This is a genomic window from Halorubrum saccharovorum DSM 1137 (assembly GCF_000337915.1).
Lineage (GTDB): Archaea > Halobacteriota > Halobacteria > Halobacteriales > Haloferacaceae > Halorubrum > Halorubrum saccharovorum.
Window position 1 is genome coordinate 1 of the sequence record NZ_AOJE01000021.1, and the last position, 53,803, is coordinate 53,803.

Genomic DNA, 53,803 nt, shown 5'->3' on the forward strand with positions numbered 1-53,803 from the left:
GCGCCGCCCGACGACGAGAAGTCGCCCGCCTCGCGGTTCTCCTCGAGCGTCTCCTCGGCCGAGTTCCACCCGTTCACGTACCCCTGATGGTGGGTGTCGTGATGCCATTCCAGCACCTGCTCGGAAATGTGCGGCTCCAGCGCGTCGTAATCGTACGGCAGCGGATCGAGTTCGTAGCTCATGTTACATTCCTGTCTATGCGCGGGACGGGGAAGAACGTTCTCTGTAGCGCATTTCAGTAACAATATTGTTATTTCTTAAATACTATATCATACAGTTATTCGCCTCCAAAACTGTATCTGGGGAAAAACAATACGCAATCTGTCTATTCTCGGCTACCGGCGGCGCGGGGCTTATCTGTGCCGGACTCATCAGATCGAGTATGACACCGGACGAGACGACCGCGGGCGGCGTCGAGCCGCTCTCCGGCGAGACGGTCAGACACGGAACGGGCGTGAACTCCGACCGCGCGTTCCCGACGGACGGCCATCCCGACAACCTCGATCCGTTCGTGCTGTTCGAGCGGTTCTACATCGACCCGGACAAGGGGTTCCCGATGCATCCGCACAAGGGGTTCGAGATCGTCTCGTACATGATCGAAGGCGGGATGGAGCACGCGGACTCGCTCGGCGTCGAGCACACCGCCCGCGAGGACGAGGCGATGCGGATCACCACCGGGAGCGGGATCCGTCACTCCGAGTTCCCCGCCGACGGCGAGGCCTGTAACGGGCTCCAGCTGTGGGTGAACCTCCCCCGCGAGGAGAAGGAGGCGGACCCGGACTACGTCGACGCGAGCGCCGAGGAGCTTCCGACGAGTGAACTCGACGGCGCGACAGTCACGACCGTCGTGGGCGAGGGCTCCCCCATCGAACTCCACACACCGATGGAGTACCTCGACGTCCGCGTCACCGACGGGTGGACGTGGGAGATTCCCGATGAGTGGACCGGGTTCCTCTACGGCGTCGAGGGGAGCGGGACCGTCAGGGACGCTGCCGGCGACGATGCCGACGCCGCCCGCGAGTTCAGCGCGGGCGACGTGCTCCCGAACGCGGACGCGCGGGACGTGATAGTCGAGAGCGACGAGGGCGAAGAGCTCCGCTTCGTCGCCGTCTCCGGCCGACCGCACGGCGAGCCGATCCGGCAGCAGGGGCCGTTCGTTTTATAACGACTCTCGCCCGCCATCGGGCGGCGGGCGGACAGAACGAGGTATGATAACACGGGCCGCCAAAGGGGCGACCGAATGTCATTCGACCCGGACCGCGTTCGGACCGTTACCTTCGACTCGTACAGCACCCTCGTCGACGTGGAGGCGGCCGAGGCGGCGCTCGCCGACCGTGTCCCCGACCCGGAGCCGGTGTCGCGGCTCTGGCGGTCGCGCTCGCTGGCGTACACGTTCGTCGCGAACGCGATCGACGCCTACCAGCCCTTCTACGAGATGAACCGCGACGCGCTGACGCACGCGCTGGCGGCTCACGGCGTCGACCTGCCGCCCGCCGAGCGCGACGAGATCCTCGCGGTGTACCACGAGCTGGAGGTGTTCGACGACGTGCGGTCGGGGATCGAGCGTCTTCGCCAGGGGGGGTACCAGCCGTACGTGCTCTCGAACGGGAACCCGGAGATGCTCGACTCGATGGTCGAACACGCCGAGATCGGCGACATCGTCGCCGGAACGATAAGCGCCGACGAGGTGGAGACGTTCAAGCCGGCGGCCGAGCTGTACCGCCACGGCGCCGCCCGGACCGGGACGCCGATCGACGAGATCGTCCACGTCACCGCGGGCTGGTTCGACGTGCTGGGCGCGTCGCACGCGGGGATGCAGGCGGTCCGCGTCGACCGGAAAGGCGCGCCGTGGGAGCCGTTCGCGGGTGAGCCGGACCTCACGATCGAGTCGATCCACGAGCTGGCCGACGCGCTCGGGGTCTGAGTCGGAGATCGGGGGTCGGTATCGGCGGCGTCGCCGCGGGCTCACTCCCGCTCGGCGATGATCGTCTCGCCGGCGCGCACCGCGTCCCCCTCGCTCACGAGGAGGTCGCTCTCGTCGACGTCCGCGGGGAAGATCACGTCCGCCCGCGAACCGAACGAGACGTGGCCGACGCGCTCGCCGCGGTCGACGGCGTCGCCCGGTTCGACCGAGGGGTGGATCCGCCGGGCGAACCAGCCGGCGATGACCAACAGCTCGTACTCGCCGAAGTCGATCGCGACCTGCTCGTTTCGGTCGGACTCCTTGTCGAAGGCGGGGCGGTTCGCGCCGGGCCGGTGGCGCACCTCGCGGACCTCGCCCGCGAGCGGTGCGCGGTTGACGTGCACGTCGGTGACGTTCATGAACACGCCCACGCGAAGGCGCTCGCCCTCCTCGCGGACGACGCTCACGGTGCCGTCGGCGGGCGAGACGACGACCCCGTCGCCGTCGGGCGCCGCGCGCTCGGGGTCGCGGTGGAACCAGAGGATCCCGAACGCGAGCGCGAGCAGGCCGATTCCGACCGGGGGGAGGAACGGGAGCGTCACCGCGGCGGCGAGCGCGGGCGCGAGCGCCAGCCCCCACGCCTCGTCGACGACATCGAAGGGGAGCACCGTCGCGAGCGGGGGGTTCCGGGCCATGGATCAGGCCTCCACGGGGTCCCGCAGGTCCGGCCGGAGCTCGGTGCGGCCCGCCGCCCACGCCGCGAGCAGATGGGTGAGATGGGTCCGGTCGTCGAGCCCGTCGACGAGGTCGAGGTCGGCCTCGCCGGCGAGGACGTGGAGCCGCGCGAGGTCGTCGCCGCCGTACTCGGAGCCGGCGCGGGCGACGCGCAGGGCCTCCCGGAGGAGTTCCTCGCCGTCGTACCCGCCCTCGTCGAGAAGGTCGTCGAGGGTCGAGCGCGCGTCCTTCAGATCGCCGGCGCGGGCGTCGGCGAGCGCCTCTCGGATCGCGTCGTCGTCGCCGACCTCACCGAGCGTCTCGTAGGCGGTCGACATGGTGATCTCGTCGCCCTCCACCGCGGTCGCCTGCGCCGAGAGGATCGCCTCCCGGAGGTCGCCGCCGGCCGCGCTGGCGACGAACTCCAGCCCGTCGCCGTCGTAGTCGACGCCCTCGCGCTCGCAGATCGTTTCGAGGACGTCGATCGTCTCGTCGGTGGTCGGCGCGCGCACGCGGACCGGGAAACACCGCGAGCGGATCGGCGCGATGAGCTTCGACGGCTGGCGGGTGGCGATCACGAACTGGGTGGTGCGGTGGTGCTGTTCCATCACCCGACGGAGCGCCTGCTGGAAGTCCTCGCGGATCGCCTCCGCGTTGTCCAGAAGCACCGTCTTGTACTCGCCCGACATCGGCGCGTACGACGCCGACTCCTTCAGCACGCGGTTGATCATGTCGCGTTTCGCCATCCGGCTGCGGCCCTGCAGGAACCCCTCGAACCGGGGGTCGGTCCGGATCTCCTTTTTCGTCCGACCGAAGAAGTCGGCGACGTTGATCTCGATCAGATCGCTCTCGGGGTTCTCGTGGGCCGCCCGCGTCAGCGCCCGCGTCGCCGCCGTCTTCCCGACGCCGGGCGGTCCCTGCACGACGAGGTTCATCGGCTGGTCGACCGCGCGCTCCAACCGCTCGCGGGCCTCGTCCTGTCGGATCTCGTCGAGCGCTGGGGCGTGCGCGTCGATCCATAGCGGTCCCTCCATGTCGCGTCCTCCGGGCCACGCGCTCAAGAATCGGTCGGTCCGGCCGCCGATCCGCGCCGTGGTGATCGACGCCGCCGGTAGGAGCGCCACGCCGGCGAGAGGAACACGTCAGACACCCGCTATCGCGGCGTAAACCGGGCGACACGAGCGGTCTGGGTTACTCGCGAACCCGATCGACCTCGCGCCGGAGCCCGTCGCGGACGCGGTCCGCGATGTCCTCGGCGTCGCCGCGGTCGGCGGTCTCGGCGTCCTCGGTCTCCAGCAGTCGGTCGAGCTTGCGCTCGAACTCGCGCTCGTCGATCTCGCCGCGGGCGTAGCGCTCGCGGAGCGCGCGGAGGGCGGGGTCGTCGGGCGCGCCGGCGTCGTCGCCGTCGCCGTCCTCGTCGGGCACCGGCTTCGTCAGCGTGTGGAGGACGGGCAGGGCGACGCAGAGGCCGAAGAACCAGACGAGCGGCAGCGACCACCAGAGCCCGGTGAGAAACGGGGCGGCGACGCCGGCGCCGACAACGAGGACCGCGAAGATCCGCCGCCAGCGGTGGCGGACGTTCCACGCGATCCGCCGGGGGAGGCCGTTCATGACTTGGTCGACGCCCGCGAGGGGCAAATCGGTTTCGTCGCGGTGGAGCGGGCTCGAAGCGAGAGAGCGGGAGCGTCGGAGATCAGTCGAGATCGAAGACGAGCCGATCGCCGGGGTCGACGCCGTTGCGCTCGCTCCAACCGCGCGGCACTTCGAGGACGTACTTCCCCGTGCCGCGATACCGAGTGTACGGGCGCGATCCGGGCTCCGCCTCGCGGATCGCGGTGACGGTTCCGTTCGGCGCGAGGAAGACGATGTCGAGCGCGAACGCCATGTCCCGCATCACGTAGGCGTGTTCGCCCGCCTCGTCGTGGACGAACAGCATCCCCTCGTCGTCGGAGAGATCGTCGGTCTCGGAGAGGCCGACGTACCGCTTGGCGAGGCCGTCGGCGACGCGCGCCTCGACGGTCGCGAGCGACTCCCCCGTCTCGCCGTCGACCGCCTCGGCGGTCGCGGTGTCGTAGCCGGCGATCAGGAGGGACGGGTTCACCGCGATCGCGGCGGCGAGGAGGAGAGCGAGGGCGACTGAGGCGCCGGCGATCGCGAGGAGACGGCGGTTCACGGCCGATCCTCGCGCCGGAGAAAGAAACCGTTTTCCGCTCTCGGCGGGTTTGAAACCGTGAGGGCTCGTGGTCTAGCTGGTCATGACGCGGCCTTTACAAGGCTGAGGTCGGCGGTTCGAACCCGCCCGAGCCCACTTCCTGCGGCGAGCAATCCGCGAGCCCCAGGCTGTCTCTTATACACATCTCTNGCGCCATCAGAGATGTGTATAAGAGACAGAGCGAAGCGAGTCTCGCCATCGAGTTCGAACCCGCCCGAGCCCACTAATCGGCGCCGCGAACAACTCGTGAGCGGCGCCGTTGTGACTGTTTGAGAGCGGGTTCGAAGCAGGGAGCGGAGCGAGCGAGGCGAGCGGAGCGAGCGAGGCGAGCGGAGTGAGTGAGGTTCGAACCCGCCCGAGCCCGAAGTCTCCCGGTCCTCGGAACGAGCCGGGATCGGCCACAGCGTTTTGTGCGCTCGCCGTGACGTGGTTCCCGTATGCCCGAAGAAACCGTTCACGAGTCGCGGCAGTCGCGGAGCCGACAGGCGCTTGCCACCTACTTCCGACGCATCGCGCGGGCGCTCGGCCGCGGAGAGCCGGTTCCCGTCGACGACGCCGGCACGGTGACGGTCGATCCGGCCGCGAAACAGGAGGTCGAGATCGAACTCGAACGCGCGGACGGGACGGTCCACTTCGAGGTCGAGATGGAGTGGCCGGAGGCGGAGGGGCAGATCGACGACGAGGCCGCCGCGAGCAAGGGGACCTTCGAGCTGTACGCGGACAACGCCGACGAGTGGCGCTGGCGGCTCGTCCACGACAACGGGAACATCATCGCCGACGGCGGCGAGGGGTACTCGGACAAGCGGGACGCCGAGTCCGGCATCGAGAGCGTCCAGCGGAACGCGCCCGGCGCCCACGTGATCGACGTCTCCCGCGACGAGGAGACGCCCGACGAGGGGGGGAGCAACGCCACCTTCGAGCTGTTCCGCGACAAGGCGGACGACTACCGCTGGCGACTCCGCCACACCAACGGCAACGTCATCGCCGACGGCGGGCAGGGGTACGCCTCCAAGCAGAAGGCGAAACAGGGGCTCAACAGCGTGAAGTCGAACGCGCCCGGCGCCGCGGTCGAGGAGCCGGGAGACGACGAGGCGATCGACGAAGAGGGTGAGGAGGAGTAGTCGAACGATGGTCCCCGACGACACCACCTCCACCGACGACATCGATTCCGCCGACGCTGCCTCCCAAGCCGTAGGCGGCACCGCCTCGAACGACTTCCTGACACCGGGAGACGACGCGCCCGCCGACCTGGTCGACGTGCTCCTCTACGGGCTCGTCGGCGGCATCGCCGGCTCGGTGCTGTCGTTCGTCCCCTTCGCCACCGTCCTCGGCGGCGTGATCGCCGGCTACCTCTGTGGCGGCCGGACGGCGGACGCGCTCAAGACGGGCACGGTCGCGGGGGTCGTGATGACGCTGCCGTTCGCGGCCATCGTGTTCTTCCTGCTGTTCGTCCTCGGCTTCGCCGGGGCGCCCGCAGAGTTCGGGATCATCGCGCTGTTAGTGGTCGGGGTCGCCGCCGCCTACACGCTCGGGTCCGGGATCGTCGGCGGGGTTCTCGGGCACTACCTCCGCGGGCAGTTCTGACCTCCCGTTGATCCCGTCCGCGCCGCCGCGGACCGCACCGCTTATTCGCCGCCCGTTGCTACCTCGGCCCGGACATGGACGCGCTCGACGCCAAGTACCCGTTCTTCGCGACCGCCCGTGAGGCGGTCGCCGACGCCGCGGTGTCGCTGCCGGAGCTCGTCGCGGCCGACGCGCCGGCGGTCGAGCGCGCCCGAGAGCGCGTCGAGCGGGCCCTGATGGACGGGACGATCGCTTCCGAGAGCGGCGCCTTCCCCGCCGAGTCGGCGTACGACGTGCAGGCGGAGCTGCTCTCGTACCCCATCGCTCGGATCCTCGTCTCGCTTTTAGACTCCGAGCCCGCGATCGAGAAGTACGCCGCCGCCGAGGCCGCGACCGCGATCGACCGTATCCGCGAAGACCTCGCGACAGACGACGAGCTGCGGTCGACGTCGACGCCGACCGTCGCGCTGGACGACGTGCTCGCCGAGTTCGACCTCGCGGACGCGGTGCGACCGGAGTCCCTCCGATCGGACGTGGGAGCCGCCGGTGCGACCGCGACCGGAAGCGAGTCAGGCACCGGCCGAGACCCGGAGCACTACTGGATCGCCGTGGGGCCGTACCTCCGGCTCACGTCGCCCTCGTGGGGCGAGTCGTGGCGGCTCGTCAACCGCGCGCTCGCCGACGGCGAGGTGCGCGTCTCCCGCGAGGAGCTGCTGGACGCGCTCGAAGCCGCGGTCGAGGACCGAGTCCGCGAGGGGCTGCCGTTCGAACTGGCGGCGGGAGAGGGGATCGCCGCGGAGCTCGAGTCCGGCGTCGCGGACCTCAAGCGGTTGCTCTCCGAGCGCACCTACGCCGGCCCGGTCGACGTGGTCGCGCCCGACCTGTTCCCGCCCTGCATGCGGAACCTGATCGAGAAGGCCGAGCGCGGCACGGATCTCTCCCCGCCGGAGTCGTTCGCGCTGATGGCGTTCCTCGTCGGGATCGGCATGAGTCCCGACGAAGTGGTCGCGTTCTGCGCCGACACGAGCCTCGACGCCGAGGGGATCCGGTACCAGACCGAGTACCTGAGCGACGACCGAGGGAGCCAGTACCCGCCGCCGACCTGCGAGACGCTGGCGAACTACGGGATCTGTCACAACGAAGCGGACCACATGCAGGTCGCCGCCGACCCGCTCGCGTACTACGAGCAGCGCGTGGCCGAAGCCGACGAGATCACCGACTGGCGGGAGGAGAACGCGGCAGAAGCTGGGAGCGAGTAGCCGCCCTACGCGTCGTCGCCGTTCGCGCGGATGAGGTACGCACCGACGAGCGCCATTAACAGGACGAACGCAGCGAGCAGCGCGACGAGGGCGATCGCACCGGTCTCCGGCAGCCCGTCGGGACCGCCGAACGCGACCCCGATCCCGACCAGTCCGGCGACGAAGACCGCGGCCGCGGACAGAGAGACCGCGATCTGCCGACGAAGCTCCGCGTCGATTTCCATGTCCGCGAGTTTCCGTCGCCGCTAAAAAAGGACTTCGATGAGGGCGGCGAGGTCGTCGTGACCGATCCGGCGGAAACAGTTCGAACGAAGAATATCGCCCGTTCGACCCGTCTCAGCGGCGGTCTTATCCGTTTCCGTCCCCTATTTCGGCGCGAAGCGAGGGTCTCCCTCGCGATCATCCATGACGCACGCTCGAAACACACCCGCGTCAGCAGCCGCCGAACAGGCCCCGTCGCGAGAGCCGTCCGCAACGCCGTCGACGGCACCACCGTCGGCCGCCCCCGACACACCCGACGACCGTTCCGCGCGCGCCGCCGCCGAGGAGATGACGGTCCGCCCGCTCCGCGACCGACGCTACGTCGTCGAGACCGACGGCGGCACCTACGTGGTCGCGCTCGACGCCGGCACCTGCACCTGTCCGGACCACGCGATCCGCGACTCACGCTGTAAGCACCTCCGCCGCGTCGCGATGGAGGTGACCGCGGCGTCCGTCCCCGCGCCCGACCAGCGCGTCGGCGCCTGCGCGGTCTGCGGCGCGGAGACGTTCGTCCCGTTCGACGCCGGCGGCGCGCACCTCTGTGACCGGCACGCGTTCGAGCCGGGCACGGTCGTCCGCGACCGCGAGACGGGGAAGCGGCTCGTCGTCGTCGAAGTCACGGCCGAGCGCGCCGACGCCTATCGGACCGAGGAGGGACGCGCCGTCGCCGAGTACCCGACGAACGCCGAGTACGGCGTCCACGAGCCCGTCGTCGAGGCGGTCTACGCGGAGTCGGTCCGTCCGGGCCGGAGCGTCGCGGACTGCGACCGGTACGGGTTCCCCGCCTCCAGGCTCACCCGGCGAGGTGACTGATGTCGCGGCGGAGCGTGTATCCCTTCGGGACCCCGACAGCCCCCAGACAGTCCTCGCACAGCACGCGCTCGTAGTCGCGGTTCGTCTCCTTCTCCAGCAGCGAGACGGCTCCGATCGGGAACACCGACTCGCACCGATCGCACTCGACCTTGTCGCCGTCGACGATCTTCATCACCTCCCCGTTCCCGAGATCGGTATATAAAGTCGCGGACGGCGTTATCACTCCGGATAGCGGGTTCGATAAAAGTGGAGTTCGAGAGTCGTCGACGCGGTCTGAGTCTCGGTGGTCGTCCGGCGTTAGCCGAAGAGCTCGCCGAGGCCCTCGCCGCCGTCGCCGTCTTCCTCGTCGTCGTCCGCCGCTTCCTCGGCGGCTTCCTCTTCCTCGTCCTCCTCCTCGTCGGCCTCGTCGGCCTCAGCGGCGTCCGCGGAGCCGCCCGAGGCGGCGCCGGCGGCGGGGGCCGCGGCGGCCGTCTCGACGGCCTCCTCGATGTCGACGTCCTCCAGCGCGGCGACGAGCGCCTTGACGCGGGATTCCTCGACGTCGACGCCGGCGGCTTCGAGCACGCCGGTGACGTTGTCTTCGTTGATCTCTTCGCCAGTCTCGTTCAGGATGAGCGCAGCGTAAACGTATTCCATTGGTGTGTCCTCGTAGTGTTATCCGAACATCGCGCCGAGACCGTCGCCGCCGTCGCCGCCGTCGTCGTCGGCGTCGTCGTCGGTCGCCTCAGCGTCGTCCGTGTCGTCTTCTTCCTCCGCCTGTTCCTCCTCGTCGGCGTCGTCCGTCTCGGGAGCCGGGGCGGCTTCGACGCCCTGCAGCTCCTCGGGGAGCGCCTCCTCGTCGTCGATCTGGGCCGCGAGCGAGCGGAGCTGGGCGTCGGCCTTCCCGATGAGGTCGGGCACGACGTCCGGGCTCTCGATCTCCGCGAACAGCCCGACGGACTTCGCCTCGCCGGACGCCTTCGCGAGAAGGCTTCCGACCGTGGCGGCCGTCGGGTACTCGGCGTTGATCGAGAGGTTTCGCGCGGCGGCGGCCGCCGAGCGGATGTCCGCTTCGTACTCGTCGACGTCGATTTCGAGCTCGTCCGGCTCGAACAGGACGCCCTCGGAGTAGACGCCCTTGAGGTCGAGCCCGACTTCCTTCGGCTCGATGCCGAGCTCGGTCAGGACGTTCGCGAGGTCGTCGTCGACGACCTCGCCCTCTTCGAGGACCTTGGAGTCCTCGGTGACCATGATCGAGCCGTCCTGGATGCGGGCGGCCGCGCCGACCGTCTGGAGCTCGCCGACGAACGGCCCCGGGTCGACGCCCGTGTCACCCTCGGGGATGACGACGTCGTTGGGGGCGACCTCGCCCGCGTTGATCGGGGCGGGGGTCTTCGAGGCTTCCAGCTGCTTGAAGAGACCGAACGGGTTGTCGTTCGTGCCGATGAGCGCGACCTGACCCGCGACGTACTGGGTCAGCTCTTCGACGCCGTCGTTCACCTCTTCGAGCGCGCGGACGGTGAGCGTGTTGCGGCTCATCCGGACGTCCGCGGAGCCGTGCAGCTCGCGGCGCATGGCCTGGAGCTGTCGGCTCGGGATGCCGGCGACGCCGACGATCCCGACGGAGTTGAACGACTCGATGAAGTCGACGAGCTCGTCGACCTCCTCCTGTTTCCACTGCGGGATCGTCTCGGTCTTGCGGACCGAGCTCATACGGGCACCTCCTTCGCGGGACCCATCGTGGTCTTCACGTAGATCCCGTCGATGTTGAGCGGCCCCTTCTCGAGGCTCGCTTCGAGTCGCCGGATGATGACGTCGATGTTGTCCGAAATCGCGTCGGGGCCCATGTCTTCGGCACCGACACGGGTGTGGAACGTGCGCCGGTCGCGCGACCGGAGCTGCACGGTGTTTTTCATCCGGTTGACTGTGTCGACGACGTCGTCGTCCGGCTGTAGTGGGGTAGGCATCTTCCCGCGCGGACCCAGGACGGTACCGAGGTACCGACCGATGTCCTGCATCAGGCTGGCCTCTGCGACGAAGAAGTCGGTCTCGCCGGCCAGATCCTTTGCGCGGTCGTCGTCGTCTCCTAAGTCTTCGAGGTCGTCGCTGTCGAGCACTTCGTCAGCGACCTCCTCTGCGCGGACGGCGGTTTCGCCCTCCGCGAAGACGACGATCTGTGTCTCCTGCCCCGTTCCAGCCGGCAGCACGACGGACTCGTCGATGCGGTTCGACGGATCGTTGAGGTCGAGATCTCGCAGGTTGATCGCGATGTCCACGGTCTCGCGGAAGTTCCGCTCGGGCGCATCGTCGAGTGCGAGGGTTACGGCCTCTTGTATTGTGTCTGCCATTTTCACCTCCGTAGTACGCAGGTCGCTCCTACGGGTCAGTGAAACAGGCGAAGCCTGTCTCACCGGAAAGTGGTTCATCGGAGGTTTAAAAGCGTCGAACCGCCGGTCCGGGTGTGAACCGGAGACAGGGGACGTGCGGGCGGTTCGCGCGTCGACCCACCAACACCGGTTCGACGGGCGTCGAAAGAGAGAACGTCGCGTAGGGGAACCCTTTTGATGCCGCTCGCCGACCCACGAGGTAATGACTCAGGGTGGTCCGGCGTGACGATGGACGACCGTATCGAGGATCTCCGCGAGCGACGTGAGCGAGCGGCGCTCGGCGGCGGCGAAGACCGGATCGAGTCCCAACACGAGAAGGGGAAGATGACCGCGCGCGAGCGCATCGACTACTTCCTCGACGACGGAACCTTCCACGAGTTCGACCGGTTCCGAACCCACCGGAACCACAAGTTCGGAATGGAGGAACAGCAGATTCCCGGTGACGGCGTCGTCACGGGGTACGGCGAGGTGAACGGGCGGAAGACGTTCGTCTTCGCGCACGACTTCACCGTCTTCGGCGGGTCGCTCGGCGAGGTGTTCGCCGAGAAGGTGTGTAAGGTGATGGACAAGGCGATGGACGTGGGCGCGCCGGTCGTCGGGCTCAACGACTCCGCGGGCGCCCGCATTCAGGAGGGGGTCGAGGCGCTCGGCGGCTTCGCGGAGATATTCCGGCGCAACACGGAGGCGTCCGGCGTGATCCCACAGATATCGGCGATCATGGGCCCGTGCGCGGGGGGAGCGGTCTACTCCCCGGCGATCACGGACTTCACGTTCATGGTCAAGGACACCTCGCACATGTTCATCACCGGCCCGGACGTCATCGAGACCGTCACGGGCGAGGAGGTGAGCTTCGAGGAGCTCGGCGGCGCGGTCACCCACACCTCGACCTCCGGCGTCGCGCACTTCGCGGAGGAGAGCGAGGAGGAGGCGTTAGACGACATCGCGCGGCTGCTCTCGTACCTCCCCGCCAACAACGTCGAGGACCCGCCCCGCGTCGAGCCGTGGGACGACCCCGAACGCGCCGACGAGGGGCTGGGCGACATCGTCCCCGACGCGCCGCGGAAGCCGTACGACATGAAGGACGTGATCGGCAGCGTCGTCGACGAGGGCTCCTTCTTCGAGGTGCAGGAGAACTTCGCGAAGAACGTCGTCATCGGGTTCGGTCGACTCGACGGCCACTCGATCGGGATCGTCGCCAATAACCCCCGCGTGAACGCGGGCACGCTCGACATCGAGTCGAGCCAGAAGGGCGCGCGGTTCGTCCGCTTCTGTGACGCGTTCAACATCCCCATCCTCACCTTCGAGGACGTGCCCGGGTTCATGCCCGGCACCGATCAGGAACACAACGGGATCATCCGTCACGGCGCGAAGCTGCTGTACGCCTTCTCGGAGGCGACGGTGCCGCTTCTCACGGTCATCACCCGGAAGGCGTACGGCGGGGCCTACTGCGTGATGTCGTCGAAACACATCGGCGGCGACGTGAACTACGCGTGGCCCACCGCCGAGATCGCGGTGATGGGGCCGAAGGGCGCTGTCAACGTCCTCTACCGCGAGGAGCTGGCCGAGGCCGACGACCCGGACGCGCGTCGGCAGGAGCTCATCGACGAGTACCGCGAGGAGTTCGCGAACCCGTACAGCGCCGCCGACCGGGGCTTCGTCGACGACGTGATCGAGCCCGCAGAGACCCGCGCACGGCTGATCGACGACCTCCAGATGCTGAAGGGGAAGCGCTCGGAGGCGCCCGAGAAGAAACACGGCAACATCCCGATCTGATGGCGGCCGACGCATCCGAATCGGACGAGACCGCATCCGGGTCGGGCGACGCCGCACCGTCCGGTGACGACGGCGTCGCCCTCGACGGCCTGTCGATCCCGGACGACGCCGACGACGCCGAGGCCGCCGCCATCGCCGTCGCCGTCGCGGCTCACCTCCGGGACGGCGAGCGTGCGGCGGCTGCGGCCGCCGCGGACGACGAGCCGGACTGGGAGGGCGAGCGCTGGTCGTTCGCGGGTCGAGTCGACCGCCTGCAGAACCGGTCGGTCCGCGTTCCCGTCGACGCGCCGACGGACCCGTGGACCGCGGCCGGCCGCGCCGATCGGTTCTGAGCCGGAGCGCTCACACCTCGCGCGACTCGTCGGCGTCGCCGTCCCCCGCGTCCTCGATCGACTCGGGGCGCCACTCCTCCGCCGAGCCGCCATCGAGGAGTCGGTTGAGGACGATCGGCACGACGCCCGCGAGGAGCGCGAGGATACCTATCCGAACGAGCAGCGATGCGTCGGTCAAAAGCGTCGCGGCGAGGTACGCGCCCGCCGCGACCAGCACCGACGGCAACACGTAGGGATTTCCGGCCGAGAGCATGTCCGGATATGGCGGGCGGCAGGCTCTTAACCGTCTCGGGGAGACGACCGTCGACACGTTACGACGATCGTCGTCACCGATCGTCGTCACGGACCGATAGAATGAGGTGGGCTATGGTGGAAACAACGTGCAGGAATGTTCGACAAGGTTCTGGTCGCGAATCGCGGGGAGATCGCGGTTCGGGTGATGCGCGCGTGTGCGGAGTTGGGTGTCGACACCGTCGCCGTCTACAGCGACGCGGATAAACACGCGGGGCACGTCCGGTACGCCGACGAGGCGTACAACGTGGGGCCCGCCCGCGCCGCCGACTCGTACCTCGACGGCGAGGCGGTCGTCGACGCCGCGCGAGCGGCCGGAGCCGACGCGATTCACCCCGGCTACGGATTCCTCGCCGAGAACGCCGACTTCGCGGCCCGCGTCGAGGCCGCCGCCGGGATCACCTGGGTCGGCCCCTCCAGCGACGCGATGGAGCGGCTCGGGGAGAAGACCCACGCGCGCCGCGTGATGGACGACGCCGACGTGCCCATCGTCCCCGGGACGACGGAGCCCGTCACCGACGTCGACGCGGTGACCGAGTTCGGCGACGAACACGGCTATCCCGTCGCGATCAAGGCCGAGGGAGGCGGCGGCGGCCGCGGGATGAAGGTCGTCGAAAGCGCCGGAGAGGCCGAGGAGGCGCTCGAATCCGCCAAGCGCGAGGGCGAGGCCTACTTCTCGAACGACTCCGTCTACCTCGAACGCTACCTCCAGAACCCCCGCCACATCGAGGTGCAGATCGTCGCGGACGACCCCGACGGGGACGCGGGCGACGACGCCGACCGGTCCCTCGACGAGGCCGACGTGGTCCACCTCGGCGAGCGCGACTGCTCGCTCCAGCGCCGCCACCAGAAGGTGATCGAGGAGGGTCCCTCCCCCGCGCTCTCCGACGAACTGCGCGAGCGGATCGGCGAGGCCGCCCGCCGCGGCGTCGCCGCCGCCGACTACACCAACGCCGGCACCGTCGAGTTCCTCGTCGAGGAGGACGTGGACCGCGACCCGTCGGAGCCGCTCGGGCCTGACACGCCGTTCTACTTCCTCGAAGTCAACACGCGAATCCAGGTCGAACACACCGTCACCGAGGAGCTCACCGGGATCGACATCGTGAAAGAGCAGCTCCGGGTCGCCGCCGGGGAGGGCCTCTCGGTCTCGCAGGACGACGTCGAGTTAGGGGGCCACGCGATCGAGTTCCGGATCAACGCCGAGAACGCCGCGAAGGAGTTCCAGCCGGCCAACGAGGGGCGGCTCGACACGTACGACCCGCCGGGCGGGATCGGCGTCCGCGTCGACGACGCGCTCCGGCAGGGCGACGAGCTCGTCACCGACTACGACTCGATGATCGCGAAGCTGATCGTGTGGGCCCCGGACCGCGAGGAGTGTCTCGCCCGGTCGAAGCGCGCGCTCGCGGAGTACGAGCTCGACGGCGTCGTCACCATCGTCCCGTTCCACCGGCTCATGCTCGACGACCAGCGGTTCGTCGACGGCACGCACACGACGAAGTACCTCGACGAGGAGTTAGACGCCGACCTCGTCGCCGACGCACAGGAGAAGTGGGGCACTGAGTCGGCGTCGGCGAGCGACGACGACGAGGAGGTGTCCGAACGCGAGTTCACCGTCGAGGTGAACGGCAAGCGCTTCGAGGTCGAACTGGAGGAGCGCGGCGCGCCCGCGATCGCGGTGCCGGAGGGCGGGGCGGGCGGCGCCGGTGCCGGGGGCCAACAGCGCCCCCCGCAGGCGAAGTCCGACGACGGCGGCGACGACGGCGGCGTCGACGTGGCCGAGGGCGGCGAGGCGATCGAGGCGGAGATGCAGGGGACGATCCTCTCGGTCGACGTCGACGAGGGCGACGAGGTCGCCGCCGGCGACGTGGTCTGCGTGCTGGAAGCGATGAAGATGGAGAACGACGTGGTCGCCGAACGCGGCGGCACCGTCGCGAGCGTCCACGTCGGCGAGGGCGACAGCGTCGACATGGGCGACGTGCTGATCGTGCTGGAATAGGGAGGGCTACCGTCCCCGTAACCCCAGCATCTCCCGCGTCTCCGCGGGCGTCGCCACCGGCCGGCCCAGCTCTTCTGCGATCCGCGCCGCTCGCGCCACTAACTGCTCGTTGCTCGCCAGTCCGCCCTCCTCGTAGTACCGGTTGTCCTCCAGTCCGACCCGGACGTGCCCCCCGAGGAGGATCGATTGCGTCGTCAGCGGGAGCTGGTGGGGGCCGAACCCGATCACGTTGAACTCGACGCCCTCGGGGAGCGCCTCGACCCGGTTCATCAGGTTCCGCGGGTGCGGCGGCGACGTGGTCCCACCGCCGAACAGGAAGTTGAGATACGGCGGCTCATCGAGGTCGTCCAGGATCGCCAGCGACTCGTTGAGGTGGCCGTCGTTGAACACCTCCAGTTCGGGTTTGATGTCGCGCTCGCGCATCTCCGAATGCAGCGACGCCACCAGTTCCCGGGTGTTCTCCGAGGTGAGCCGATCGTAGCGGTTGAGCGGTCCCATGTCGAGCGACGCCATCTCCGGCGCGGGATCGGTCCGCAGCGGCTCGTGTCGGAGGGCGTCGGGCGCGCCGGTCCCGCCGGTGGAGTGCTGGAGGACCGCGTCGTCGGTGGCGTCGCGGACCGCGTCGGCGACCTCCTGAAAGCGCTCGGTCGAGAAGGCGCGCTCGCCGTTGTCGCGGCGCGCGTGGAGGTGAAGCACGCTCGCGCCCGCGTCCTCGCAGGCCGCCGCGGCCGCCGCGATCTCCTCGGGGGTCTCGGGGAGGTCGGGATGAGCCTCCTTGCCGTGGACGCCGCCCGTCAGCGCCGCGGTGACGACGACCGGCTTTCCGCCGAGACAGTCGTCGTAGGTCATCGATCGGCGTCGGGGCGCTCGGTTTCGTCAGACGAGGACTCCGGCTCGACGTAGAACTCGCAGTCCGTCTCCGGGTCGAGGCCGTATCGAGCGTTGCAGATGTCGGCGCGCATGGGTTGGACGAACGACTCCGTCACGGTACAGAACGCTCGGGGCTCGCCGAAGTCGGCCCCGTCGAAGGTGGCCCCGTCACCCGCCTCGCGATACGTCAAGTGTGGACACGCTTCAACCATATCGGACGAAGGCGGGCGAGCGGCTTGAAACCACGCGTCGGGGCAGAGGGACCGTCCTGACCGACGGTGTTTAACCGAACGCCCGAAAAGGGGGCGACATGGAGTCGGTCGACGACTGGCAGGCGGCGATCGCGGAGGCCGGGGAACTGACCGGCCCGATCGCCGCGGCCGTCGTCGACGAGCACGGCGACCGCGGGAAACGCGCGATCGAGGCGGTCGGAGAGGGACGGGTGAAACGCTACCGCGACTTCACCGTCGTCGTCGGCCACGACGACGAGTACGTGGTCGAGGACGGCGAGTGCAACTGCGCCGACGCGACGTACAACCTCGACGCCGACGACCCCTCCGAGCGGTGCTGGCACGCGATCGCGGTCGACGTGGCGGACGCGGTCGACGCGGTCGATCACCACGACATGTGGTACTCGGAGGTCCGAGAGTTCCTGTGAGCCGGCGCTGAGCGGAATCGGACAGCCTGGCCAGCCGCCGCTCACCCGGATGAAACGCCGATACGTCGGATTTTCCCCCCGTCAGTCGAAAACGTTTACAACGGCGGCCGGTCTCCCCTACGGTATGGCGGACTGTCCACTCGCCGACGACTGCCCCAGTTTCGACGAACGAATCGAGGGGATGGGGTGTCAACACTACGGCAACAAGGGCGGCGCGGAGTGGTGTAACCACTACGACATGCCCATCTACGAGCTGAAACAGCAGCCGGTCCAGCCCGGCGAAGAGGTCGTCGTCGAGGTCGACGACATCCACGAGAGCGGCGCGGGCGTCGGCCGCACCGACGACGGCTTCATCGTCCTCGTCGACGGCCTGCTTCCCCCGGCGCGCGCCGAGGTCCGGATCCATCGCGTGAAATCGAGCCACGCGACCGCACAGGACGTCGTCGAACGCCTCCCCGACGACCCGGAGGAGGACGACGATGACGGCCCCGAAAACGCTGCTGACGCCGGCGGCGACGAAGACGAGGACGAGGACGAGGACGACGAGGGCGGCCGGCGCCGAGACCGCCCCGACCGCGAGCGGCTCGGCAGCCGCGAGAACTTCTGGGGCAAGTAGGTGCGTCTCGGGGGCGGCCCCACCCCACGGACAGTCCGGACGCCGCCGATATCCGCCGATTCGCATCTCGTTTCGCATCTCGTTTCGGCCTCACCGTTCCATCCAGCCTCGCCGAAACCGCCGTTTTTTGAGCGCGCGTCCCCTGACGACGCGTATGGTCGCAGACGACGGGGCCTCCGATCCCGGTCCGGACCCCGATCCTGACGACATCGACGCCGAGGCGCTGTTGGAGCGCGCGGGGTTCGACGCCGACGAGAGCGTCCTCACCCGCCGACAGGCCGAGGTGCTGGCCCTCCGCGAGCGGGGGCTCCGCCAGTCCGACATCGCGGACCGGCTGGGCACGTCGCGCGCCAACGTCTCCAGCGTCGAGGCCAGCGCCCGCGACAACGTGGCGAGCGCCCGCGAGACAGTGGCGTTCGCGGAGGCGCTCGCCGCCCCGGTCCGCGTCGAGATCGAGGCGGGGACCGACCTCTACGACGCGCCGAAGCGCGTGTACGACGCCTGCGACGAGGCGGGCGTGAAGGTGAACCAGACCGCGCCCGACCTGATGAAGACGATCGGCGAGGGGGCGGGCGACGCGGTCCACGGGCGCGAGGTGCGCGACCGGCTGTTCGTCACCGTCGACGCCACGGGGACGATCCGGGTGCGGCGGCCCTAGAGCGACGACGAAAACCGTTCTTCCGCGTCAGGTCACTCCTCCAGCCGCTCTGCCACCCCCACGAGCGTCGCGCCCGCGGTCACGGTCGCCTCGCGGGCGATCGAGTAGACGATCCCGTCGCGGTCGGCCGCGGCGGTCTGGAGGGACTCGAAGGTCGTCGGGTCGTGAACGACGCCGAGCGGGTCGCCCGCCGCGACCTCGTCGCCGACCGACAGACCGCGCTCCGGGGTGAACAGCCCCGACTCGGCGGCCTCGACGCGCCCGAGGTGGTTCCGCGCGACCGTCCCGTCCCACGGCGCCGGCTTTCCGGGGAGAAGTCCCTCGTGGCGGAGCACGCCGAGCATCCCGTCGACGCCGGCGGCAACCGCCTCGGGGACGACCTCGCGGCTGTGCGCGAGTTCGGGCGTGACCGTGGGGATCCCCTCCCGGGTGGCGGCGACGCGGAGTTTGCCCGCGAAGCCGCGTTCGGTCCACTCCGCGTCCGCCTCGTCATCAGAACTCGTCGAGTTCTGATTGGCTCGCAAATCTTCCGATTTGCGATCGTCGCCCGCGGCCTCCGCGAGCAGGAGGTCGGTGCCGAACGCCTCCGCGAGCCCCCGGCAGGCCGCGTCGCCGCGCATGTACACCGCGTGGGTGAGCATCGCGGGCGAGCCGGTGTGGAGGTCGACGACCGCGTCCGCCGCGCTCGCGAACCGCCACAGCCGGGCCGCCATCCGCTCGTGGAGGGTCCCGTCGGCGTCGCCGGGCCAGCAGCGGTTCATGTTCGAGTGGATCGCGTCGAGCGACTCCGGGGTGGTGTACGAGACGCGGTCGAAGGTGAGCGGGTCAGCGACCGGGACGGTGACGAGGGTTCCGGCGAGTTCCGCGTCGACCGCGTCCTCGCTCGCTCCCGTCAGCCGCTCGTGGAGCCGCCGGAGGGCCGCCGTCCCGTTCACCTCCCGGCCGTGTTGGGCCGCCTGCGCGTAGACGACCGGGCCGCCGCCGGCGGGAACGTCGAGTTCGGGACCGTCCGGGCCGTCGACGAGGTCCCCCTCGCCGTAGACGTGAACGGTCGTGCGGATCGGGACCCCCGAGGGAAGCCGCGCGAGGACGAGGTCGCGAGCGTCGTGCATACCGAAGCGTCGGTGCTGAGAGGCTTATAAATCGGGGCGCGGAGGTCGCCGGCGCCGCGTCGCGGCCGCCGACCGGCGCCGCGCACGCGACCACCAGATCCGGCGGGGCGACCACGGACGCTAAGTCGGTGGGACGCCGACGCCGATCCGAGATGCGGGTCACCCTCCTCGGCACCGGCGACACCACCGGGACGCCGACGGTCGGCTGCGACTGCGACACCTGCGCCGCGGCGCGCGAGCGCGGGGTGTCGCGCTCGCGGTTCTCCGTCCACGTCGCCAACGAGCGCACGGGCGAGTCGCTTCTCGTCGACTTCAGCCCCGACTTCCGGAGCCAGTTCCTCGATCACGACGTGTCGCTGCCCGACGCCGGGCTCGTGACGCACATCCACTTCGACCACCTCGACGGGCTCGGCAACGTCTACCGACTGGTCGACGGGCTCCCCGTCCACGCGCCGTCGGAGACCGACCCCGCGACCGACGAGAGCGTCGCGGAGACGATCCGCGCGAAGTACGACTACCTCGAAGACCGGATCGGCGTCCACTCCCGCGAGCCGTTCGAGCCCTTCGAGACGTGCGGGTTCGAGGTCCGGTTCGTCCCCGTCGACCACCCGCCGCTCCTGTGTTACGGCGTCGTGATCGAAGACCCCGCGACGGGCGGGACGCTCGCGCTCACGGGCGACACGAGCTACGACGTGCCGGAGCGGTCTCGGGAGGCGCTGTCCGACGCCGACCTCCTGCTCGCCGACGCCATCGTCCCCGCGTCGCTCTGCGAGCACCACCCGATCGGCGGACGCCACGAGGGACCCGACAGCGTCCCCCGCACGTTCGGCACGAAGCACATGACCCGGGAGGGCGCGCTCGCGCTCGCCGACGAGCTGGACGCCGACCGAACCCGCCTCGTCCACCTCGCGCACTACTACCCGCCAGACGAGGCGTTCGAAGAGCCGCTGGCGGTGGACGGGGAAGTGTACGAGCTGTAGCCGACGAGCGGCGGCGCGGGGCGTTCGAACTGTGCCCTTTTGTCTCGGTAGCACGTAACAGGGTCGAGATGGGTACGCGATCCGGGATCGCCGGGAGGCTCCGCGACGCGCTCGACCGCGTCGAGCCGCCGCCGCGCGCGGTCGACTGGTCGCTGTTCGCGTTCGTCGTCGCCGAGGCCGTCACCGGTCTCGTCTCGTTCACGGTGGGCGTCCCCGAGGGGTGGCCGCTGTTCTGGCTCCACCGCGCGCTCGGGATCGGAATTATCGCCCTGCTCGCGTGGAAGCTCGCGCGGGTCCGACGCCGGCTCGCGGATCCCGATCTGTGGCGGCGGTCGACCGCGCTGTCGGTCCTGACGCTGGTCGCCGCCCTCGGCGCGCTCTCGACCGGGATCGCGTGGGTCTTCGGGCTCGACATGCGGCTCTCCTACTGGACGCTCCTCTCGGTCCACGTCGGCTTCGGCCTCGCCTTGGTTCCGCTCGTGGCCGCGCACGCGACGACCCGGTTCCGGCTCCCGCGCCGCGTCGACTTCGAGCGCCGCCGGACGGCGGTGCGCTACGCCGTCCTGCTGGCCGCGGGCGCGGCGACGTACCGGCTCCAGCAGGGGGTCAACGACGCCCTCGACACCGCCGGGGCGGACCGGCGGTTCACCGGGTCGCAGCCCCGCGAAGGTGACGGAAACGGGGCGTTCCCGATCACCTCGTGGGTCGCCGACGACCCCGATCCGATCGACCGGGAGTCCTACCGGTTGGCGGTCGACGGGCTCGTGAGCGATCCGGTCGAGCTGACGGCCGACGAGCTGGCGGCGGGCCACGAGACGGAGGCCCTGCTCGACTGTACCAGCGGCTGGTACACGGTCCAGGAGTGGGGCGGGATCCGGGTCGGCGACCTGCTGGACGCGGCGGGCGAACTCGACGACGACGACGCGTACGTGCGATTCGTCTCGGTGACGGGGTACCGCTGGAGCCTCCCGATCGACGAGGCCAGAGACGCCCTGCTCGCGACCCGCGTCGGCGGCGAGCGACTGAGCCACGGCCACGGCGCGCCCGCCCGGTTGGTCGCGCCCGACCGCCGCGGGTTCCAGTGGGTGAAGTGGGTGACGCGCGTGGAGGTCAGGTCGGAGTACGATCTCGGCCAGTGGGTCGTGACGCTGGTGAGCGGGTTCGAGTAGCCGGCTCGCCGGCAGTCCGGGTGGAGGGGCCGACTACTCGTACTCGCTCCCGACGACTTCGCGGATGCGCTCCGCGGTCACCTGCCCGACGCCGGTGACTTCGAGCAGATCGTCCTCGTTCGCGGTCATCACGGCCTCGACGGTGCCGAAGTGCTCCAAGAGCGACCGCGCGGTGACCGGCCCGATGTCGGCGATGGAGGAGACGACGTACTCCTGCTGTTCCGCGCGGGTCTTCGTCGTCTTCTCGCCGTGGACGCTCACCTCGCGGTCGCGCGTCTCCTGCTCGCGCTTGGCGATCGTCGCCAGCAGTTCGGTGGTGTCGTCCTCTCCCTCGGTGCGGAGGACGCTCACGTCGAAGTCGACCGCGAGCGACGCGAGCGCGCCGCGGATCGCGTTCGGGTCGATGTCGCGCTGGCCGTAGAGGTTCGTCCCCTCGACGACCATCACGGGTCGGGCGTACGCCCGCGAGAGCTCGCCGATCTGCTCGAACATCGAGCGATCGGAATCGAGCATCGAGTCGACGAAGTCGGCCGCGGACTTGCGCTCGACGGCGACGCGGTCCGAGAGCACGTAGTCGCCGACCGCGAGCGTCTCAAGCCGGGTGACGAGCCCGTCGCGCGTCGAGAGGTCCTTCGCGATCGAGGAGTCGAGCTCGCGCTGGTCGACGACGACCTCGACGCCCTCGTCGACGCCGGCGGTGGCGACGACGCCGTCGTCGCCTTCGTTCGTCTCGGCCTCGGATCCGGCGTCGTCCGCCTCTCCGTCGGCGTCCCCGTTCCGCGCTTCCTCCGCGAAGTCGGTGAGGCCGGCGTCCTCGTCGTCGCTCGCTTCGGCGCTCTCGTCGTCATCGATCTCTGCCTCGGCGTCGTCGTCGGCGGAATCCCCGGAACCGCCGCTGAACGCGTCGAGCCCGGCCTGCCCGTCGTCGCCGACGGTCTCCTCGATGTCGTCGGTGGCCTCCTTCAGCTCCGCGAGCTGGCTGGCCATCTTCTTCTCGCGGCGCCGGGAGATCCAGAAGAACGCCTCGTCGCGGGTGTCCTCGGCCATCAGGACGACCACCTTCCCCTCGGCCTGTCGGCCGGTCCGACCCTTGCGCTGGATCGAGCGGATCGCGGTCGGGACCGGCTCGTAGAAGCAGACGAGGTCGACCTCGGGAACGTCGAGGCCCTCCTCGGCGACGCTCGTGGAGACGAGCACCTCGAACGCGCCGTCCTTGAACTCGTCGAGCGTCTCCTGCTGCTGTGTCTGGCTCATCCCGTCGGAGCCCTCCTTGTCGCCCTGGCCGACGAACTTCCGCACGTCGAAGCTCGCGGAGAGGAACTCCACGAGCGCCTCGGCGGTGTCGCGGGACTCGGTGAACAGGATGGCGCGCTCGCCCTCGTTGATCCCGAGCGTCTCCGCCAGCAGGATCCGAGCCTTCGAGAACTTCGGGTGGAGCCCGTCGAACGACTCGGCCTTCCGCATCGCCTCGCGCACCTTCGGGTCCGCGACCATCCGCTGGCTCGCCTTCGACGCGCCCGACGAGCGGGCGGCCTCGCGCTGGCGCTCGAAGTAGCGCCGGACGGACTCGACCGACTGGGTCTCGACCAGCTCGGTGGCGCGGCGGAGCTTCATCACCTCGGCGTGGGTGCTCATCCCCTTGTACCCGGCCGACTGATCGTTGTCCATCATCTGCTTGAGCTGCCCCCGCATCTTGTTGAGGTCCTTCTGCGAGAGGTCGGGGTTCGTCGTGTTCGTCACGCCGAGCGACTTGAGCTTCTCTAGTCGGTCGGTGATCACCTCGTTGAGGGCGTCACGGATGTCGAGGACCTCGTCCGGGAGCGTCACCTGCTCCCACCGCACGTCGGTGTCGTGGGTGTACTCGTCGACGTCGGCGTCCTCCTCGGTCATCACCTCGACGTTCACGAGCCCGAGGTTCTCGCAGACCGTCTCGATCTCCTCGGTGTCGCCGCCGGGCGAGGCCGACATCCCGGTGACGAGCGGATCGGCCGCGTCGGCGTGGTAGCGCTCCGCGATGTAGACGTACGCGTAGTCGCCGGTGGCGCGGTGGCACTCGTCGAAGGTGCAGTGGGTCACGTCGCGCAGCGAGATCCGGTTGCCGACCAGGTCGTTCTCGACGACCTGCGGGGTCGCGATCACGATCCGGGCGTCGTCCCAGAGCGCGGCGCGGTCGTCCGGCTTCACGTCGCCGGTGAACACGACGATCTCGTCGTCCGGAACCGAGAGCGCCTCTCGGTAGAAGTCGGCGTGCTGCTGGACGAGGGGTTTGGTTGGGGCCAAGAAGAGCGCCTTCCCGCCCGCCTCGTGGAGGCGCTCGGCGGTGACGAGCAGGCTGACCGTCGTCTTGCCGAGGCCGGTCGGGAGACAGACGAGGGTGTGTTCGTCGGCGGCGGCGTCCGCCAGTTGGAGCTGGTAACGGCGCTCCTGGAGGAAGTCGTCGACGAGCAGGGGTCTGTCGATGCCGGCGGCCTCGGTCGCCATCGGCGGTGCTTGGCCGGCACCGGCCTAAAGCCTTCGCGAAGCGGGGTGAAAGTTATCGGTCGCCGGAGCGCTCCTCTCGGAACTCCTCCGGCACGTCCTCGTCGACCAGCTCCGCCCACTCTACGAGCCGGTCTCCAGATGGCGTTTGCGCACTCATCAGGGGACGGATCTCAGTGGTACGTATTAACAGTTACCCCGATTCCACGCAATTCGGCATCAGTCCAGCGACGAACGGGACTCGCACCCCTTTTACCGCTCACGCGCCTCTTGCCGGCATGAGCAACCTCGACGAGTTCCTCGCGGGCGAGCGGCTCGACGACGTGGTCTTCTACCTGAGCGACGCGTACCTCGACGACGACTCCCGACTCCGCAGCGTCGGCACCGAGACGGACGGCGGGGTCCGACTGATCCTCGACGGCGAGACCGGGCGGTCCGCGTTCGAGGCCGGCACGGGGATGGGAGCGATGGAGTTCGCGAAGACGGCGATGGGCGCGGAGGGCGAGATCGCCGGCTCGCTCGACGACGGGACGTGCCCGTTCGCCGAGGAGGCACCCGACGACGACCACGAGATCCGGTTCGTCTTCGCGTTCGCGGAGGCGCAAAACGAGGAGGTCGGCGGCCTCTACGCCGAGGGCGACGTGGTCCACGCGTACGCCCACTGCACCTGCGGGGAGAGCTACTCGCACAAGTGGGTCGTCGGCGAGCGGGACGCCGAGTAGAGCCCCCGCGAGCGACCTACTCCCGTTCGGGCGCGTCGTCTTCCGGCACCGCTCCCTCGACGAGCGACTGGTCGGCGTACCGCTCCCGGAGGTCCTTCTTCGAGAACTTCCCGGTGGCGGTCTTCGGCACCTCGTCGATGAACTCCACCGCGTCGGGCACCCACCACTTCGGGTATTCCTCGCGGAGTCCCGACTCGATCTCCTCGACGAGCGCCTCGCGGTCGACACCCTCACCCGCGACGACGAACGCGACCGGGCGCTCCTGCCAGCGCTCGTGGGGGACGCCGATCACGGTCGCCTCGCTGACGCCGTCGTACGCCATGATCGCGTTCTCCAACTCGACGCTTGAGATCCACTCGCCGCCCGACTTGATCACGTCTTTCGTGCGGTCGACGAGTTGGAGATACCCGTCCTCGTCGACGGTGACCACGTCGCCCGTCTTCAGCCAGCCGTCGACGAACTCCTCCTCGCTGGCGTCGGGGCGCGCGAAGTACTCCTGTGTCACCCACGGGCCGCGGATCCGCAGTTCGCCGAACGCCTCGCCGTTCCACGGGATCTCCTCGCCGTCCTCGTCGATCACCTCGAACTCCAGGCCGGGGACGACGAGCCCCTGCTTCGAGCGCTTGTCGACCTGCGTCTCGTAGTCGGCGTCGCGGAGGTCGCTCGTGAGATGGGAGACGGTGCCGATCGGCGACAGCTCCGTCATCCCCCACGCGTGGAGCACCTCGACGCCCCGGTCGTCGTACCACTCGATCAGCGACCGCGGGGCGGCCGCGCCGCCGACGATCACGGTGTCGAGCGTCGAGAGGTCGACGTCGTTGCCCTCGGCGATGTACTCCCGGAGCCCGAGCCACACCGTCGGGACGCCCGCGGAGATCGTCACGCCCTCCTCCTCGATCAGCGCCGCGAGGTCGGACGGCTCCGGCGACGGCCCGGGGTAGACGTGTTTCGCGCCCGCCGCGGTCGCGGTGAACGGCATCCCCCACGCGTTGACGTGGAACATGGGGACGACCGGCATGACAACGTCGGAGTCCTCCATCGGGATCCCCTGCGGCGTCTGCGAGGCCATCGTGTGGCTCCACAGCATCGACTGGGTGTACTCGACGCCCTTCGGCTTCCCCGTCGTGCCGGAGGTGTAACAGAGGCCGGCGGGCCGGTCGCCGTCGAGGTCGGGCCAGTCGTACTCGGTCGACCGGTCGGCGATGAACTCCTCGTAGGGGGTCGCGTCGAGCGCGTCGGTCTCGGACGATCCCATGACGACGAAGTCGACGCCGTCGAACTCCGGGGCCCCGTCCGCCTCGCCCTCGTCGCCCCCGGCGGCCGAGGCGAGCTTCGGCGCCAGCGACGGGTCGACGAAGACGATCTCGTCGGCCGCGTCCTCGACGATGAACCGGATGTGCTCGTCCGGCAGGAGGGGGTTGATCGTGTGGAGCTGCGCGCCGGTGTTCGGGACGCCGAAGTACGTCTCGAAGTGCCGGGTGTGGTTCCAGCAGAACGTCGCGACTCGGTCGCCGCGCTCGATGCCGTACTCGTCTAAGGCGTTGGCGAGCTGCGCCGTGCGGTCGGCGTACTCGGCGTACGTGTGCCGCGTGCGCCCCTCGTGAGTCCGGGAGACTATCTCGGTGTCCGGATACAGTCGTTCGGCGCGCCACAGGAACGGTCGGAGCGTCTGGGAGTGTCCACCGGGCATACCTCACACACCACGAGGTCGAGAACTATGAACATTCGCATGATTGATCGTGAAGATAGAACGCGTCGGCTGCGAGAGGCGAGCGCTACCCCCGGAACAGGCTCGCGTGGACCGGCGCGTGGTCGGGTTCGGGGCGCGGGGACTCGTCGCCCCCGCCGCCGCCGTCGGAGACGGCGCGCCCGGCGGTCCCGTCGGCGAGGAAGTCGCGGAGGGGCGGGCCGACGTGTTCGGGCTCGACGAGGAACGCGTCGTGGCCGTGGTCGGAGTCGATCACGTGGTGGGCGACCGGGGCGTCGCCGGCGCGGAACGCGTCGGCGAGCGACGACGACTGCTCGACGGTGAAGTGCCAGTCGGCGGTGAAGCTCAACAACAGCGCCTCGCCCTCGAACGCCCCGAGGGCGTCGGCGTCGGTGCCGTGGCCCGCGGCGAGGTCGTACTCGTCCATCGCGCGCGTGAGGTAGAGGTAGCTGTTGGCGTCGAACCGGTCGCTGAACCCCTCCGCCTGGTAGTCGAGATACGACTCCACCTCGCGGTACGGGAAGAACGCCGCCGTCGGCTCCGGCGGCAGTCCCAGGTCCCCCTCCTCGCGCGTCAGCGAGTCCCGGCCCGCGGAGCGCCGCCCGAACTTCCGCTCCATCGACGCCTTCGAGAGGTACATGATGTGGCCGATCTGGCGGGCCAGCGCGAGCCCCTCGTCGGGCGAGGGGCGTCCCTCGCCGTAGTAGTCGCCCCCGTTCCAGTTCGGGTCGGCGCGGATGGCCCGTCGGGCGACCGCGTCGAGCGCGAGACACTGCGCGTCGAGGCGCCCGGCGGTCGCGATGGCGACCACGCGGTCGACATCGTCGGGGTAACGCTTCGCCCACTCCAGAACGTTCATGCCGCCGACGCTGCCGCCGACGACGGCGCGGAGCCGGCCCACGCCGAGGTGGTCCAGCAGGCGGCGCTGCGCGCGCGCCCAGTCCTCGACCTGCACCGGCGGGAAGGCGGTCCCCCACCGGTCGTGGTCGGGTTCCTCGGGGAGGTCGAGGTCGGCGGGGCGCTCGCTCGCCGGGCCCGTGGTGCCGTAACAGGAGCCGGGGACGTTCGCGCAGACGACGTAGTACTCGGTGGTGTCGATCGCCTTCCCCGGGCCGACGATGTCGTCCCACCACGCGCGGGCCTGCCCGGCCTGCCCGGCCCCGCGGGTCCCCTCGTCTCGCTCCGGCGCGGGCGACCGGGCGACGTTCTGGCTGCCGGTGAGGGCGTGACACACCAACACGACGTTGTCGCCGTCGAACTCGCCGTGGGTCTCGTAGGCGACCTCCAGGTTCGGGACCGACTGGCCGCACTCGAAGGTGAACTCCCCGAGCGAGGCGACGCCGTGGTCGGTCGGGACGGTGCTCACGGCGTCACACCTCCGGGCCGTCCGCTGTCCGCCCTTCCGCGGCGCGCTCGCCGGCGGCGAGCCCCCGGTCGAGGTCGGCGATCACGTCGTCCGGGTCCTCGATCCCGACGGAGAGCCGGAGCATCTCCGGGTAGACGCCGGCGAGCCGCTGTTGGGTCTCGTCCATCTGGGCGTGGGTCGTGGAGGCGGGATGGATGACGAGCGTCTTCGCGTCCCCGATGTTCGCGAGGAAGCTCGTCAGGTCGACCGCCTCGCAGAACGTCTTGGCGGCCTCGTAGCCGCCGTCGACGCCGAAGGTGACCATCCCGCCGTAGCCGTCGAGGTACTCGGCGGCGTTGCCGTGGCTCTGGTGGTCCTCGAAGCCGGGGTACGCCACCCAGTCGACCCGGTCGTCGTCGCGGAGGAACTCGGCCACGGTCCGGGCGTTCTCGCAGTGGCGCTCCATCCGGAGCGGGAGCGTGTTGAGCCCCTGAATCGTCTGCCACGCGTCGAACGGCGACTGCTGGCCGCCGGTCGGGCGCACCCCGCGCTGGCGGGCGACGTTGGCGAAGGCGGCGTCGCCGAACTGCTCGACGAAGTCGATCGGGTAGGCCGGGGACTGGCCGTCGAGCTCGTCGTAGTCGGCGTCCGGGTGGTCCCACGGGAACTGCCCGCCGTCGACGACGACGCCGCCGACGGTCGTGCCGTTGCCCGTGATCCACTTCGTCGTCGACTCCCAGACGATGTCGGCGCCGTGCTCGAACGGCCGGCAGAGGTAGGGGGTGGCGAACGTGTTGTCGACGACGAGGGGAACCGCGTGCTCGTGGGCTATCTCGGCGAGCCGCTCGAAGTCGGGCGTGACGAGCGAGGGGTTCGCGACCGTCTCGACGTGGACGAACGCGGTGTCCTCGTCGATCGCGTCGGCGTACGCCTCGTAGTCGAGGGTGTCGACGAGCCGCGCTTCGACCCCCCGGCGGTTCGCGATGCTCGTGAGGTACGCGGCCGTGCCGCCGTACATCTCGGAGCTGGCGACGACGTTGTCGCCGGCGCTGGCGAGCACGGTCGCGATCGCGTCGAGCGCGGCCATCCCCGAGCCGGTCGCGACCGCGTCGGAGCCGCCCGACAGGTCGGCGATGCGGTCTTCGAGGACGCTCACGGTCGGGTTGGAGAGCCGGGAGTAGATGTGGCCCTCCGCCCGGAGCGCGTACATCTCCGCCGCCGTGTCCGCGTCGTCGAAGACGAAGGAGGTCGTCTGGTGGATCGGGGTCGCGCGCGACCCGGTCGCCGGGTCGGCCTCGGCGCCGGCGTGGAGACTCCGGGTGTTGAACCCACGTGTCATGTGTGTAGTGCATATATCTACAAACGTCTATAACCCACAGTTACGGCAAGTGATGCCTCTGCCTGTGTCAGAGCGGGGGCGAGCAGTCGCACGACGGCCGCCTGCCGCCCGGCCGAAGCGTGAGTTTATCCCCGGTCGCGAGCCTACGGTCGGTAATGGCAGTCGCCGATCCTCCCGTTCCGGAACTCACCGGACGCGCGAACGCCTGCGCCGACCGGCTCCGCGCCGCGGACCGGGTGCTGCTCGCGTCCCACATCGACGCGGACGGGCTCACCAGCGGCGCGGTCGCCTCGACCGCGCTCGCGCGCGCCGGGATCGACCACGAGGTCGTCTTCGAGAAGCAGCTCGACGCCGAGTCGATCGCGGGGATCGCCGCCCGCGAGTTCGACGTGGTGCTGTTCACCGACTTCGGCTCCGGCCAGCTCGACGTGATCGCCGACCACGAGGATCGGGGCGACTTCGTCCCCGTGATCGCCGACCACCACCAGCCGGCCGACCGCGACACGGAGTTCCATCTCAATCCGCTACTGGAGGGGCTCGACGGCGCGAGCGAGCTGTCGGGCGCCGGCGCGAGCTACGTGCTCGCCCGCGCGCTGGAGGGGAGGGACGGCGACAACCGCGACCTCGCCGCGCTGGCGGTGGTCGGCGCCGTCGGCGACATGCAGGACTCCGACGGGGGGCTCGTCGGCGCCAACGAGGCGATCGTCGCCGACGGCGTCGACGCCGGCGTCATCGAGACGCGGACGGACCTCGACTTATACGGCAGGCAAACGCGCCCGCTCCCGAAGCTGCTGGAGTACGCCTCCGACGTGAAGATCCCGGGCGTCTCGAACGACGAGGCGGGCGCGATCGCCTTCCTCACCGACCTCGATATCGACGTGAAACGCGACGGGGAGTGGCGGCGCTGGGTCGACCTCGACGCCGAGGAGCGGCAGGCGCTCGCGTCCGCGCTGATGCGCCGCGCCGTCGCCTCCGGCGTCCCCGCCGACCGGATCGAGGCGCTCGTCGGCACCTCATACACCCTCGTCGACGAGGAGCCGGGCACGGAGCTACGGGACGTGAGCGAGTTCTCCACCCTCCTCAACGCCACCGCTCGGTACGAGCGCGCCGACGTGGGGCTCGCGGTGTGCCTCGGCGACCGCGGCGACGCCCTCGCCGAGGCGCGTAGACTCCTCCGGAACCATCGGAAGAACCTCTCAGAGGGGCTTCAGTGGGTGAAAAGCGAAGGCGTCACGGACGAGCAGAACCTCCAGTGGTTCGACGCCGGCTCGCGGATCCGCGAGACGATCGTCGGCATCGTCGCCGGGATGGCGATCGGCTCGCCGGCCCTCGACCGCTCGAAGCCCGTGATCGCGTTCGCGGAGGAGAGCGCCGAGGAGCTGAAAGTCTCCTCCCGCGGATCGCACGCGCTGGTTCGACGGGGACTCGACCTCTCAGCGGTGATGCAGGAAGCGAGCCAAGCCGTCGGTGGCGACGGCGGGGGACACGACGTGGCCGCGGGCGCGACGATCCCGATCGCCGAGCGGGACGCGTTCCTCGCCGAGGCGGACCGGTTGGTCGGCGAACAGCTGTCGTGAGGGGGTCGCGGCTCTCGGCCCGACCGCGACGGAGCCCCGATCGCTTCAGTGTCGGTCACTTCAGCGCCGGTCACTTCAGCGCCGGTCACTTCAGCGCCGGTCACTTCAGCGCCGGTCACTTCAGCGCCGGTCACTTCAGCGCCGGTCACTTCAGCGTCGCGTAGGTCAGCAGCGACACCGCGAGCAGTTCCAGCACGCGCATCCCGAGCACGACCTGTCCCACGAGCGGATCCATCGCGTACAGCGTCCGCATGCTGCTGAAGAAGAAGGCGATAGAGACCAGGTTCTCGATCAGTAGCACCGCGCTGAACCCCAGCAGTCCGAGCAGTAGCGTCGAGCCGAACTCGCGGTAGTTGCGGAGCCAGACCGCGGCCAGCACCGCCAACAGCGCGCTGTTGACCCCCGTGATCAGGATGCCGACTGCGGTGGGAGTGACGGGGTTCATTCGGCGTCTACCTCCGAGGTGATCTCCTCGAACGTCTCCGCGTGGCGCTCGAAGCTGTCGGTCGGGAAGTAGAGCTTCCCGTAGTCGTGGTCGCTCGGCTCGACGACGTCGTGGTCTTGCAGCATTTCAAGGTGGTGAGTGATCGTGTTGTAGTCGACGTCCAGTTCCTCCGCGAGTTCGTTCGCGTTCCGGGGGCGGGCACGGAGTTCCCGGACGATCCGGACCCTGTTGGCACCACCGCGGCTCGCGACGAACAGGTACCACAGGGCCTTCTCCATCTGGTGTACTGTTGTGTTGGGTAGGTTATGAAAGTCGTTTCGGCGCGAACGGTGCGGCCCGGGGAAGGATCGAGAGGCCACGGGCGGCGCGTCAGCCGACCGTCCGGCGGACCCAGCCGGACGAGCCGGTCGGCGACGGGTCGGACGGCTCTCGGATCTGGCGGTTCCCCTCGCCGTCGACCGCGCGGACGACGACCTCGTGCGTGCCGTCGGGGTCGAAGACGTGGCGCCACTGCCGCCAGACGTCGGCGTCGGGAAGCTGGCCGGAGAGCGTCGCGTCGGTCCACGAGTCGCCGCCGTCGGTCGAGACCTCGACCCGCTCGATCCCGCGCGTCCCGGCGTAGGCGTGGCCGGCCAGCTCGATCCGACCGTCGTCGATCTCCGTGACTCCCTCGTCCCAGAGCTTGGCGACCGTCTTCACCTCGCCGGTCCCCTCCCAGCCGCGCTCCTCCCAGTAACCGTCCTCTTCGACGTTCAGCAGTTCTATCTCCGAGAGCCACTTCACGTTCGTCTCCCCCCAGTGGCCCGGGATCAACACCCGGACCGGGTGCCCGTGGCCGGCTGGGAGCTCCTTCCCGTTCATCCCCCACGCGAGGAACCCCTCCGCGAGCACGTCGACCGGGAACTGGACGTAGTACCCGTCCTCACCGCGCAGCATCGCGCAGTCGCAGTCGCCCTCGGGGTCGACGGACTCAAGCAGCGGGCGGATCGGCGTCCCCGTCCAGACGGCGTTGTCCAACTTGCGTCCGTTCAGATCCTCGCCGACGCACCGCAGCGTCACCGCGCGGTGTTCGACGGGGCGGTCGATCAGTTCGTCGAAGGTCACCGTTCGCTCGGTTCCGGTCTCCCCGGTGAACGTCAGCGACCACTCGGTCGCGGCGACTGCCGGATCGAACTCCGCGATGTCGACGTTGTAGAACTCGCCGATCGGACTCACCGTACCGAGGAGATCGTCGCTTTCGACCGCCAGCGCGGACGCTTCGACCTCCCGAAGCCGCGCGGTCGCGCCCTCGGACCGCGGGGCGTCGGCGAGCGGCTCGTCGTCTCCCCCGAGCGACCGCCGCCCGACGACCGCCGCGGCGACGAACGCCAGCGTCCCCGCGACGGCTCCGAGCGTCCGGCGACGCACCGCGTCGACGGCGCCGGTCGGCCCCTCCGGGGCAGAGGGGTCGTCGCCGGAGGTCGGCCCGGGAGAGTTCGAGGGAGCGGGGAGCCCGCCGATCCCGACGACGGCCGCCGGGGGGAGCGCCGCACCCAGCGCCTGCGCCGAGATACCGGTCAGTCCCGCGGCGAGCAGCCACGACGCCGCGCCGGCGGCCGCGGCGCCGACCAGGGAGCGGTCGACGCGCGCTCCGATCCGGAGGCCGGCGAGCGCGACCGCACCGAACAGCCCGATCACGGCCGCGAACGCCATGGCGATGTGGATGAGGTGGCCTGCGTCGCCGACGGTCTCGATCATGAACGTCACGATCGGCCCGGGGGTCAGGTTGACGATGGCCTGGTCGACGGGTCGGACGACGAACGACGGCGACCACCCCGTGACGAGGTACGATCCGGCGACCGCAGCGGTTCCGGCCGCCGCCGCGAGGAACGCCTCTCGGTGTTCGGTAACGTCGATCATGATCTACGTCGGGGTTACAGTCACTTGAACCACGTCCTCGGCGGCGGGGTACTCGTGGCCGTCATCGACGTCGCTCAGCCGGCGCACGGTGCCTCCCTCCTCGGCGCCCTGGGTAGGCGCGTCCTGTGCCGGCGCCTGGTCGGGACCGGTGCCCGGCGGTTCGGCGTTCGGCTCCGTGCCCGCGTCGAACAGCGCCACGGCGTCCGTGACGTCGCCGTCGACCGGCTCGCCGTCCGCGGGCCAGAGCGAGATCCCCTCGTCGCCGGTGGAGACGAACACGTCGTTCGACGGGACGAACATCGAGGCGAAGGAGAGCCGCTGGCCGGGCGCGACCTCGGTCTCGAACTCGAAGGCGCCGCCGGGCGCGATCGGCGGGGCTCCCGGGACCTCTCCGGTCGGATCGTTCGGGTCCGCGACGGTCTCCGCGGGGGTGTACGCGCCCGAATGGTGGACCTCCATCGACGCACCGAGCTCGTCGACGAGCCCGTCTTCGCCCTCGAACCCCGTCGGCAGCCCGGCCTCGGCGAGCGCTTCGAGCCCGATCGACGCCGAGCCGTCGAGTTCGTACATCGGATTCGCGCCCTCGTGGACGGCGTACGCGCCCGGCGTGAGCCACACGTCGCCGTCGGTCGACGTGTCCGCGGGGTAGAACGACGAGGAGGCGACGTTCTCGATCCGGACCCGGACCGGGACGGACTCCGTCATCCCGTCGTCGCCGTCCGTCTCCTCGCCGTCGTCACCCATTTCGTCGCCGTCGTCACCCATTTCGTCGCCGTCGTCGCTCATTCCGCCGCTATCGTCTCCGCCCATCCCGTCGCCATCGCCACCCATTCCGTCGTCGCCGTCCATCTCGTCGTCGTTCTCCATCTCTCCATCAGTCCCGTCTCCGCCGAGACAGCCGGCGAACGCCAGCGTCGCGAGTCCACCGCTCGTCGCCAGGAACCGTCGCCGCGTGTCGTGTTCCGTCATGTCCCCGACGAGGGCGATGACAGGGATATAGATTTTTCAACTACCGAACAACTTTGGGTCGAAGTCGGGACAGGATCCGTTCAAAGTTCGTTCGGGATCGGGGCGCCGTCTCGGGGTCGGGATCTGGCTGGGACGCCGGGGTCGCCGGGAGAGACGGGGTCGCCGGGAGAGACGGAATCGCCGGGAGAGACGGAATCGCTGGGAGAGCCCCACGTCGTCAGTATCGACGGCGACGAGGAAGAATCGGATCGACGGGAGAGCGACGACGCGTCAGGCCTCGCCGAGGTCGCGGAACATCGCGCGGTAGTCGTCCGACGACAGCGACTCACCGAGCTCGTCGATGTCGGCGTCGAGCGTTTCGAGCCGCTCGACCAGTTCGGCGTACGCCTCGTTTCCCTCGCGTTGGGCCGCCGGTTTCTGGGCGTTGAGCACCGCGCGCTTGCTCGCTAGCGCCGCAGCCTCCTGGATCAGGTCGTCGTACTCGCTGCGGGTCAACAGCGTGTCGATCGCCGCCAGGAGCTTCGAGCGGCTGACGGGCTTTGTGAGGTATAAGTCGAACCCCATGTCGATGATGTCGAAGTCGGGTTCGACCGCGGTGACCATCGCGACGCGGCAGTCGTAGCCCGCCTCGCGGATGTGTTCGAGCACGTCGTCGCCGCTTCCGTCGGGGAGGCGTCGGTCGAGCAACACCACGTCGACCGCGCCGTCGACCCGGTCGATCGCTTCGGCGGCGGTCTCGGCGAGGTCGACGTCGTACCGCTCTTCGAGGAAGCCGGCGTACAGCGCGGCGATGTCGGGCTCGTCCTCAACAACGAGGACTGACGGCTCGCTCACCGCCGATCACCGCCGGAGTCGACGGGGGACGCTTCACCGGGCATACACGAAGGGGCGGTGTGTCGAGGAATAAACCTGTCGGCGTCCGTGCGGTCGGCCCGTCGGATCGTCTTTTATATACACCGACCGCCAACAACGGGACGAATGTCAGAACTCGTCTCCACCGGGGTCGAGGGGCTCGACTCGATCCTCACCGGCGGTATCACGGAGCGATCGACGGTACTCGTCTCCGGAAACCCCGGTACCGGGAAGAGTATCTTCGGGATCCAGTACCTCCATCACGGCGTCACCGAGCACGGCGAGCGAGGGGTGTACGTCTCCTTCGAGGAGGACGAAGCGGACATCCGCGGCGCCGCGGAATCGATCGGGTTAGAGGGGTTCGACGACCTCGTCGACAGCGGCGACATCGTCATCCTCGACAAGCGCGAGATGCTGCGCGAGACCGACTTCTCGACGGCGGTCGACAAGCTCCTCGACACGATCGAGGACGGGGACTTCGACCGGCTGGTGCTCGACTCACTGTCGATGTTCCAGCTCTTCTTCGACGCCGAACAGGAGAAGCGGACGTACCTGCTGAAGTTCTCGGACATCCTCAAGGCGAACGGGCTGACCTCCCTGCTCATCAACGAACAGGGCGCGGTGTTCCCCGACACCGAGGTCGGGTTGGAGAACTTCCTCACCGACGGGAACATCTACTTCATCCAGACGCCGACCGACTCCGGCGTCAACCGGTACGTCTGGGTGGCAAAGATGCGGAAACAGGACATCGACACCGACATCTTCCCGATGGAGATCGGGGAGGGCGGGATCACCGTCCACGAGCGGGCCGGCGGGTTCTCGATGATGGGTCGGTCCGACGAACCCTCGTTCTAACGCTCGGCGAGAATCGCGGACGGCACAGGGGTAAACGCGGTGCAGCGGGGACGAACGCGGACGGTCACGGACTGGACGAGAGGTCGCGCCACACGTCGTCGAGGCGGTTCTTCACCGCGGAGCGCTCCTCGACCTCGACGGTGAGTCCGTCGCGGAAGTCGACCTCGACTCCGTCGACCTTTCGACGGTACACCTTCACGCGGCGGTGCTCGTCCGAGAGCGGACGGTCGTGAAGCTCCAGGAGGTCGGCCTCTTCCAGCTCGTTGATCCGGCGGTAACACGTCGCGATCGGGACATCGAGCTCGTCGCTGAGATCCTGTGCGGACTTCGCGTCACCGGTCGCGGTCAGGATCTCCGTGTTGTACTTGTTGCCGAGCACCGTGATCAGATCGTCCCCCACCATTCACGTTATCGCCATTGATTTTTGGAACTTAAAAGGGTACCGGTGATCGTTACAGAAAGAGATACCAGTCTGAAACGCCGTCGCGCAGTGTGTCGGGCGTTCGGGTTCATCGGCTATGCACGGGTGTTATCGCCGGTGATATCCGCCGCCGTAAGTTTATAAGCCGACTCTGGCCACGGTGCGTATGGAGCTCATCGAGGGGCTGTATCTCGTGACGACTACCGTGCTGGCCGGCGCGAGCGCGACGCTGCTCACGTTCGCGGTCTCGGCGTATCGGTCGTCGGGGGGGACAGCGATGGCGTACCTCGCGGTCGGATTCGGGCTCGTCGTCCTCGCCGCCGTGGCGACGCCGGTCGCCGCCTTCCGGACATCGTTCGCGAACCCGCAGGCGCTACTGCTCGTCAACACCGGGCTGCTGGCGGCGTCGATGGCGCTGGTCGCGGGGAGCCTCGCGGTGTACGAGCCAGGCACGCAGGAGTTCGTGATCCCCGACTCCGAACTGGCGCGGATCCAAGACCGGTGAGGTAAGCGCGGTCGCGCGCGCCGATCGGAGATAGCAGCGTGGGACATCCGGGCTCGACGAGAGCAGTTTCCGACGAGAGTAGTTCCCGACGAGAGTGTTTCCAGGCGATCGCACGCGATGGCGCCGCAGATTCGTGTCCCGATCGCGGATATTTCAGTGTCGTATACGGAACGCTATCAGATCCAGCGGCGATAATTCGATCAGGATATCGTTGTTGTGTTCAAAAATTATTATTTAGAAATTAACCCGATAATCGCAACACAGCAGTGTTTTATCAGTTCAAATAATCGGCGCGGAGTCTTTAATAGGGAAATCATGCTCCCTAGCGATAACGCCCGCCGGGCAGGCCGGGGGCCAACGCAACACACAATGTTCGAAACAATACTCGACGAGGAAGAGCGCGGTCAAGTGGGGATCGGAACCCTCATCGTGTTCATCGCGATGGTGCTGGTGGCGGCGATCGCCGCCGGCGTTCTGATCAACACGGCCGGCTTCCTCCAGACGCAGGCCGAGGCGACGGGCGAAGAGAGTACGAGTCAGGTGAGTGATCGGCTGCAGGTCGTCAGCCAGTCCGGGAACGTGACTGACGGGAGTAGTTCTCGTGTCGTCGATCAGTTGAATATCACTGTGGCGCAGTCACCAGGAGCCGGAAACATCGATCTCAACGAAACGAGTGCCGAGCTCATCGGTACGCAAGGTCAGGAGACCTTCCAGCTCGACAGTGACTTTGTGTCGATCGATATCTACACCGGGGATCCGGGAGATGTCGTTCTGACCGACGCCAGTGACCGCGCAGATGTCGGGATTAACCTCGACGATGCTGCTAATGGTGTCTATGGGACTCTCGAAGGAGGCGACCGGCTCGAACTGACGTTCACGACGGCGTCGGGTGCAACCACGAGCGCAGAGCTCCGCGTCCCGACGACGCTTACCGACGATCAGACTTCGGTGAGGCTGTAACAATGTTCGAGTTTATCAACGACAATGACGAGCGCGGTCAGGTCGGTATCGGGACACTCATCGTGTTCATCGCGATGGTTCTGGTGGCGGCGATCGCCGCCGGCGTTCTGATCAACACGGCCGGCTTCCTCCAATCACAGGCGGAGGCCACCGGTCAGGAGAGTACTGACCTCGTGTCCGAGCGGATCGACGTGACGAGCGAAGTCGGTATCGTGGGGAACAACAGCACGGGCGAGTTGAAGGCAATCAAAATCAGCGTGTCCGGTGCCGCCGGAGCCGACCAGATTGATTTGTCAGAAAGTACAATCCAAGCGGTCGGTCCGAACGGACAGGCGAATCTCGTCTTCACGGACGCGAACGCCACCGGGGATACCCCCGTGAATGCGAGCCAGCTCAACGCGAGTACATTCGCGGTCCAGGATGACGATGGGAATTTCCAAGCGAGTGGTGACGCCGTCCTCGATAGAGACACGGATTACACTATCGTGATCAACCCGGCGTCAGAACCGTTCGGTGACGCAACGAATGATCAACTGTATAATGTTAGTGGCGGTGAAACATACAACTACGCACACAGGAATGCGAGCCTCACTGCGTTCGGTGAGAGCGACTCCTCGTCGCTCGACATTGTCTCGCCATCGTCGGCGACGACTTCTGTCGAACTGGACGCACCTGACCTCTTCACCACCGATGGCGAAGCGGTCCGGCTCTAACGAGCCTCGAACAGCCCCCTAACCGCCTTCACGGCGGAATCGCTCCGCCCGGAACACCTATTTTCTCGCGCCACCACGGCTACGCCATGAGTGACCACGAGGCACCGCCGGCCGACCCCGACGAGCTCGACTTCACCGACGACGAGAGCGTCGTCGAGATCGGGGAGAGCCGATACGTCGTCGGGACGAACGGCCGGCCCAACGTCGGCCGGTCGCAGCCGGAGCGGCGCCCCGCCGACGAGACGGGATTCACGCCCGCTGATCCGGCGAATCCGGAGGAGCGTCGACCGCCGGATCCGGGCGGCGGACCGGGAGGGGCGGCCGGCGGGAGTGACGCCGGACCACCCCGCGGCGCGGGGGGCCAACCGCAGGGCGGGAACCCCGGCCAGCCGCAGGGGAACCGCGCCCATCGCGGAGCGGCCACTCCCGCCCAGCGCGGCGCTCCCGGGGTCGACCGCCAGTCGGTGAGCCGGTGGCTGGCGAACTCCTTCGACGGCGACGGGTTCACCTACGGGATCGACGCGACGCTCCACGTCGACGGCGAGACCACCCGTCAGCGGATGGTCTCGAACGACGTGACGGCGACGTTCGACTCGCTCGTGACGTGGTTCGCGTCCAACGCGGGCCCGAGTTCGCCCACCCCGGAGGCGCTCGGGCTCCTGCTCGTCGCCAGCGAGACGACCGTCGACGTCCCGCCGGTGGCGATCAAGCGTTTCGCCGCGAGCCAGGGGCTCTCGGCGAGCGACAGCATCGGCGATCTCGTGCGCGCGGCGGAGGAGGCCGACGGCTTCCGGATCGAGTAGGGGTTACAAGAACACGAGCAGCGCGACGCCGAGCAGCGCGAAGGCCGCGTACAGCCCGGCCATCACCTCGCGTTTCAGCGGGCTCCCGAGCGGCTCCGCGGTCAGCCGGCGGATCGGCGGGAGGATCGCGATGCCGCCGAGTATCAGGGGGAAAGCACCGATCTGCGGGACCCGCGTGAGCGCGACGACGATCGTCCCGTAGCCGAGCACGTAGCAGCCGCGGCGCCAGAGCTGCTCGCGGTCGGTGAGCTCCTCGGTCGGGACGAATCCCGATCCGCCGCCGCTTCCGTCGGTTCCGCCGGCGGTCCCGCCGCCTGCGCCTCCGGACTCGGCGGCAACCTGCTGAGCCTGCCGCTGCACGTACTCGTCGAGCTCCTCGGCGGCGTCCTCCGTTTGGGGGGCGCCGCACTCGACGCAGAAGCGGGCATCGTCGTCGAGCGAGGAGTCGCACCGGGGACAGGTCTTCATCCTCATCGAAAGGGCACCACGGGCGGACTTAACTCTTCGGAGCTTTGCTGACGACCCGATCCCGCTCCGGTCTGTCGATGCGCTCCGGGTACTCACCGTTGCGGAGCGCCCCGGTTCTCCGAGTCGATAATCGGGAGGGTACGCTTTAGTCGCTGAGATCCCGAGGGCGTACCAACCGACGGCGGGCCGTCGGAGCGATTCGGCCCGTCACGACGAAACGGACACCACGATGACCTCCAGACCTCCACCGGACGACGCGGATCGGTCCGGCCAGACGACAGCCGATATCCGCGGCTGGCGCGCCGATTCGAGGATCGGACGCACCGGCTCGCACACCGGAGGGGGCGGCGAGACCGCAGCGGGGGGCGCGAAGACCCGGCCCCGCGCTCGGCTCTCGGATCTCCGCGCCGTGCTGCTCGCAGTCACGGTGCTTCTCTCGCTCGTGGGCGCGGCGGCCGCGGGCCCCGCCGCGGCGACCCTCTCCGGAGGAGACGCGGCGGTAGTCGACGGAAGCCCGGCGGCAGCCGGCGGAGGCGACACCGCCCCCGCAATCGCGACCGACGACGAGGCGAAACCGAACGGCGCCGCCCAGAGGGAGATCAGCGGGTCGTTTGGCCGGTCAATGTACACCGGGACGGCGGGGGATCCGGTGGAGATCAGACACGTCGTGGGTTCGTCCGGGGACGACAGCGCGTACCTGCTGATCGGCGGGAACCGTCTCACGGATTCGGGCGGGACGGTCGGCTTCGTCGACGTCGTCAAGGCGTCCGGCGGATCCACGACGATCAACACGCGGCTCCTCGGGACGAACGAGAGCAACGTCGAGAGCTGTAGCGCCTCCGGCGTGACCTGCGACCTCGAGTTCAGGGACGAGGCCGGCGACGTGATCGCGGAGAACCTCTCGGAGCTGTCCGGAGCGACCGGTGCGGGCGGGCTCGCGCACCCCCTCGTCCCGCAGCGATACCGGCTCGCGGTCACGAACGGCACGTTCGTCGTCCGCGACTCCGGTGCCGTGGACCCGGTCAAGGTGGCGGCGGAGTCCGACCTCGTGTTGCGGAAACCGACGTTCAACGACAGCGTCGAGGTGTTCACGACCGCGGACAGCGAGGTGGTCACCGACGGCGAGGGCGGGAGCGAGTCGCTCGGCGCGCTCAGGGAGAACGGGCTCGACCGCACGGCGGTGACGAAGGGCGACCGCGTCGTGCTCGGCTTCGAATCGACCGGGATCTGGGGCGCCCTGTCGCACTTCGCCGAGCGGCGGTCGGGCGAGTCGATCGAGGCCGGGAGCCAGATCGATCACCGGGTCCTCGCCGACCTCCTCGAAGCGGAGGAGGGCGTCTCCCTGCGGATCCGGCAGACGAACCCCGGGCGAAACGAACGGGGAGCGGAGTTCGACCTCGCGAGCGCCGATCCGGACGACGTCACGCTCCATCTCGCGGAGGGAAAGACGCTCGAACGCGGCAACAGCGATCGGGCGCCGAGCCGGTTCTACCTCGCGATAGACACGAGCGACGGGGGGCCGTTCACCGACGACCCCGAGCCGGGCGACGAGTTCGCGGTCGAGTTCGCGCTGGAGGGAACCGAGGGCGAGCGGTACGCGTTCCGTGACGGGCAGGAGCCACCCGAGGCGTTCGAACCGAAATCGGCCGCGGACGACCGGCTGTCCGAGCAGTACCCGTATCACGAGAGCGCCGAGGGTCGGGTGAGCGCCGAGGCGTCGTTCAGCGTCCGCGAACGTTACCTCCGGTACGACCACGTCACCGCCGACGGCGACCTCCTCGTCGAGGCCGACAACGGGACCATCACCGGAACGACCTCGATCCTCCCCGCGACGGATCTGTCGGCGACGATAGTCAGGGACGGCGACGAGAAACCGTCACGGACCGAGTCTGAACTGACGATCGACGACGGGAACTTCTCCGTGGATAGCGGGCTCACCAACGTGACGCCGGGAACGAAGGCCAGCTATCGGCTGTTCCGGGGACAGTCGCTGCAGGACAGCCGGACGGTTCTCGTCGTCGGCGACGCCGAAAACCCCGCCCAGTTACGGCTGGCGAACGGGACGACCACGAACCTCACGGTGACCCGGGGCGAGTCGCTGTCGAACCTCTCCGCGACGGTGCGAAACGTCGGACAGTTGGAGGCCCGGGAGCAGTTGTCAATCGACATCGACGACGGGCGGATCGTCGAGGAGCGCCACGTCGCGGTCGGGCCGGAGGCCTCGAAAAACGAGACGTTCGGCGAAATCGACATCGGGTTGGAACCCGGCGAGTACCCGTACGCGCTCGCGATCGACGGCCACAGCGTGAACGGGACGCTGACCGTGGAGGCGGACCCGTCGGTGACGCGCGTCGACGAGCCCGGCGCCGACGAAGGCGGCTCGGCGGCAAACGGCGGAGGGAACGGTGAAGGGGAAAGCGGCGGAGACGACGAGGCGGGCGTCGGCTCGGACGGGGGGGGCTCGGACGAGGGGGACTCGGACGGGGGGGACTCGGGCGGGAGGGATGAAGGGGGCGCCCCTGGCGACGCGCCCGACGACGCGACGACGACGACGTTCCTCCCCTTCGGGATCGGGACCAGGGAGACGTTCGGGGGGACAGTCCTCGTGGGCGCGACGTACCTCCTCGGCCACTGGGTGTGATCCGGGACGACTCGGCCACCCGGCACCGGTTCGGCCGCGTCGGTTCTCAGCGCTGAGAACCGCGGGGGAGTGGTTAAGTGAACGCTGTCCCGCCTTCCAGATAACTATGGCAACGCGCGTGCTTATCGCGGACGACTCGGAGTTCATGCGGAACTTGCTCCGGGAGATCCTCGAAGGGGAGTTCGAGATCGTCGGCGAGGCCGAAAACGGCGTTGAGGCGGTCAACATGTACGAAGAACACGGTCCCGACCTCGTGATGATGGACATCGTGATGCCGATCCGAGACGGGATCGAGGCGACGACGGAGATCCTCGAAGCGAACCCGGATGCGACGGTGATCATGTGCACCAGCGTCGGACAGGAGGAGAAGATGAAGGCCGCCATCAAAGCGGGCGCCGAGGGGTATATCACGAAGCCGTTCCAGAAGCCGAACGTGCTCGACGCCATCGGATCGGCGGTATAATGCGCGTCGACGTCCGAGCGCTCGGCGCCTGCAACCGGCTCGCGGAGCGGGGGGCCGGACAGGCCGCCGGGGCGCTCACCGACCTGACGGGCACGGACCTCTCCGTGGAGGTCACGGGCGCCAGCGTCGCCAGCGGCGAGGACCTCGCCGAGGCGTTTGCCGGTCGGGAGTCGATCGGCGTGAGCGTGGGGCTCCGCGGCGGGCTTGAGGGCGAGGCGGTCCTCGCGTTCGACGCGGACAACGTCGACGCCCTGCTCTCGCTGCTGCCGGGCGGGGCGTCGATGGGGCGCAGCGCGGTGACGGAGGTCGGGAACATCGCGCTCGGCGGGTTCCTCGACGGCTGGGCGAACTATCTCGGGAAGGCGATCGACATGACGCCACCCCGGTACTTCGAGGCCGACGGCGCCGCCGTCCTCCCCGACGGAGCGCTCGCCGGCGACGGCGTGTTCCTCTTCGAAAGTCGGCTGGACGCGACGACGACCGATCTCGACTTCTCGATCTACATGCTCCCCGACTCCGGGGAGTTCCGCGACCTCGTCGTGGGCAAGACCGCACCCGCCGCCGCGCCGGGCGCGGACGGCGGGGCCGGGAACGACGGCGTCGACACCACTGCGGTCCCCTACGAGTCGCTGGCGACGTTCGCGTCGCTGGCGAAGCGCGGCTCCGCGAACGCCGCGGACAACATCGCGATGATGACGGGCCTCGACACGAGCGTCGACGTGAGCCGGCTGCGGTTCGTCCCCCTCGCCGACGTGCCCGCCGAGGTCGGCGTCGAGCCGCACGCGGGGACCGTCTTCGAGCTGCAGGGCGAGCCGAGCGGCTACCTCGCGATCCTCTTCGAAGAGGAGTCCGCGGCGAGGATCGCGGCCTCGATGCTCCCGAGCGAGCCGGACGAGCCGCTCGGCGGGATGGCCGAGAACGCGCTCTGCGAGCTCGGCAACGTGATGACGAGCGGGTTCATCGACGGCTGGGCGAACGTGCTCGGCACCTCGATCACTCACTCGCCCCCGGAGTTCGTCCACGACATCGGCTCGGCCACGATCAGCCCGCTGATCGCCAAGCTGAGTCAACGGCAGGACTACGGGTTCGTGATCGACGCCGCGATCCGGACGGAGGGCGTACAGACGCGGTGCGACGTGTACGCGCTCCCGGACGAGCGCGAACTGACGCGAGCGCTCGATCGGCTCTCGGAGTCGTGAGCCATCCCCCGTCGTCTCGCGAGCGAACGCTCTCCCGCGACGGATCCGGAGCCGCAGACGCCGGTCGGATCAAGGTCGGAGTCAGCGATCTGTCGGTCGCGACCGGCGGAGAGACGCTGACGACGAGCGGCCTCGGCTCGTGCGTCGCCGTGGCGCTCGTCGACCGGTCGACCGGCGTCAGGGGGCTGTTACACGCAATGTTACCGAACGGCACCGAGACCGATACCGGCATCGAGCGTCCGGGCAAGTACGTCGACACCGGCATCGAGACGCTGATCGCGGAGTTGGAGGCCGCGGGCGCGTCCCCCGACCGCCTCGAGGCGCGCGTCGCCGGCGGCGCGGAGATGCTCGACCTCACGGACGCGGTCGGACCGAGGAACGTCGCACGGGCCGAGCAGTGCCTCGACGCCGCCGGGATCCCGGTGGTCGAGCGCGCCGTCGGCGACGGCGTCGGCCGGACCGTCCGGTTCAGGGCTGACGGGCGGCTGGTGGTTCGGGCGGCCGACGGGTTCGAGCGGACGCTCTGAGATCGAACCGTTGAGAAGGCTCCTCGGAGTCGCCGGAATCCACCACCGAAATGTCTTCTCACAGCTGATATTTTGAGGGGTGAATTGAAGTGTGTTCTGAGGGTCGTTCACGGTAATGGGCCTCGAACTACCGGTGTGGGGAGCTCCAACGGCCGCATGGATAGTCGCCACGCTGGGGCTCGTCGGTGCGAGCGTCCTCGACAGGTTCCTCGACGATGACGGCTCCGACGACGACGATTCCGGGGGCATGGGCGGCGGCGACGACGATCCCTTCGGCGGCGGAATGGGCGGCGGCGGTGGCGGGATGGGCGGCGGTGGCGGGATGGGCGGCGGTGGCGGGATGGGCGGCGACGACTTCGACGACTTCGACGGGATGGACGAGTGGGACGACGGGTTCGACGACGGCGGCGGTGGCGGCGCCGGCGCCGACACCGACGAACTGGAGAAACGGCTCGACGACCTGGAGAATGAGGTCGCCTCGCTCTCGTCGACCGTCTCGACCGTCCGCTCGGAGAACGAGGAGATCTCGGCCGCCGTCGACGACATCGAGGAGGACGTGCGGAACTTACTCGACATCTACGAGATGGTCACTCGCGGCATCAATCCGTTCGTCGACGACTCCAGCGGCTTCGACGGAGTCGACGGCGGCGGAGAGGGATCGTTCGGCCTCTTCGACGACGATGAGGGGGAGAACGCGACCGACGACGATCTCGACGAAGACGTCGCGAACGCGGACGCCGACGGGTTCTTCGACGACGACCTGCTCGACGACGACTTCGAAGACGACAACGACGATGAGTTCGCCGAGCTGGACGAGGGACCGGGCGACGAGCACACGGACGACGGCGACTCCGCCGACGCCGCGTCCGAGACCGCGGCGGCGGACGACGGAGACGACATGAACGACGATGGAAAGAGCTTCAGCGAGCTGAAAGAGGAGTACGACGCCGGGGAGGCCGACTGGGCCGACGAGGACGGCGCCGAAACGGACGCGGACGGGTCGGCGGACGAAGACACGCTCGACGGCGGACCGACCGACGACGAGGCCGACTCGTTCGAGGAGGACCTCGGCACCGAGCCGGATCCGTTCGACGACGGGATTGGTGACGGCGTCGGCTTCGACGAGGGGATGGACTCCTTCGAGGAGCCTGACGACGGCCCGGCGACGAACGGCCACGCGCCGGAACCCGATCCGGAGCCCGAGCCGGAACCCGATCCGGAGCCCGACCGCTCGCGCGGCCAGCGGCCCGGCGGCGACCCCGCCGAGGCGAACGGCGGCGGCTTCGAGTACGTCCAGCAGGACGAGCTCTCGGGGACCCGCGGCAAGCCGTACCTCACGGAGCTGCCCGGCGACTACGTCGGGGACCTCCTCGTGATGGAGTGGCTGGAGTTCCTCGTCTCCGAGAGCGATGTCACCGACGCGGTGCGCGCGATCAACTACTACGAGCGCATCGAGTGGGTGGGCCCCGACGCGGCCGCGCGGCTCCGCGACTTCCTCTCCGGGTTCGGGACGATCGACCGCAACCTCGTCGACCGACCGGGGACCGACCGGCTGGTCCGCGAACACCACACCCGCAGCCTCCGGTACGTGACCCAGCTCAACGGGACCAGCGGCCACCTGCTGCTGCTCGACCGCTGGGACGACCTCGCCGGCGGCTCGCTGGTCGGCGGCGGCCCGCCGCGAACCGGGGCTGGTCGCGGGGGACGCGGGGAGTACGGACGACGCGAGGGCGGGCTCGACCGGCGCGCGAGCGGGAACGGTCACGGGGACGAGGCGGGGCGGCGGGACGGCCACGCGGAGCGCCGCGACGGCCGCGACGGCCGCGACGACCTCGACGACCGCCGCGGCTCCGAGGGGCGCGAGCGCAACGGCGGCTCCCCGCGCCCGATGAACGACCCGAACCCGCGTTCCGACCGCGCCGACCCGGCCGACGGAGGGTGGGGCGATGGGCGTTAGCGTCTCCGCGTCGACGGCCATCATCGTGGCGGGACTGTTCTTCGCGTTCACGACGTTCTACCCCGTCGCGGCCAACGGGTTCGATCGCGTCAGCGACGCGCAGCACGGGATCAACGAGCGCGCGCTCGAACGGCAGAACACGGCGTTCGCGGTGTCGAACGCGACCTACGACGGCGGGACCGGTAATCTCACCGTCACCGCCACCAACGACGGCTCGCTCGGGCTCGTCGCCGGCGACGCAACGCTGCTCGTCGACAACGAGTACGTCGACGTGGGGGGGCCGAACGCGACCACGACAGTCGACGGCGACGGCGACACGGCTCTCTGGCTCGGCGGCGAAACGTTGACCATCACGGTCGACGAGAGCGGCCTCTCGACCGACGTGGGCGCGGGGACCCGCGTCGTCCTCGTCGTCGAGTCCGGCGTTCGCGACACGGCGACCGTAACGGAGGTGAGCGCGTAGATGGCGAGCGTCCCCGTCTCCCACCTCATCCTGTTCATCGCGAGCCTCGTGATCGCGGCGGGCGTGGTCGGCACGATCACCACGGGGGTCGACCGAGTGAGCGCCGCCGTCGACGACGCCGGGCTGGACGCGACCGAGACGCTCCGGACCGACGTGACGATCATCTCCGACGCGAACGCGGGGGTGTACAACGCCAGCACCCAGAACGTGACCCTCTTGATAAAGAACACCGGCACCTATCGGCTCGCGCCCGACGGCTCGGGGCTCGACATCGTCTTCGACGGCCGGTACGTCCCGCCGAGCGCGATCGACGGCGAACTCGTCTCCGCCGACGCGGGCGCGGCGTGGAGTCGCGGCGACGTGTTGCGGCTCACGATCGACGCGAACGAGCTCGACGGGACGAGCGGCGGCCTCGACGACGGCGACCACCGGGTGTACGTCACCGCCAACGGCGACGAGGAGCTGTTCCAGTTCCGCGTGGAGGGCGGTAACTGATGCCTCACGACAACCTCCTCTCCCTCGGCCTCGGCGAGCGCGACCGGCTGAACAAGGAGCTCGGCGGGGGGATCCCCCGCGGCAGCATCGTCCTCATGGAGGGCGACTACGGCGCCGGCAAAAGCGCCATCTCCCAGCGGTTCGCCTACGGGCTCGTCGAGGAGGGCGCGTCGGTGACGATGATGTCGACGGAGCTCACCGTCCGAGGGTTCATCGACCAGATGCACTCGCTGGAGTACGACATGGTGAAACCGCTCTTACAGGAGGAGCTGCTCTTCCTCCACGCCGACTTCGACTCCGGCGGGGCGTTCTCCGACGACGACGGGGAGCGGAAGGAGCTGCTCAAGCGGCTGATGAACGCGGAGGCGATGTGGAACTCCGACGTGATCTTCCTCGACACGTTCGACGCCATCTTCCGGAACGACCCCACCTTCGAGGCGCTGGTCCGGAAGAACGAGGAGCGGCAGGCCGCCCTGGAGATCATCTCCTTCTTCCGTGAGATCATCTCGCAGGGGAAGGTGGTGGTTCTCACCGTCGACCCCTCGGCCGTCGACGACGACGCGATCGGACCGTTCCGGTCGATCGCAGACGTGTTCCTCGAATTGGAGATGATCGAAGTGGGCAACGACATCCGCCGCCAGATCAACGTGAAGCGCTTCGCGGGCATGGGCGAGCAGGTCGGCGACACGATCGGCTTCTCGGTCCGCTCGGGGACCGGAATCGTCATCGAGAGCCGGAGCGTCGCCTGAACAGATGGACGAGTCCACGCACAGCCGTCCCGGCGACCGGGACGCGACCGATTCGGCAGGAGACGCGGAGTAGACCATGACCGAACACGGCACAGCGAAACCGTCGGACGAGCTCCGGAAGGCGGCCATGCGGCGACCGCATCTCCGCGAGCACCTGCGGGAGTTCAAACAGATCACCGGGGAGTTCCCGCAGTTCATCGAGGAGCCGAAAGACGAGTACGAGTCGAACCGCCCCAACGTCATCTACCCCGTCGGGGGGCCGATCTACAGCCACATCTACGGCGACCTCGGGCAGGACACGAAGTACTACGCCATCGAGCCGGAGGTCTCCGGGCCGCAGGCGGAAGTCCTCAACGAGGTGAAAAACCGCCTCCTCACGGTGAGCGGTCAGCACAGCGCTCCCGACAGCGAGGCCGAGTACGACGACCTCATCGAGGAGCTGTTAGAGGAGGTCACCCACGTCGACGAGCAGAACCAGGGGTTCCGCGGCAGCCTCTCGAAGGTGCTCAACATGGGGAAGCTCTCGGTCACCGAAGAGACCTACGAGAACATCCGCTACCGGCTCAACCGCGACATCGTCGGACTCGGCCCGCTCGAACCGGTGATGCGCGACCCGGCCAACGAGGACATTCACGTCATCGGGCCGAAGGAGTGCCACGTCGATCACGGCACCTTCGGCATGCTGGAAACCACCGTCGACTTCGGCACGCCGCAGGAGTTCGACAACTGGCTGCGCAACATGGGCGAGCGGATCGGCGACCCGCTCTCCGACTCCGACCCCATCGTCGACTCCACGCTGCCGGACGGGTCGCGTATCAACATCATCTACTCCGACGACGTGTCGCTGAAGGGCTCCTCGCTCACGATCCGGCAGGGCGAGGAGGTGCCGCTGTCGATCAACCAGATCACCAACTGGGGGACGCTGTCGCCGGAGCTGGCGGCGTACCTCTGGCTCTGTCTGGAGAACGAGCAGACCGTCTTCGTCGTCGGGGAGACGGCGTCCGGGAAGACGACGACGCTGAACGCTATCCTCTCGTACATTCCGGACGACTCGAAGATCTACACCGCGGAGGACACCGCCGAGGTCATCCCGCCGCACAGCACCTGGCAGCAGCTGTTGACCCGGGAGGGCGGCGGCGAGGGCTCCTCGGACGTGGACATGTTCGACCTGGTCGCCGCCGCGCTGCGGTCGCGCCCCGACTACATCATCGTGGGCGAGGTGCGGGGCGCCGAGGGGCGCATGGCGTTCCAGGCGGCCCAGACGGGGCACCCGGTCATGCTGACGTTCCACGCGTCCGACATCGTCTCGATGATCCAGCGGTTCACCTCCGAGCCGATCAACGTCCCGGAGACGTTCATGGACAACGCCGACGTGGCGCTGTTCCAGAACCGGGTGAAACAGGGCGATAAGGTGTTGCGCCGGGTGACGAGCGTCCAGGAGATCGAGGGGTACTCCAAGGAGATGGAGGGGGTCGTCACCCGCGAGGTGTTCAGCTGGGACCCCGTCGAAGACGAGATCGTCTTCCAGGGGATGAACAACTCCTACGTGTTAGAAGAGCAGATCGCGACGCTGCTGGGGTACGCCGACACCCGCGATATCTACGACGACCTGGAGTTCCGCGCCGAGCTGATAAACCGGATGATCCAGGAGGGCATCTTGGGCTACCACGAGGTGAACGACGCGATCAACTCCTTCCAGCGCGACGGCGTCGAGGGGCTCCCCTTCGACATGCACCGGAACGTCAGATAGCCATGGCGGTGAAGGAGGTCGGCAACGGGCTCGCGACCGCGGCCGAGTTGACCTCGGCCGTGATGGAGTCGTACGACAAGCTCGACATCTCGAAGCGGAAGTACGTCGGGCTCGTGTTGCTGCCCGCGGTCGCCGTCTTCCTCGCGAGCGTCGTCGGCCTGTTCGTCCTCCCGCTTCCGTTCGCCGCGCGGGTTCCCGTCCCGATGTTCGGCGGGCTCGTGTTGGTGGCGGCGGTGATCTACCCGAAGATCTACCTCTCCAGTTTGGAGACGCAGATCGACAACCAGCTGCACCTCGTGATGACGCACATGACCGTGCTGTCGACGACGAACATCGACCGCATGGAGGTGTTCCGGACCTTGGCGAAGGAGGAGGAGTACGGCGTCGCAGCCGAGGAGATCGGCCGCGTCGTCCACCTCGTCGACACCTGGAACCAGAGCCTCGACGACGCGTGTCGCCGGCGGGCCGAGGAGGTCCCCTCCGACGCGATGGCTGACTTCTTCGACCGGCTCGGCTACACGATGGGAGCGGGCCAGTCGTTAGAGGAGTTCCTCGTCTCCGAGCAGGACGTCATGCTCGCCAAGTACGAGACGCTGTACGAGTCCTCGCTGTCGAACCTGGAAGTGATGAAAGACCTTTACATGTCGATGATCCTCTCGATGACGTTCGCCCTCGTCTTCGCGATCGTCCTCCCGATCCTCACCGGCAACAATCCGACCGCGACGGTGGCGGCGGTCATCGTCCTCTTCGTGTTCGTCCAGCTCGGCTTCTACGCGATGATCCGGGCGACCTCGCCGTACGACCCGATCTGGTTCCATCCCGACGAGCGCGCCCCCGGCGACCTGAAACTGTGGGCGTCGCTCGGGCTCGGCGGCGGGCTCTCCTTCCTCATCATCGGGATCACGGCCGCCGGGATGTTCGGGTACGGACCGGGGCTCCCCGGACTGCTCTTCTTCCTCGACGACGTGCGGCTCCCGCTGTACCTCGCGGTGCCGATCTCGCCGCTGTTTATCACCGGAGTCGTCCTCCGGCAGGAGGAACAGCAGATCACGGCCCGCGACGGCGAGTTCCCCTCCTTCGTCCGGGCGCTCGGCGCCACCGAGAGCGCCAAGCAGTCGACGACGACGGACGTGTTGACCACCCTGCGCGACAAGAACTTCGGCGACCTCTCGCCGGCGATCGAACGGCTCTACCGCCGACTCAACATGCGCATCAGCACCGAGGGGGCGTGGAAACAGTTCACCTTCGACACCCGGTCGTACCTCATCCAGAAGTTCTCGGAGATGTACCTCGTCGGTCGTCGGATGGGGGGCGATCCGAAACAGCTCGGCGAGCTGATCTCGAAGAACATGAACGCCGTCAACCAGCTCCGCGAACAGCGCCGGCAGGCGGCGATGACCTTCATCGGCCTGCTGTACGGGATCACCGCGGCGGCGACGTTCGCCTTCTTCATCGGACTTGAGATCGTCGCCATCCTCGCCGACCTGACCGCCGACTTCCAGCTCGACCAGATGGACATCGGCCAGATCGTCTACCCCGGCGCGTACGACATCCCGCTGATCGAGTACCTGCTGCTCACGGTGGTGCTGTTCAACGCCGCGCTCTCCTCCCAGATGATCCGCCGGATCGACGGCGGTAACCCCGCGAACGGGTACATCCACTTCGTGCTACTGACGTGGCTCGGCGCGGCGACGGCGATCGCGACCCGGACGCTGGTGAACGCCCTCCTGTCGATCTAACCGTCGAACAGCGTCGGATCGGGAGCGTCGTCGCCCGCGCCGTCCGCGGCCGCCTCGCGCCACGAGTGCGAGGGCGTCCACCCGAACAGCCGCTCCGCCTTGTCGATCGCGTACGCGCCCCGGTCGGCGACCTCCTCGACCGGGCTCTCAGCGAACGCACGCTCGTCGATCGCACAGTCGTCTGGGATCGCGCCGTACGACTCCCGCAACAGGTCGAGCAGGGGGCGACCGAGCGCGTTGTCGGCGGCGACGCAGTTGACGGCCTCGTGGGAGCCGGGCGCCACCGCCGGCTCCGCCCCCGCCGTGCCCGCGAGCGCGGCGGCGACGAGGTCGGCCACGTCGCGGGCGTCGACGTACGACCAGAAGTTGCCGGCGCCGGCGTCCAGATCGCCGACGTACCCGTCGCTCCGGCAGGCGTACTCGCCGGGGTACTGGATCCAGGAGGGCCGGATCGACACCGCGGGGACCTCCTCGCGGCGCGCGACCGCCCCCGCGGCCGCCTCCGCCGTCACCTTCGAGAGGCCGTAAGGGTCCTCCGGTCGGAGCGGGTGGTCCTCGGTGACCGGCAGTTCGTCCGGGAACGGCGTGGGCTCGGCGAAGAAGAAGCCGTAGGCGCCGTCGCTCGACGCCTGCACGATCCGGGCGTCGGCGCGTCCCGCGGCGTCGAGGACGTTCTTCGCGGCGTGAACGTTCGTCTCGAACACCCGCCCGTCGGGGTGGGTGCCGGCGACGGGGATCGCGGCCCAGTGCACGACCGCGTCGGGGTCGACGGCGTGGACGGTGTCGAGCGCCTCGCCGCGGTCGGCGAGGTCGGCCGCGCGGAACGAGACGTGCGGGGCCGGGTCGGCCTCCGAGCCGGGACGTTCGTAGTCGACGACGACGACCTCGTACTCGCCCGCGAGCCGGTCGACGACCCAGCGCCCGGAGGCGCCGCGGCCGCCGGTGACGAGAACCGTTTCCATGCGTGCGGGTGGCCGTGACCGGGGAAAAGCGCACCGTCGTCGGTCGATCCTCCGCTCCCGGCAGCCTTTAATCGCGCGAGCGGTAAAATGCGGGTATGGAATGGAAGACCGACTGGGGACTGCGTGGACGGATGGCGTTCACGATGTTCCTCCTCTTCGCCCTCTACGTCGTGTTCGTCGGGGCTCTCGTGGCGTTCCTCGACGTAGGTAACCTGACGATTCTGCTCATGCTCGGCGGGTTCTCGATCGCCCAGTACTTCTTCAGCGACAAGCTCGCGCTCCGGAGCATGGGCGCCCGCGAGGTGAGCGCCGAGGAGTACCCGGACCTCCACCGCCGGATCGAGCGGCTGAGCCAGCAGGCCGACCTCCCGAAGCCAACCGTCGCCGTCGCCGACACCCAGGTGCCGAACGCGTTCGCGACCGGCCGGAACAAGAAGAACGCGACCGTCGCCGTGACAACCGGCCTGCTCCGGGCGCTCGACGACGACGAGCTCGACGGCGTGCTCGCCCACGAGCTCGCGCACGTGAAGAACCGCGACGTGATGGTGATGACCATCGCCTCGTTCCTCTCGACGATCGCCTTCTTCATCGTGCGGTGGGGGTGGCTGTTCAGCGGTGACAACCGACAGGGCGCGCCCGTCATCGTCGCGATCCTCGTGTCGATCGTCGTCTGGATCGTCTCGTTCCTGCTCATCCGCGCGCTCTCGCGGTACCGCGAGTACTCCGCCGACCGCGGCGCGGCGCTCATCACGGGCAAGCCCGGCGCACTCGCGTCCGCGCTGATGACGATCGACGGGAGGATGGACAAGGTCCCCAAGGAGGACCTGCGCGAGGAGGCGGAGATGAACGCGTTCTTCATCATCCCGATCAAGTCGGGTATCGTCGGGAAGCTCGCCTCGACGCACCCCTCGACGGAGAACCGGATCGAGCGCCTCCGAGACCTGGAGCGCGAGATGGAGACGGCCTGAAAAACCGACCCGCGACGAGAATCCCCGCCGCGATCGCTTCGCTTACTCCGCTTACTTCGCTACTGCCCTCTTTATTCCGCTACTGCCCCTCCGCTTGCCTCGCTACGTCGCCCGGTCGGCGGCGCCGTCGACCAGCTCTTCTGCGACCAGTTCCGGGCTCATCAGGGCCGGATCGATCGCGAGGTCGGCGACGCCAGAGACGAACTCCGGCAGCGACTGTTCGGCGTACGTCACCGCGAGCACGTCCGGATGCAGCTCCTTCGCGATCGGGATCCCGGTGGCCTC

At 68.9% G+C, this 53,803-nt stretch carries 58 protein-coding genes, 1 tRNA gene and 1 pseudogene (1 of these 60 cut by a window edge); 33 read left to right on the plus strand and 27 right to left on the minus strand.

The window, feature by feature from the left end; translation table 11 throughout:
• Window positions 1–182: pseudogene (sod, locus tag C471_RS06735) on the minus strand (superoxide dismutase [Mn]); the annotation flags it as partial.
• Between the two features lie 200 nt (window positions 183–382).
• Between sod and C471_RS06740 the strand changes: the two are divergent.
• Window positions 383–1,165, plus strand: a complete 783-nt coding sequence (locus tag C471_RS06740) for a pirin family protein (RefSeq protein WP_004047349.1) — start codon at window positions 383–385, stop codon at window positions 1,163–1,165.
• Between the two features lie 75 nt (window positions 1,166–1,240).
• A complete protein-coding gene (locus tag C471_RS06745) occupies window positions 1,241–1,924 on the plus strand; it encodes a haloacid dehalogenase type II (protein WP_004047351.1) in 684 nt (227 codons plus the stop codon).
• 41 nt (window positions 1,925–1,965) lie between these two features.
• Here the strand turns inward: C471_RS06745 and C471_RS06750 are convergent, their stop codons facing one another.
• The 4 genes from C471_RS06750 to C471_RS06765 all read right to left on the minus strand — a co-directional run bounded on the left by C471_RS06750 (window position 1,966) and on the right by C471_RS06765 (window position 4,790).
• Window positions 1,966–2,598: a protein sorting system archaetidylserine decarboxylase gene (locus tag C471_RS06750; protein WP_004047353.1), complete on the minus strand. Its 633-nt coding sequence runs from the start codon at window positions 2,596–2,598 to the stop codon at window positions 1,966–1,968.
• A gap of 3 nt (window positions 2,599–2,601) precedes the next feature.
• The gene (locus tag C471_RS06755; RefSeq protein ID WP_049909082.1) at window positions 2,602–3,651 is read right to left on the minus strand and encodes an AAA family ATPase; all 1,050 of its coding nucleotides are present in this window, start codon (window positions 3,649–3,651) and stop codon (window positions 2,602–2,604) included.
• A 157-nt stretch (window positions 3,652–3,808) separates the two neighbouring features.
• The gene (locus C471_RS06760; RefSeq protein WP_004047357.1) at window positions 3,809–4,228 is read right to left on the minus strand and encodes an SHOCT domain-containing protein; all 420 of its coding nucleotides are present in this window, start codon (window positions 4,226–4,228) and stop codon (window positions 3,809–3,811) included.
• 82 nt (window positions 4,229–4,310) lie between these two features.
• Window positions 4,311–4,790, minus strand: coding sequence for a DUF192 domain-containing protein (locus C471_RS06765; protein WP_004047359.1), 480 nt, complete (start codon window positions 4,788–4,790; stop codon window positions 4,311–4,313).
• Between the two features lie 61 nt (window positions 4,791–4,851).
• Between C471_RS06765 and C471_RS06770 the strand changes: the two genes are divergently transcribed.
• The 4 genes from C471_RS06770 (at window position 4,852) to C471_RS06785 (ending at window position 7,651) form a co-directional block, all read left to right on the plus strand.
• Window positions 4,852–4,925, plus strand: a tRNA-Val gene (locus C471_RS06770).
• A gap of 341 nt (window positions 4,926–5,266) precedes the next feature.
• Window positions 5,267–5,950 carry an HVO_2922 family protein gene (locus C471_RS06775; RefSeq protein ID WP_004047360.1) on the plus strand — a complete coding sequence of 228 codons (684 nt, stop codon included), beginning with the start codon at window positions 5,267–5,269 and terminating at the stop codon, window positions 5,948–5,950.
• Window positions 5,951–5,957: 7 nt separating this feature from the next.
• Window positions 5,958–6,413 (plus strand): DUF5518 domain-containing protein, encoded by a 456-nt coding sequence (locus tag C471_RS06780; RefSeq protein ID WP_004047362.1) that lies wholly within the window; start codon window positions 5,958–5,960, stop codon window positions 6,411–6,413.
• 74 nt (window positions 6,414–6,487) lie between these two features.
• Window positions 6,488–7,651 (plus strand): DNA primase large subunit, encoded by a 1,164-nt coding sequence (locus C471_RS06785; RefSeq protein ID WP_004047364.1) that lies wholly within the window; start codon window positions 6,488–6,490, stop codon window positions 7,649–7,651.
• 5 nt (window positions 7,652–7,656) lie between these two features.
• On the opposite strand, the gene C471_RS06790 is transcribed toward C471_RS06785, so the two are convergent.
• Window positions 7,657–7,875, minus strand: coding sequence for a DUF7472 family protein (locus tag C471_RS06790; RefSeq protein WP_004047370.1), 219 nt, complete (start codon window positions 7,873–7,875; stop codon window positions 7,657–7,659).
• Between the two features lie 325 nt (window positions 7,876–8,200).
• Here C471_RS06790 and C471_RS06795 point away from each other — a divergent pair, with 325 nt between their 5' ends.
• A complete protein-coding gene (locus C471_RS06795) occupies window positions 8,201–8,725 on the plus strand; it encodes a hypothetical protein (RefSeq protein ID WP_004047372.1) in 525 nt (174 codons plus the stop codon).
• Here C471_RS06795 and C471_RS06800 read toward each other — a convergent pair.
• The 4 genes from C471_RS06800 to C471_RS06815 form a co-directional block, all read right to left on the minus strand.
• Complete coding sequence (locus C471_RS06800) at window positions 8,706–8,897, minus strand: hypothetical protein (RefSeq protein WP_004047374.1); 192 nt, start codon at window positions 8,895–8,897, stop codon at window positions 8,706–8,708. The genes C471_RS06795 and C471_RS06800 overlap by 20 nt on opposite strands.
• Window positions 8,898–9,022: 125 nt before the next feature.
• Window positions 9,023–9,361 (minus strand): 50S ribosomal protein P1, encoded by a 339-nt coding sequence (gene rpl12p, locus C471_RS06805; protein ID WP_004047377.1) that lies wholly within the window; start codon window positions 9,359–9,361, stop codon window positions 9,023–9,025.
• A gap of 18 nt (window positions 9,362–9,379) precedes the next feature.
• Window positions 9,380–10,417, minus strand: a complete 1,038-nt coding sequence (locus C471_RS06810) for a 50S ribosomal protein L10 (protein WP_004047379.1) — start codon at window positions 10,415–10,417, stop codon at window positions 9,380–9,382.
• On the minus strand, window positions 10,414–11,052 hold the full coding sequence (locus C471_RS06815; RefSeq protein WP_004047381.1) for a 50S ribosomal protein L1: 639 nt from the start codon (window positions 11,050–11,052) through the stop codon (window positions 10,414–10,416). The genes C471_RS06810 and C471_RS06815 overlap by 4 nt, the downstream gene beginning before the upstream one ends.
• A gap of 267 nt (window positions 11,053–11,319) precedes the next feature.
• Here C471_RS06815 and C471_RS06820 point away from each other — a divergent pair, with 267 nt between their 5' ends.
• Together C471_RS06820 and C471_RS06825 are read left to right on the plus strand one after the other, a co-directional pair.
• Window positions 11,320–12,864 (plus strand): acyl-CoA carboxylase subunit beta, encoded by a 1,545-nt coding sequence (locus C471_RS06820; protein WP_004047383.1) that lies wholly within the window; start codon window positions 11,320–11,322, stop codon window positions 12,862–12,864.
• Window positions 12,864–13,196 carry a hypothetical protein gene (locus tag C471_RS06825; RefSeq protein ID WP_004047385.1) on the plus strand — a complete coding sequence of 111 codons (333 nt, stop codon included), beginning with the start codon at window positions 12,864–12,866 and terminating at the stop codon, window positions 13,194–13,196. Before C471_RS06820 ends, C471_RS06825 begins: the two co-directional genes overlap by 1 nt.
• Before the next feature lie 10 nt (window positions 13,197–13,206).
• Here the strand turns inward: C471_RS06825 and C471_RS06830 are convergent, their stop codons facing one another.
• Entirely contained in the window at window positions 13,207–13,449 is a 243-nt protein-coding gene (locus C471_RS06830) for a hypothetical protein (RefSeq protein WP_004047387.1), read from the minus strand.
• Between the two features lie 135 nt (window positions 13,450–13,584).
• Here C471_RS06830 and C471_RS06835 point away from each other — a divergent pair, with 135 nt between their 5' ends.
• Entirely contained in the window at window positions 13,585–15,483 is a 1,899-nt protein-coding gene (locus C471_RS06835) for an ATP-binding protein (RefSeq protein ID WP_004047389.1), read from the plus strand.
• Window positions 15,484–15,489: 6 nt separating this feature from the next.
• Here the strand turns inward: C471_RS06835 and C471_RS06840 are convergent, their stop codons facing one another.
• Both C471_RS06840 and C471_RS06845 read right to left on the minus strand, forming a co-directional pair.
• Window positions 15,490–16,332 carry a BKACE family enzyme gene (locus C471_RS06840; protein ID WP_004047391.1) on the minus strand — a complete coding sequence of 281 codons (843 nt, stop codon included), beginning with the start codon at window positions 16,330–16,332 and terminating at the stop codon, window positions 15,490–15,492.
• Window positions 16,329–16,565, minus strand: coding sequence for a hypothetical protein (locus tag C471_RS06845; protein ID WP_004047394.1), 237 nt, complete (start codon window positions 16,563–16,565; stop codon window positions 16,329–16,331). The genes C471_RS06840 and C471_RS06845 overlap by 4 nt, the downstream gene beginning before the upstream one ends.
• Before the next feature lie 98 nt (window positions 16,566–16,663).
• Here C471_RS06845 and C471_RS06850 point away from each other — a divergent pair, with 98 nt between their 5' ends.
• The 3 genes from C471_RS06850 to C471_RS06860 all read left to right on the plus strand — a co-directional run bounded on the left by C471_RS06850 (window position 16,664) and on the right by C471_RS06860 (window position 18,285).
• A complete protein-coding gene (locus C471_RS06850) occupies window positions 16,664–17,011 on the plus strand; it encodes a hypothetical protein (protein ID WP_004047396.1) in 348 nt (115 codons plus the stop codon).
• A gap of 124 nt (window positions 17,012–17,135) precedes the next feature.
• The gene (locus C471_RS06855; protein ID WP_004047398.1) at window positions 17,136–17,627 is read left to right on the plus strand and encodes a TRAM domain-containing protein; all 492 of its coding nucleotides are present in this window, start codon (window positions 17,136–17,138) and stop codon (window positions 17,625–17,627) included.
• 154 nt (window positions 17,628–17,781) lie between these two features.
• On the plus strand, window positions 17,782–18,285 hold the full coding sequence (locus C471_RS06860; protein ID WP_004047400.1) for a Tfx family DNA-binding protein: 504 nt from the start codon (window positions 17,782–17,784) through the stop codon (window positions 18,283–18,285).
• Window positions 18,286–18,317: 32 nt separating this feature from the next.
• Here C471_RS06860 and C471_RS06865 read toward each other — a convergent pair whose 3' ends face one another.
• Complete coding sequence (locus tag C471_RS06865) at window positions 18,318–19,397, minus strand: succinylglutamate desuccinylase/aspartoacylase family protein (protein WP_004047401.1); 1,080 nt, start codon at window positions 19,395–19,397, stop codon at window positions 18,318–18,320.
• A 152-nt stretch (window positions 19,398–19,549) separates the two neighbouring features.
• Here C471_RS06865 and C471_RS06870 point away from each other — a divergent pair, with 152 nt between their 5' ends.
• Window positions 19,550–20,377, plus strand: a complete 828-nt coding sequence (locus C471_RS06870) for an MBL fold metallo-hydrolase (RefSeq protein WP_004047402.1) — start codon at window positions 19,550–19,552, stop codon at window positions 20,375–20,377.
• A gap of 68 nt (window positions 20,378–20,445) precedes the next feature.
• Window positions 20,446–21,546, plus strand: a complete 1,101-nt coding sequence (locus C471_RS06875; RefSeq protein ID WP_004047404.1) for a molybdopterin-dependent oxidoreductase — start codon at window positions 20,446–20,448, stop codon at window positions 21,544–21,546.
• 33 nt (window positions 21,547–21,579) lie between these two features.
• Here C471_RS06875 and C471_RS06880 read toward each other — a convergent pair whose 3' ends face one another.
• Window positions 21,580–24,027 (minus strand): DEAD/DEAH box helicase, encoded by a 2,448-nt coding sequence (locus C471_RS06880; protein ID WP_004047407.1) that lies wholly within the window; start codon window positions 24,025–24,027, stop codon window positions 21,580–21,582.
• A gap of 275 nt (window positions 24,028–24,302) precedes the next feature.
• Here C471_RS06880 and C471_RS06885 point away from each other — a divergent pair, with 275 nt between their 5' ends.
• A complete protein-coding gene (locus C471_RS06885; protein ID WP_004047412.1) occupies window positions 24,303–24,746 on the plus strand; it encodes a DUF5807 family protein in 444 nt (147 codons plus the stop codon).
• A 16-nt stretch (window positions 24,747–24,762) separates the two neighbouring features.
• Here the strand turns inward: C471_RS06885 and C471_RS06890 are convergent, their stop codons facing one another.
• The 3 genes from C471_RS06890 to C471_RS06900 form a co-directional block, all read right to left on the minus strand.
• Window positions 24,763–26,436 (minus strand): long-chain fatty acid--CoA ligase, encoded by a 1,674-nt coding sequence (locus C471_RS06890; protein WP_004047414.1) that lies wholly within the window; start codon window positions 26,434–26,436, stop codon window positions 24,763–24,765.
• A gap of 85 nt (window positions 26,437–26,521) precedes the next feature.
• The gene (gene metX, locus C471_RS06895; protein ID WP_004047417.1) at window positions 26,522–27,820 is read right to left on the minus strand and encodes a homoserine O-acetyltransferase MetX; all 1,299 of its coding nucleotides are present in this window, start codon (window positions 27,818–27,820) and stop codon (window positions 26,522–26,524) included.
• A gap of 4 nt (window positions 27,821–27,824) precedes the next feature.
• Window positions 27,825–29,138, minus strand: a complete 1,314-nt coding sequence (locus C471_RS06900; protein ID WP_004047419.1) for an O-acetylhomoserine aminocarboxypropyltransferase/cysteine synthase family protein — start codon at window positions 29,136–29,138, stop codon at window positions 27,825–27,827.
• A 155-nt stretch (window positions 29,139–29,293) separates the two neighbouring features.
• Between C471_RS06900 and C471_RS06905 the strand changes: the two genes are divergently transcribed.
• Window positions 29,294–30,715, plus strand: a complete 1,422-nt coding sequence (locus C471_RS06905; RefSeq protein WP_004047421.1) for a DHHA1 domain-containing protein — start codon at window positions 29,294–29,296, stop codon at window positions 30,713–30,715.
• A 145-nt stretch (window positions 30,716–30,860) separates the two neighbouring features.
• Here the strand turns inward: C471_RS06905 and C471_RS06910 are convergent, their stop codons facing one another.
• From C471_RS06910 to C471_RS06930, 5 genes are all read right to left on the minus strand, one after another.
• Window positions 30,861–31,160 carry a hypothetical protein gene (locus C471_RS06910; RefSeq protein WP_004047423.1) on the minus strand — a complete coding sequence of 100 codons (300 nt, stop codon included), beginning with the start codon at window positions 31,158–31,160 and terminating at the stop codon, window positions 30,861–30,863.
• Entirely contained in the window at window positions 31,157–31,438 is a 282-nt protein-coding gene (locus C471_RS06915; protein ID WP_004047425.1) for an ArsR/SmtB family transcription factor, read from the minus strand. Before C471_RS06915 ends, C471_RS06910 begins: the two co-directional genes overlap by 4 nt.
• Window positions 31,439–31,529: 91 nt before the next feature.
• Window positions 31,530–33,059 (minus strand): molybdopterin-dependent oxidoreductase, encoded by a 1,530-nt coding sequence (locus C471_RS06920; protein WP_004047427.1) that lies wholly within the window; start codon window positions 33,057–33,059, stop codon window positions 31,530–31,532.
• 3 nt (window positions 33,060–33,062) lie between these two features.
• On the minus strand, window positions 33,063–34,028 hold the full coding sequence (locus C471_RS06925; RefSeq protein WP_004047431.1) for a spondin domain-containing protein: 966 nt from the start codon (window positions 34,026–34,028) through the stop codon (window positions 33,063–33,065).
• A 270-nt stretch (window positions 34,029–34,298) separates the two neighbouring features.
• Window positions 34,299–34,862: a response regulator transcription factor gene (locus C471_RS06930; protein ID WP_004047433.1), complete on the minus strand. Its 564-nt coding sequence runs from the start codon at window positions 34,860–34,862 to the stop codon at window positions 34,299–34,301.
• Between the two features lie 144 nt (window positions 34,863–35,006).
• Between C471_RS06930 and C471_RS06935 the strand changes: the two genes are divergently transcribed.
• The gene (locus C471_RS06935; protein WP_004047435.1) at window positions 35,007–35,735 is read left to right on the plus strand and encodes an RAD55 family ATPase; all 729 of its coding nucleotides are present in this window, start codon (window positions 35,007–35,009) and stop codon (window positions 35,733–35,735) included.
• Window positions 35,736–35,799: 64 nt separating this feature from the next.
• On the opposite strand, the gene C471_RS06940 is transcribed toward C471_RS06935, so the two are convergent.
• On the minus strand, window positions 35,800–36,138 hold the full coding sequence (locus tag C471_RS06940) for a helix-turn-helix domain-containing protein (RefSeq protein WP_004047437.1): 339 nt from the start codon (window positions 36,136–36,138) through the stop codon (window positions 35,800–35,802).
• Window positions 36,139–36,322: 184 nt separating this feature from the next.
• Here C471_RS06940 and C471_RS06945 point away from each other — a divergent pair, with 184 nt between their 5' ends.
• The 4 genes from C471_RS06945 to C471_RS06960 all read left to right on the plus strand — a co-directional run bounded on the left by C471_RS06945 (window position 36,323) and on the right by C471_RS06960 (window position 39,137).
• On the plus strand, window positions 36,323–36,661 hold the full coding sequence (locus C471_RS06945) for a hypothetical protein (protein ID WP_004047438.1): 339 nt from the start codon (window positions 36,323–36,325) through the stop codon (window positions 36,659–36,661).
• A 369-nt stretch (window positions 36,662–37,030) separates the two neighbouring features.
• On the plus strand, window positions 37,031–37,621 hold the full coding sequence (locus C471_RS06950) for an archaellin/type IV pilin N-terminal domain-containing protein (protein WP_004047439.1): 591 nt from the start codon (window positions 37,031–37,033) through the stop codon (window positions 37,619–37,621).
• 2 nt (window positions 37,622–37,623) lie between these two features.
• Complete coding sequence (locus C471_RS06955; RefSeq protein WP_004047440.1) at window positions 37,624–38,334, plus strand: archaellin/type IV pilin N-terminal domain-containing protein; 711 nt, start codon at window positions 37,624–37,626, stop codon at window positions 38,332–38,334.
• Window positions 38,335–38,420: 86 nt separating this feature from the next.
• A complete protein-coding gene (locus tag C471_RS06960) occupies window positions 38,421–39,137 on the plus strand; it encodes a DUF7500 family protein (RefSeq protein ID WP_004047441.1) in 717 nt (238 codons plus the stop codon).
• A gap of 3 nt (window positions 39,138–39,140) precedes the next feature.
• On the opposite strand, the gene C471_RS06965 is transcribed toward C471_RS06960, so the two are convergent.
• Complete coding sequence (locus C471_RS06965) at window positions 39,141–39,605, minus strand: zinc ribbon domain-containing protein (protein ID WP_004047442.1); 465 nt, start codon at window positions 39,603–39,605, stop codon at window positions 39,141–39,143.
• A gap of 229 nt (window positions 39,606–39,834) precedes the next feature.
• Between C471_RS06965 and C471_RS06970 the strand changes: the two genes are divergently transcribed.
• From C471_RS06970 to flaJ, 10 genes are all read left to right on the plus strand, one after another.
• Window positions 39,835–42,246 (plus strand): BGTF surface domain-containing protein, encoded by a 2,412-nt coding sequence (locus C471_RS06970; RefSeq protein ID WP_004047444.1) that lies wholly within the window; start codon window positions 39,835–39,837, stop codon window positions 42,244–42,246.
• A 106-nt stretch (window positions 42,247–42,352) separates the two neighbouring features.
• Entirely contained in the window at window positions 42,353–42,709 is a 357-nt protein-coding gene (gene cheY / locus C471_RS06975; protein WP_004047446.1) for a chemotaxis protein CheY, read from the plus strand.
• Window positions 42,709–43,908: a chemotaxis protein CheC gene (locus C471_RS06980; protein ID WP_004047448.1), complete on the plus strand. Its 1,200-nt coding sequence runs from the start codon at window positions 42,709–42,711 to the stop codon at window positions 43,906–43,908. Before cheY ends, C471_RS06980 begins: the two co-directional genes overlap by 1 nt.
• Window positions 43,905–44,435 carry a chemotaxis protein CheD gene (locus tag C471_RS06985; protein WP_004047451.1) on the plus strand — a complete coding sequence of 177 codons (531 nt, stop codon included), beginning with the start codon at window positions 43,905–43,907 and terminating at the stop codon, window positions 44,433–44,435. The genes C471_RS06980 and C471_RS06985 overlap by 4 nt, the downstream gene beginning before the upstream one ends.
• 115 nt (window positions 44,436–44,550) lie before the next feature.
• Entirely contained in the window at window positions 44,551–46,392 is a 1,842-nt protein-coding gene (locus tag C471_RS06990) for a FlaD/FlaE family flagellar protein (protein WP_004047453.1), read from the plus strand.
• Window positions 46,382–46,855 (plus strand): flagellin, encoded by a 474-nt coding sequence (locus C471_RS06995; protein WP_004047455.1) that lies wholly within the window; start codon window positions 46,382–46,384, stop codon window positions 46,853–46,855. The genes C471_RS06990 and C471_RS06995 overlap by 11 nt, the downstream gene beginning before the upstream one ends.
• Entirely contained in the window at window positions 46,856–47,350 is a 495-nt protein-coding gene (locus C471_RS07000) for a flagellin (protein ID WP_004047457.1), read from the plus strand.
• The gene (locus C471_RS07005; RefSeq protein ID WP_004047459.1) at window positions 47,350–48,099 is read left to right on the plus strand and encodes an ATPase domain-containing protein; all 750 of its coding nucleotides are present in this window, start codon (window positions 47,350–47,352) and stop codon (window positions 48,097–48,099) included. The genes C471_RS07000 and C471_RS07005 overlap by 1 nt, the downstream gene beginning before the upstream one ends.
• Window positions 48,100–48,175: 76 nt before the next feature.
• A complete protein-coding gene (locus C471_RS07010; protein ID WP_004047460.1) occupies window positions 48,176–49,849 on the plus strand; it encodes a type II/IV secretion system ATPase subunit in 1,674 nt (557 codons plus the stop codon).
• Window positions 49,850–49,851: 2 nt separating this feature from the next.
• The gene (gene flaJ, locus C471_RS07015) at window positions 49,852–51,588 is read left to right on the plus strand and encodes an archaellar assembly protein FlaJ (RefSeq protein WP_004047465.1); all 1,737 of its coding nucleotides are present in this window, start codon (window positions 49,852–49,854) and stop codon (window positions 51,586–51,588) included.
• On the opposite strand, the gene C471_RS07020 is transcribed toward flaJ, so the two are convergent.
• Window positions 51,585–52,550 (minus strand): NAD-dependent epimerase/dehydratase family protein, encoded by a 966-nt coding sequence (locus C471_RS07020; RefSeq protein ID WP_004047468.1) that lies wholly within the window; start codon window positions 52,548–52,550, stop codon window positions 51,585–51,587. The two genes, flaJ and C471_RS07020, sit on opposite strands and share 4 nt — an antisense overlap.
• A gap of 95 nt (window positions 52,551–52,645) precedes the next feature.
• On the opposite strand from C471_RS07020, the gene htpX reads away from it, so the two are divergent.
• The gene (htpX, locus tag C471_RS07025; RefSeq protein ID WP_004047470.1) at window positions 52,646–53,518 is read left to right on the plus strand and encodes a zinc metalloprotease HtpX; all 873 of its coding nucleotides are present in this window, start codon (window positions 52,646–52,648) and stop codon (window positions 53,516–53,518) included.
• A gap of 102 nt (window positions 53,519–53,620) precedes the next feature.
• On the opposite strand, the gene C471_RS07030 is transcribed toward htpX, so the two are convergent.
• A protein-coding gene (locus C471_RS07030) for a DUF7126 family protein (RefSeq protein WP_004047472.1) crosses the window boundary here: on the minus strand, window positions 53,621–53,803 show its 3' portion. 204 nt of this gene lie beyond the right edge of the window; the window shows 183 of its 387 coding nt (coding positions 205–387); its start codon lies off the right edge, out of view; it ends in the stop codon at window positions 53,621–53,623.

What these genes read in the sequence shown, in the direction of transcription:
- C471_RS07010 (WP_004047460.1), top strand. Translation starts at nt 48,176, where the DNA reads ATGACCGAACACGGCACAGCGAAACCGTCGGACGAGCTCCGGAAGGCG.
- C471_RS07005 (WP_004047459.1), top strand. Translation starts at nt 47,350, where the DNA reads ATGCCTCACGACAACCTCCTCTCCCTCGGCCTCGGCGAGCGCGACCGG.
- C471_RS06940 (WP_004047437.1), bottom strand. Translation starts at nt 36,138, where the DNA reads ATGGTGGGGGACGATCTGATCACGGTGCTCGGCAACAAGTACAACACG.
- C471_RS06970 (WP_004047444.1), top strand. Translation starts at nt 39,835, where the DNA reads ATGACCTCCAGACCTCCACCGGACGACGCGGATCGGTCCGGCCAGACG.
- C471_RS06910 (WP_004047423.1), bottom strand. Translation starts at nt 31,160, where the DNA reads ATGAACCCCGTCACTCCCACCGCAGTCGGCATCCTGATCACGGGGGTC.
- C471_RS06795 (WP_004047372.1), top strand. Translation starts at nt 8,201, where the DNA reads ATGACGGTCCGCCCGCTCCGCGACCGACGCTACGTCGTCGAGACCGAC.
- C471_RS06980 (WP_004047448.1), top strand. Translation starts at nt 42,709, where the DNA reads ATGCGCGTCGACGTCCGAGCGCTCGGCGCCTGCAACCGGCTCGCGGAG.
- C471_RS06875 (WP_004047404.1), top strand. Translation starts at nt 20,446, where the DNA reads ATGGGTACGCGATCCGGGATCGCCGGGAGGCTCCGCGACGCGCTCGAC.
- C471_RS06775 (WP_004047360.1), top strand. Translation starts at nt 5,267, where the DNA reads ATGCCCGAAGAAACCGTTCACGAGTCGCGGCAGTCGCGGAGCCGACAG.
- C471_RS06740 (WP_004047349.1), top strand. Translation starts at nt 383, where the DNA reads ATGACACCGGACGAGACGACCGCGGGCGGCGTCGAGCCGCTCTCCGGC.
- C471_RS06960 (WP_004047441.1), top strand. Translation starts at nt 38,421, where the DNA reads ATGAGTGACCACGAGGCACCGCCGGCCGACCCCGACGAGCTCGACTTC.
- C471_RS06790 (WP_004047370.1), bottom strand. Translation starts at nt 7,875, where the DNA reads ATGGAAATCGACGCGGAGCTTCGTCGGCAGATCGCGGTCTCTCTGTCC.
- C471_RS06915 (WP_004047425.1), bottom strand. Translation starts at nt 31,438, where the DNA reads ATGGAGAAGGCCCTGTGGTACCTGTTCGTCGCGAGCCGCGGTGGTGCC.
- htpX (WP_004047470.1), top strand. Translation starts at nt 52,646, where the DNA reads ATGGAATGGAAGACCGACTGGGGACTGCGTGGACGGATGGCGTTCACG.
- C471_RS06935 (WP_004047435.1), top strand. Translation starts at nt 35,007, where the DNA reads ATGTCAGAACTCGTCTCCACCGGGGTCGAGGGGCTCGACTCGATCCTC.
- C471_RS06990 (WP_004047453.1), top strand. Translation starts at nt 44,551, where the DNA reads ATGGGCCTCGAACTACCGGTGTGGGGAGCTCCAACGGCCGCATGGATA.
- C471_RS06900 (WP_004047419.1), bottom strand. Translation starts at nt 29,138, where the DNA reads ATGACACGTGGGTTCAACACCCGGAGTCTCCACGCCGGCGCCGAGGCC.
- C471_RS07020 (WP_004047468.1), bottom strand. Translation starts at nt 52,550, where the DNA reads ATGGAAACGGTTCTCGTCACCGGCGGCCGCGGCGCCTCCGGGCGCTGG.
- C471_RS06955 (WP_004047440.1), top strand. Translation starts at nt 37,624, where the DNA reads ATGTTCGAGTTTATCAACGACAATGACGAGCGCGGTCAGGTCGGTATC.
- C471_RS06855 (WP_004047398.1), top strand. Translation starts at nt 17,136, where the DNA reads ATGGCGGACTGTCCACTCGCCGACGACTGCCCCAGTTTCGACGAACGA.
- C471_RS06865 (WP_004047401.1), bottom strand. Translation starts at nt 19,397, where the DNA reads ATGCACGACGCTCGCGACCTCGTCCTCGCGCGGCTTCCCTCGGGGGTC.
- C471_RS06905 (WP_004047421.1), top strand. Translation starts at nt 29,294, where the DNA reads ATGGCAGTCGCCGATCCTCCCGTTCCGGAACTCACCGGACGCGCGAAC.
- C471_RS06950 (WP_004047439.1), top strand. Translation starts at nt 37,031, where the DNA reads ATGTTCGAAACAATACTCGACGAGGAAGAGCGCGGTCAAGTGGGGATC.
- C471_RS06785 (WP_004047364.1), top strand. Translation starts at nt 6,488, where the DNA reads ATGGACGCGCTCGACGCCAAGTACCCGTTCTTCGCGACCGCCCGTGAG.
- C471_RS06890 (WP_004047414.1), bottom strand. Translation starts at nt 26,436, where the DNA reads ATGCCCGGTGGACACTCCCAGACGCTCCGACCGTTCCTGTGGCGCGCC.
- C471_RS06945 (WP_004047438.1), top strand. Translation starts at nt 36,323, where the DNA reads ATGGAGCTCATCGAGGGGCTGTATCTCGTGACGACTACCGTGCTGGCC.
- C471_RS06750 (WP_004047353.1), bottom strand. Translation starts at nt 2,598, where the DNA reads ATGGCCCGGAACCCCCCGCTCGCGACGGTGCTCCCCTTCGATGTCGTC.
- flaJ (WP_004047465.1), top strand. Translation starts at nt 49,852, where the DNA reads ATGGCGGTGAAGGAGGTCGGCAACGGGCTCGCGACCGCGGCCGAGTTG.
- C471_RS07000 (WP_004047457.1), top strand. Translation starts at nt 46,856, where the DNA reads ATGGCGAGCGTCCCCGTCTCCCACCTCATCCTGTTCATCGCGAGCCTC.
- C471_RS06840 (WP_004047391.1), bottom strand. Translation starts at nt 16,332, where the DNA reads ATGACCTACGACGACTGTCTCGGCGGAAAGCCGGTCGTCGTCACCGCG.
- C471_RS06760 (WP_004047357.1), bottom strand. Translation starts at nt 4,228, where the DNA reads ATGAACGGCCTCCCCCGGCGGATCGCGTGGAACGTCCGCCACCGCTGG.
- C471_RS06800 (WP_004047374.1), bottom strand. Translation starts at nt 8,897, where the DNA reads ATGAAGATCGTCGACGGCGACAAGGTCGAGTGCGATCGGTGCGAGTCG.
- C471_RS06835 (WP_004047389.1), top strand. Translation starts at nt 13,585, where the DNA reads ATGTTCGACAAGGTTCTGGTCGCGAATCGCGGGGAGATCGCGGTTCGG.
- C471_RS06995 (WP_004047455.1), top strand. Translation starts at nt 46,382, where the DNA reads ATGGGCGTTAGCGTCTCCGCGTCGACGGCCATCATCGTGGCGGGACTG.
- C471_RS06755 (WP_049909082.1), bottom strand. Translation starts at nt 3,651, where the DNA reads ATGGAGGGACCGCTATGGATCGACGCGCACGCCCCAGCGCTCGACGAG.
- C471_RS06860 (WP_004047400.1), top strand. Translation starts at nt 17,782, where the DNA reads ATGGTCGCAGACGACGGGGCCTCCGATCCCGGTCCGGACCCCGATCCT.
- C471_RS06745 (WP_004047351.1), top strand. Translation starts at nt 1,241, where the DNA reads ATGTCATTCGACCCGGACCGCGTTCGGACCGTTACCTTCGACTCGTAC.
- C471_RS06920 (WP_004047427.1), bottom strand. Translation starts at nt 33,059, where the DNA reads ATGATCGACGTTACCGAACACCGAGAGGCGTTCCTCGCGGCGGCGGCC.
- C471_RS06885 (WP_004047412.1), top strand. Translation starts at nt 24,303, where the DNA reads ATGAGCAACCTCGACGAGTTCCTCGCGGGCGAGCGGCTCGACGACGTG.
- C471_RS06780 (WP_004047362.1), top strand. Translation starts at nt 5,958, where the DNA reads ATGGTCCCCGACGACACCACCTCCACCGACGACATCGATTCCGCCGAC.
- C471_RS06845 (WP_004047394.1), bottom strand. Translation starts at nt 16,565, where the DNA reads ATGGTTGAAGCGTGTCCACACTTGACGTATCGCGAGGCGGGTGACGGG.
- C471_RS06820 (WP_004047383.1), top strand. Translation starts at nt 11,320, where the DNA reads ATGGACGACCGTATCGAGGATCTCCGCGAGCGACGTGAGCGAGCGGCG.
- cheY (WP_004047446.1), top strand. Translation starts at nt 42,353, where the DNA reads ATGGCAACGCGCGTGCTTATCGCGGACGACTCGGAGTTCATGCGGAAC.
- rpl12p (WP_004047377.1), bottom strand. Translation starts at nt 9,361, where the DNA reads ATGGAATACGTTTACGCTGCGCTCATCCTGAACGAGACTGGCGAAGAG.
- C471_RS06870 (WP_004047402.1), top strand. Translation starts at nt 19,550, where the DNA reads ATGCGGGTCACCCTCCTCGGCACCGGCGACACCACCGGGACGCCGACG.
- C471_RS06965 (WP_004047442.1), bottom strand. Translation starts at nt 39,605, where the DNA reads ATGAAGACCTGTCCCCGGTGCGACTCCTCGCTCGACGACGATGCCCGC.
- C471_RS06810 (WP_004047379.1), bottom strand. Translation starts at nt 10,417, where the DNA reads ATGAGCTCGGTCCGCAAGACCGAGACGATCCCGCAGTGGAAACAGGAG.
- C471_RS06850 (WP_004047396.1), top strand. Translation starts at nt 16,664, where the DNA reads ATGGAGTCGGTCGACGACTGGCAGGCGGCGATCGCGGAGGCCGGGGAA.
- C471_RS06880 (WP_004047407.1), bottom strand. Translation starts at nt 24,027, where the DNA reads ATGGCGACCGAGGCCGCCGGCATCGACAGACCCCTGCTCGTCGACGAC.
- C471_RS06830 (WP_004047387.1), bottom strand. Translation starts at nt 13,449, where the DNA reads ATGCTCTCGGCCGGAAATCCCTACGTGTTGCCGTCGGTGCTGGTCGCG.
- C471_RS06815 (WP_004047381.1), bottom strand. Translation starts at nt 11,052, where the DNA reads ATGGCAGACACAATACAAGAGGCCGTAACCCTCGCACTCGACGATGCG.
- C471_RS06825 (WP_004047385.1), top strand. Translation starts at nt 12,864, where the DNA reads ATGGCGGCCGACGCATCCGAATCGGACGAGACCGCATCCGGGTCGGGC.
- C471_RS06925 (WP_004047431.1), bottom strand. Translation starts at nt 34,028, where the DNA reads ATGACGGAACACGACACGCGGCGACGGTTCCTGGCGACGAGCGGTGGA.